Source organism: Peribacillus sp. Bi134, assembly GCF_918698065.1.
In the GTDB taxonomy this organism is placed as follows: Bacteria; Bacillota; Bacilli; order Bacillales; family DSM-1321; genus Peribacillus.
The window spans coordinates 57,672-115,342 of record NZ_CAKKLN010000008.1 but is presented as its reverse complement, the minus strand read 5'-3'; the positions used below and the strand labels follow the sequence as shown (position 1 = coordinate 115,342).

The 57,671-nt window shown below is 40.5% G+C and carries 52 protein-coding genes, 1 riboswitch and 1 other annotated feature (2 of these 54 cut by a window edge); of the genes, 37 read left to right on the top strand and 15 right to left on the bottom strand.

The genetic code is table 11. From position 1 onward, the window contains the following. The 9 genes from LQ188_RS18915 to LQ188_RS18875 all read left to right on the top strand — a co-directional run. Positions 1-368, top strand: the 3' portion of a protein-coding gene (locus LQ188_RS18915; protein ID WP_230177793.1) for a DUF4306 domain-containing protein. Its footprint begins 115 nt before the window's first position; only the last 368 of its 483 coding nucleotides appear in the window; the start codon falls outside the window, past its left edge; it ends in the stop codon at positions 366-368. Between the two features lie 220 nt (positions 369-588). Continuing rightward, positions 589-1,236, top strand: coding sequence for a pentapeptide repeat-containing protein (locus tag LQ188_RS18910; protein ID WP_101224816.1), 648 nt, complete (start codon positions 589-591; stop codon positions 1,234-1,236). A 237-nt stretch (positions 1,237-1,473) separates the two neighbouring features. Beyond that, the gene (locus LQ188_RS18905) at positions 1,474-2,178 is read left to right on the top strand and encodes a VOC family protein (RefSeq protein ID WP_101224815.1); all 705 of its coding nucleotides are present in this window, start codon (positions 1,474-1,476) and stop codon (positions 2,176-2,178) included. Positions 2,179-2,400: 222 nt separating this feature from the next. Next, complete coding sequence (locus LQ188_RS18900) at positions 2,401-3,681, top strand: M20/M25/M40 family metallo-hydrolase (RefSeq protein WP_101224814.1); 1,281 nt, start codon at positions 2,401-2,403, stop codon at positions 3,679-3,681. Positions 3,682-4,004: 323 nt separating this feature from the next. Further along, positions 4,005-4,160: a hypothetical protein gene (locus LQ188_RS18895; protein ID WP_157831119.1), complete on the top strand. Its 156-nt coding sequence runs from the start codon at positions 4,005-4,007 to the stop codon at positions 4,158-4,160. Between the two features lie 75 nt (positions 4,161-4,235). Continuing rightward, positions 4,236-4,547 carry an alpha/beta hydrolase gene (locus LQ188_RS18890; RefSeq protein ID WP_230177791.1) on the top strand — a complete coding sequence of 104 codons (312 nt, stop codon included), beginning with the start codon at positions 4,236-4,238 and terminating at the stop codon, positions 4,545-4,547. 134 nt (positions 4,548-4,681) lie between these two features. Further along, positions 4,682-4,996: a thioredoxin family protein gene (locus tag LQ188_RS18885; RefSeq protein WP_034310732.1), complete on the top strand. Its 315-nt coding sequence runs from the start codon at positions 4,682-4,684 to the stop codon at positions 4,994-4,996. Positions 4,997-5,170: 174 nt separating this feature from the next. Beyond that, positions 5,171-5,677 carry an Rrf2 family transcriptional regulator gene (locus tag LQ188_RS18880; RefSeq protein WP_101224812.1) on the top strand — a complete coding sequence of 169 codons (507 nt, stop codon included), beginning with the start codon at positions 5,171-5,173 and terminating at the stop codon, positions 5,675-5,677. Positions 5,678-5,679: 2 nt separating this feature from the next. Next, on the top strand, positions 5,680-8,529 hold the full coding sequence (locus tag LQ188_RS18875; RefSeq protein WP_230177960.1) for a YhgE/Pip domain-containing protein: 2,850 nt from the start codon (positions 5,680-5,682) through the stop codon (positions 8,527-8,529). A gap of 46 nt (positions 8,530-8,575) precedes the next feature. Here LQ188_RS18875 and LQ188_RS18870 read toward each other — a convergent pair whose 3' ends face one another. The 4 genes from LQ188_RS18870 to LQ188_RS18855 all read right to left on the bottom strand — a co-directional run bounded on the left by LQ188_RS18870 (position 8,576) and on the right by LQ188_RS18855 (position 10,579). Further along, a complete protein-coding gene (locus LQ188_RS18870) occupies positions 8,576-8,947 on the bottom strand; it encodes a metalloregulator ArsR/SmtB family transcription factor (protein WP_101224810.1) in 372 nt (123 codons plus the stop codon). Continuing rightward, entirely contained in the window at positions 8,948-9,376 is a 429-nt protein-coding gene (locus LQ188_RS18865; protein WP_101225029.1) for an SRPBCC domain-containing protein, read from the bottom strand. It abuts the gene before it with no gap. 119 nt (positions 9,377-9,495) lie between these two features. After that, the gene (locus tag LQ188_RS18860; RefSeq protein ID WP_101224809.1) at positions 9,496-9,939 is read right to left on the bottom strand and encodes a DUF6376 family protein; all 444 of its coding nucleotides are present in this window, start codon (positions 9,937-9,939) and stop codon (positions 9,496-9,498) included. Positions 9,940-9,973: 34 nt separating this feature from the next. Beyond that, complete coding sequence (locus tag LQ188_RS18855; protein ID WP_230177790.1) at positions 9,974-10,579, bottom strand: protein kinase family protein; 606 nt, start codon at positions 10,577-10,579, stop codon at positions 9,974-9,976. Positions 10,580-11,165: 586 nt separating this feature from the next. On the opposite strand from LQ188_RS18855, the gene LQ188_RS18850 reads away from it, so the two are divergent. Next, positions 11,166-14,258: an SH3 domain-containing protein gene (locus LQ188_RS18850; protein WP_230177789.1), complete on the top strand. Its 3,093-nt coding sequence runs from the start codon at positions 11,166-11,168 to the stop codon at positions 14,256-14,258. 43 nt (positions 14,259-14,301) lie between these two features. Here LQ188_RS18850 and LQ188_RS18845 read toward each other — a convergent pair whose 3' ends face one another. After that, positions 14,302-14,736 carry an Rrf2 family transcriptional regulator gene (locus LQ188_RS18845; protein WP_101224806.1) on the bottom strand — a complete coding sequence of 145 codons (435 nt, stop codon included), beginning with the start codon at positions 14,734-14,736 and terminating at the stop codon, positions 14,302-14,304. Between the two features lie 313 nt (positions 14,737-15,049). Here LQ188_RS18845 and LQ188_RS18840 point away from each other — a divergent pair, with 313 nt between their 5' ends. The 7 genes from LQ188_RS18840 to galE all read left to right on the top strand — a co-directional run bounded on the left by LQ188_RS18840 (position 15,050) and on the right by galE (position 25,066). After that, positions 15,050-15,739: a thioredoxin domain-containing protein gene (locus tag LQ188_RS18840; protein ID WP_230177788.1), complete on the top strand. Its 690-nt coding sequence runs from the start codon at positions 15,050-15,052 to the stop codon at positions 15,737-15,739. 2 nt (positions 15,740-15,741) lie between these two features. Beyond that, complete coding sequence (locus LQ188_RS18835) at positions 15,742-16,152, top strand: disulfide oxidoreductase (RefSeq protein WP_230177787.1); 411 nt, start codon at positions 15,742-15,744, stop codon at positions 16,150-16,152. Positions 16,153-16,494: 342 nt separating this feature from the next. Beyond that, entirely contained in the window at positions 16,495-17,136 is a 642-nt protein-coding gene (locus LQ188_RS18830) for an NAD(P)-dependent oxidoreductase (RefSeq protein WP_101224803.1), read from the top strand. A gap of 205 nt (positions 17,137-17,341) precedes the next feature. Next, positions 17,342-19,084: a phospho-sugar mutase gene (locus LQ188_RS18825; protein WP_230177786.1), complete on the top strand. Its 1,743-nt coding sequence runs from the start codon at positions 17,342-17,344 to the stop codon at positions 19,082-19,084. A 266-nt stretch (positions 19,085-19,350) separates the two neighbouring features. After that, positions 19,351-20,238: a UTP--glucose-1-phosphate uridylyltransferase GalU gene (gene galU / locus LQ188_RS18820; protein ID WP_101224801.1), complete on the top strand. Its 888-nt coding sequence runs from the start codon at positions 19,351-19,353 to the stop codon at positions 20,236-20,238. Between the two features lie 156 nt (positions 20,239-20,394). After that, positions 20,395-23,997 (top strand): CDP-glycerol glycerophosphotransferase family protein, encoded by a 3,603-nt coding sequence (locus tag LQ188_RS18815; RefSeq protein WP_101225028.1) that lies wholly within the window; start codon positions 20,395-20,397, stop codon positions 23,995-23,997. Between the two features lie 97 nt (positions 23,998-24,094). Next, a complete protein-coding gene (gene galE / locus LQ188_RS18810) occupies positions 24,095-25,066 on the top strand; it encodes a UDP-glucose 4-epimerase GalE (protein ID WP_101224800.1) in 972 nt (323 codons plus the stop codon). A 443-nt stretch (positions 25,067-25,509) separates the two neighbouring features. On the opposite strand, the gene LQ188_RS18805 is transcribed toward galE, so the two are convergent. Next, a complete protein-coding gene (locus tag LQ188_RS18805) occupies positions 25,510-26,334 on the bottom strand; it encodes a hypothetical protein (protein ID WP_101224799.1) in 825 nt (274 codons plus the stop codon). A 64-nt stretch (positions 26,335-26,398) separates the two neighbouring features. Continuing rightward, positions 26,399-26,620 (bottom strand) — a binding site (T-box leader). Between the two features lie 147 nt (positions 26,621-26,767). On the opposite strand from LQ188_RS18805, the gene LQ188_RS18800 reads away from it, so the two are divergent. After that, complete coding sequence (locus tag LQ188_RS18800) at positions 26,768-27,658, top strand: PhzF family phenazine biosynthesis protein (protein WP_101224798.1); 891 nt, start codon at positions 26,768-26,770, stop codon at positions 27,656-27,658. 213 nt (positions 27,659-27,871) lie between these two features. Here LQ188_RS18800 and LQ188_RS18795 read toward each other — a convergent pair whose 3' ends face one another. Next, positions 27,872-28,591, bottom strand: a complete 720-nt coding sequence (locus LQ188_RS18795; protein WP_230177784.1) for a pentapeptide repeat-containing protein — start codon at positions 28,589-28,591, stop codon at positions 27,872-27,874. Between the two features lie 16 nt (positions 28,592-28,607). After that, a complete protein-coding gene (locus LQ188_RS18790; protein ID WP_230177783.1) occupies positions 28,608-28,937 on the bottom strand; it encodes a PadR family transcriptional regulator in 330 nt (109 codons plus the stop codon). Positions 28,938-29,157: 220 nt separating this feature from the next. On the opposite strand from LQ188_RS18790, the gene LQ188_RS18785 reads away from it, so the two are divergent. The 3 genes from LQ188_RS18785 to LQ188_RS18775 all read left to right on the top strand — a co-directional run bounded on the left by LQ188_RS18785 (position 29,158) and on the right by LQ188_RS18775 (position 32,052). Beyond that, the gene (locus LQ188_RS18785) at positions 29,158-29,778 is read left to right on the top strand and encodes a class I SAM-dependent methyltransferase (protein ID WP_230177959.1); all 621 of its coding nucleotides are present in this window, start codon (positions 29,158-29,160) and stop codon (positions 29,776-29,778) included. Between the two features lie 377 nt (positions 29,779-30,155). After that, entirely contained in the window at positions 30,156-30,860 is a 705-nt protein-coding gene (locus tag LQ188_RS18780; protein WP_101224795.1) for a class I SAM-dependent methyltransferase, read from the top strand. A gap of 358 nt (positions 30,861-31,218) precedes the next feature. Further along, the gene (locus tag LQ188_RS18775; RefSeq protein ID WP_230177781.1) at positions 31,219-32,052 is read left to right on the top strand and encodes an STAS domain-containing protein; all 834 of its coding nucleotides are present in this window, start codon (positions 31,219-31,221) and stop codon (positions 32,050-32,052) included. Between the two features lie 141 nt (positions 32,053-32,193). Here the strand turns inward: LQ188_RS18775 and LQ188_RS18770 are convergent, their stop codons facing one another. Continuing rightward, positions 32,194-32,850: a TrkA family potassium uptake protein gene (locus LQ188_RS18770; RefSeq protein ID WP_230177780.1), complete on the bottom strand. Its 657-nt coding sequence runs from the start codon at positions 32,848-32,850 to the stop codon at positions 32,194-32,196. Positions 32,851-32,873: 23 nt separating this feature from the next. Then, positions 32,874-34,199, bottom strand: coding sequence for a TrkH family potassium uptake protein (locus tag LQ188_RS18765; RefSeq protein ID WP_230177778.1), 1,326 nt, complete (start codon positions 34,197-34,199; stop codon positions 32,874-32,876). Between the two features lie 152 nt (positions 34,200-34,351). Beyond that, positions 34,352-34,494, bottom strand: a riboswitch (cyclic di-AMP (ydaO/yuaA leader). Positions 34,495-34,825: 331 nt separating this feature from the next. Here LQ188_RS18765 and LQ188_RS18760 point away from each other — a divergent pair. Continuing rightward, on the top strand, positions 34,826-35,017 hold the full coding sequence (locus LQ188_RS18760) for a hypothetical protein (protein ID WP_076370632.1): 192 nt from the start codon (positions 34,826-34,828) through the stop codon (positions 35,015-35,017). A 212-nt stretch (positions 35,018-35,229) separates the two neighbouring features. On the opposite strand, the gene LQ188_RS18755 is transcribed toward LQ188_RS18760, so the two are convergent. After that, positions 35,230-35,829, bottom strand: coding sequence for a TetR/AcrR family transcriptional regulator (locus tag LQ188_RS18755; RefSeq protein ID WP_230177776.1), 600 nt, complete (start codon positions 35,827-35,829; stop codon positions 35,230-35,232). Positions 35,830-35,946: 117 nt separating this feature from the next. Here LQ188_RS18755 and LQ188_RS18750 point away from each other — a divergent pair, with 117 nt between their 5' ends. The 6 genes from LQ188_RS18750 to LQ188_RS18725 all read left to right on the top strand — a co-directional run bounded on the left by LQ188_RS18750 (position 35,947) and on the right by LQ188_RS18725 (position 42,590). Next, positions 35,947-36,672, top strand: coding sequence for an ABC transporter ATP-binding protein (locus LQ188_RS18750; protein ID WP_230177775.1), 726 nt, complete (start codon positions 35,947-35,949; stop codon positions 36,670-36,672). Continuing rightward, entirely contained in the window at positions 36,669-37,685 is a 1,017-nt protein-coding gene (locus LQ188_RS18745; protein WP_101224789.1) for an ABC transporter permease, read from the top strand. The genes LQ188_RS18750 and LQ188_RS18745 overlap by 4 nt, the downstream gene beginning before the upstream one ends. A 576-nt stretch (positions 37,686-38,261) precedes the next feature. Beyond that, entirely contained in the window at positions 38,262-38,870 is a 609-nt protein-coding gene (locus tag LQ188_RS18740; protein ID WP_101224788.1) for a VanZ family protein, read from the top strand. 39 nt (positions 38,871-38,909) lie between these two features. After that, the gene (locus LQ188_RS18735) at positions 38,910-40,376 is read left to right on the top strand and encodes an aminoacyl-histidine dipeptidase (RefSeq protein WP_230177774.1); all 1,467 of its coding nucleotides are present in this window, start codon (positions 38,910-38,912) and stop codon (positions 40,374-40,376) included. A 728-nt stretch (positions 40,377-41,104) separates the two neighbouring features. Then, positions 41,105-41,803: a GntR family transcriptional regulator gene (locus LQ188_RS18730; RefSeq protein WP_101224786.1), complete on the top strand. Its 699-nt coding sequence runs from the start codon at positions 41,105-41,107 to the stop codon at positions 41,801-41,803. A gap of 400 nt (positions 41,804-42,203) precedes the next feature. Then, on the top strand, positions 42,204-42,590 hold the full coding sequence (locus LQ188_RS18725; RefSeq protein WP_230177773.1) for a hypothetical protein: 387 nt from the start codon (positions 42,204-42,206) through the stop codon (positions 42,588-42,590). Positions 42,591-42,709: 119 nt separating this feature from the next. Here the strand turns inward: LQ188_RS18725 and LQ188_RS18720 are convergent, their stop codons facing one another. Then, positions 42,710-43,297 carry a TetR/AcrR family transcriptional regulator gene (locus LQ188_RS18720; protein WP_063596019.1) on the bottom strand — a complete coding sequence of 196 codons (588 nt, stop codon included), beginning with the start codon at positions 43,295-43,297 and terminating at the stop codon, positions 42,710-42,712. 154 nt (positions 43,298-43,451) lie between these two features. Here LQ188_RS18720 and LQ188_RS18715 point away from each other — a divergent pair, with 154 nt between their 5' ends. Both LQ188_RS18715 and LQ188_RS18710 read left to right on the top strand, forming a co-directional pair. Further along, a complete protein-coding gene (locus LQ188_RS18715; protein ID WP_101224784.1) occupies positions 43,452-44,369 on the top strand; it encodes an ABC transporter ATP-binding protein in 918 nt (305 codons plus the stop codon). Then, positions 44,369-45,973, top strand: coding sequence for an ABC transporter permease (locus LQ188_RS18710; RefSeq protein WP_230177772.1), 1,605 nt, complete (start codon positions 44,369-44,371; stop codon positions 45,971-45,973). The genes LQ188_RS18715 and LQ188_RS18710 overlap by 1 nt, the downstream gene beginning before the upstream one ends. A gap of 78 nt (positions 45,974-46,051) precedes the next feature. On the opposite strand, the gene LQ188_RS18705 is transcribed toward LQ188_RS18710, so the two are convergent. Both LQ188_RS18705 and LQ188_RS18700 read right to left on the bottom strand, forming a co-directional pair. Then, the gene (locus tag LQ188_RS18705; RefSeq protein ID WP_101224782.1) at positions 46,052-46,801 is read right to left on the bottom strand and encodes a sulfite exporter TauE/SafE family protein; all 750 of its coding nucleotides are present in this window, start codon (positions 46,799-46,801) and stop codon (positions 46,052-46,054) included. A gap of 377 nt (positions 46,802-47,178) precedes the next feature. Continuing rightward, a complete protein-coding gene (locus LQ188_RS18700) occupies positions 47,179-47,556 on the bottom strand; it encodes a hypothetical protein (protein ID WP_101224781.1) in 378 nt (125 codons plus the stop codon). A gap of 663 nt (positions 47,557-48,219) precedes the next feature. Between LQ188_RS18700 and LQ188_RS18695 the strand changes: the two genes are divergently transcribed. Next, entirely contained in the window at positions 48,220-49,632 is a 1,413-nt protein-coding gene (locus tag LQ188_RS18695; RefSeq protein ID WP_230177958.1) for a LysM peptidoglycan-binding domain-containing protein, read from the top strand. 295 nt (positions 49,633-49,927) lie between these two features. Then, positions 49,928-50,713, top strand: coding sequence for a PhzF family phenazine biosynthesis protein (locus LQ188_RS18690; RefSeq protein WP_230177771.1), 786 nt, complete (start codon positions 49,928-49,930; stop codon positions 50,711-50,713). 224 nt (positions 50,714-50,937) lie between these two features. Here LQ188_RS18690 and LQ188_RS18685 read toward each other — a convergent pair whose 3' ends face one another. Next, a complete protein-coding gene (locus tag LQ188_RS18685; protein ID WP_230177769.1) occupies positions 50,938-51,522 on the bottom strand; it encodes a LysE family transporter in 585 nt (194 codons plus the stop codon). A 103-nt stretch (positions 51,523-51,625) separates the two neighbouring features. Between LQ188_RS18685 and LQ188_RS18680 the strand changes: the two genes are divergently transcribed. The 5 genes from LQ188_RS18680 to LQ188_RS18660 all read left to right on the top strand — a co-directional run. After that, positions 51,626-52,180: an XRE family transcriptional regulator gene (locus LQ188_RS18680; RefSeq protein ID WP_048678909.1), complete on the top strand. Its 555-nt coding sequence runs from the start codon at positions 51,626-51,628 to the stop codon at positions 52,178-52,180. A gap of 181 nt (positions 52,181-52,361) precedes the next feature. Continuing rightward, positions 52,362-52,835: a MarR family transcriptional regulator gene (locus tag LQ188_RS18675; protein WP_230177767.1), complete on the top strand. Its 474-nt coding sequence runs from the start codon at positions 52,362-52,364 to the stop codon at positions 52,833-52,835. 70 nt (positions 52,836-52,905) lie between these two features. Continuing rightward, the gene (locus LQ188_RS18670) at positions 52,906-53,757 is read left to right on the top strand and encodes a pirin family protein (RefSeq protein WP_230177765.1); all 852 of its coding nucleotides are present in this window, start codon (positions 52,906-52,908) and stop codon (positions 53,755-53,757) included. Between the two features lie 540 nt (positions 53,758-54,297). Further along, on the top strand, positions 54,298-57,108 hold the full coding sequence (locus LQ188_RS18665; protein WP_230177763.1) for a 5'-nucleotidase C-terminal domain-containing protein: 2,811 nt from the start codon (positions 54,298-54,300) through the stop codon (positions 57,106-57,108). Between the two features lie 54 nt (positions 57,109-57,162). Then, positions 57,163-57,671: the start of an endonuclease gene (locus LQ188_RS18660; RefSeq protein WP_230177761.1), read on the top strand. 3,823 nt of this gene lie beyond the right edge of the window; only the first 509 of its 4,332 coding nucleotides appear in the window; it begins with the start codon at positions 57,163-57,165; the stop codon falls past the right edge of the window.

Genomic DNA, 57,671 nt, shown 5'->3' with positions numbered 1-57,671 from the left:
ATTCCACCCATTTCACACAAGTTAATGATGATCAGAGGATGGAAGCAGATGATATTTCGAGTTTTGATTATTTCGTGTATGCCGCAAAATTCAAGCCGCTATTTCCACTTCTTATGGTCTTAGCCGCATCGTACTTTATCATACTTACGGGATATATCCTATTCAAAAGAAGGATTAAAAAAATGGCTCTATTCTTCTTTGGATTGGGTATCCTTTTTCTGCTTTCAAGTGGTTTTGTATCCAATTCCCCGACTGTTGGAGGAAATATCTTTCAAGCACTTTTTCTGATAGGCGGAATGATAGCCATATTTAGAGGAGTTCTATATTATTTCCGGATGCCAAGAGGATTCAATACGTTCATGAAGTAAGCAAGGCTGCCAATGAGGCAGCTTTTTTGTGGAAAGATGACACAAAATAACGAAAAATAATAGTCATTTCCGCGAAATTCTTAGATTGAACTTCACTGAAATGTAGTTTATAGTTAAGTCGAAATTTAGTAGACCAGTTGCTATATTACCGGCGATGAACCCTTATCGGTTGGATATAGGGTTATCCAGTGATTGAAGAATAAAGCGAAAAGGTGATAATATGTCAGGCAAAATAAAAATTGAACAGCCAAAGATTCCCCATGACTTACCCCAAGCGAACTTTCAGGAAATATATTATCAAGATGAGCCTTATCTTGAGTCCTGTATCATAACTAATTGCACGATCGATAGAGAAAATATGGAAAAAATCGTATTATCACAGATTGTTTTTAAAAATGTGACATTCAGCGATGTATCATTCAGGAATATTGAGCTGACGGATGTCATTTTTGATCATTGCGATTTGACGAATGCCGATTTCATGGGCGGCTCGATTCATCGGGTGGAATTCAAAGAGTCCAAACTTTTAGGCATTAACCTGTCTGACGCAAGTTTAGGGAATGTCTCATTTGAGAATTGCAACCTTAATTTAAGTGCTTTTGGTTATTCCAGTTTAAAGCAAGTTAAGTTCGATCATTGCTCATTGGAAAGTGCTGATTATTATGAATGTAAATTCATTAAAGTGAAGTTCGAAACATGCAGATTAAATGAAGTGAACTTTTCCCGGACACCGCTCAAAGGAATTGATATTAGCAGTTCTACATTTCAAAGGCTTACCGTATCACCAGAGGATTTAAAGGGATGCGAAGTTTCCCCGGACCAAGCTATAGTCTTTGCAGCCATGCTTGGACTGAAAATTAAAGAGTGAACCTTTTTAAGATGTAAATTGAGCTAATGGAGAGTAAACTGCGAGATCTTCAATGAAGCTGAAGCGAGGACCACCGATTTGGTGGTCCTTTTTGAGTTGGCTTGTCGCTAATCCATTGGATATTTGTGGTAAAAACAGGGAGAGTGAATAGAATTATATAGATTTTGAATAGTACGGAATGTTTGCATAAATGCAGGATATCTTTACAATATTTGTTAAGTGGAGGGGGATTGAGCGTTGATTATCAATAAGGTCACTTTGTACAGTCATGTCTGGGATGAAATGCGGAGTTTTTATGTTGATGTGTTAGGATTTGAGTTATTATCGCAAACTGATGATGATTTTGTAATAAAGGCAGGGGAAAGTGTGCTTGAAATTAAAAAATATCATCACAAAGGAAAGCCTTTTTACCATTTTGCCATGAACATACCGACCAATTTATTTACTTCAGCAAAAGCATGGGCGAAATCAAAAGTGAAATTGACTAGAGAAGATGATGATGACGAAGTTTATTTCAGCTTTTCAGACGCACATTCTTTTTATTTTTTAGACCCTTCAGGCAACATTGTCGAGTTCATATCGAGATATTCCGTATCACCCGAATCCGAGGCTGAGTCTTTTTCAGCACAAAACGTCCTGTGCATCAGTGAAATAAACATTACGACAGATGAAGTCAGGGCTTTGGGAAATCAGTTGATCAGTAATGGTGTACCTGTAAGGAAGGGTGAGGCAATAAGTGAAGATGGATTGAATTTCATGGGGGAACATGAAGCAGGTTCATTTTTACTTTTAGGTCCAAGGAAACGGCGTTGGATTTTCTCGGATAAAAAGTCGGAAACCTTTCCGCTTTCGCTAGTCATAAATCAGCAACTGGATATTTCATTGGATGGCAAAGGATTTATGAAATTAAAACCAGTCAAGAATAATCAGCCAAATAGTTGAAAGAATTGCTGTTAAGATAACGGAGGTTAGGCATTACCCCTATATATCTTTGGCTCATTAAGTTTAACTATAGCATTGAACGAGACTTTAAAATAACATGTATCAAATGTTTCCCCACTTTTAGCCTCAGAAATATGATCTAGGAACAGTACATAGAATAGTATAGAAATACTGCGGCTAAAATACTGCGGCTAATGCTGGACATGGAGGGGATGAATTTATATGAGTACCAGAATAATCCGGCAGCTGATAAGGTCAAGGCAACAGGAATTAGTCGAACTTGCTGCTTCATTTATTCGAATTCCATCTGAAAACCCATCGCCCGAGTTTAAGAAGCGGTCAGCAGAAATGGGACGCCATATTAGCCGATACCTAGCAGCAAAAGGGTTCTTGATTACCGAGCACCGCCGTAGCGAAAATTCGTTGGTTACCGTGGTCTGTGATGCTCCCTTAACCAGGGTACCTGGTCCACGGCTCCTATTTTGTGGACATACAGATGTCGTACCTGCTGGCGATTGTTCACATTGGACCTTCGATCCTTTCTCTGGAGAAGTCAGAGCGGGTATGCTTTTGGGTAGGGGAGCCTCCGATATGAAAGGAGGCTTGGCATCACTGGTTTTTGTGGCTGGGCTACTTCAGGAGTTCGCCCCTGCTCTTAATTTGAAAGGTAGCCTAGGAGTTATTGCCTCTCCGGATGAAGAGACTGGCGGCATTGAGGTGGCCTCGCTCCTGGAACAAGGATTGATTAAAGGTGATGCTTGTCTGATTGGTGAACCAACGGACCCCCACCATCCGAATGCCGGCGAAAAGGGCAAGGCATGGATGCAGGTGTTCATACCAGGTCAGGCAGATCATGGCAGCCTACAACCGCTTTATGGAATCTCCGCCATACGAAGAGGGGCAGCCGCGGTCGAAGCACTAACCAAGCTATGGGAGCTCAAGGCAACGCCTCCGGCAGAGCCTTGTCAACTTTTGTACAATACTGAGTGGCTCCTATCTCAGTATCCAGGAAATCCCTTATTGTCACAGTTACTTTATCGTCCCTCTTACAATCCAGGTGTAATCCAGGGCGGAACAAATGTGAACGTCGTCGCAGACAAGTGTATCATTAAAGTGGATACCCGGGTTCCATTCGGTATGAAGTCCGAGTTTGTACTTGATGTCGCTAGGAATCTTGTTAGTGCTGTAGCGCCAGGTGCGATTGTAGAGCCTATAGTACCCTGTACTAACCCGAACTGGACCTTAGAGAATCGTCCAATTGTAAGGGCCATAGAACTGGGAATTCAGCGTGTCCTTGGAATGGAGGAACCCGTCTTCAGCTTACTTTTGCTTGGTTCAAGTGATGCCAGTCACTTCCGGCGCCATGGCATTGACACCGTCCTTTATGGTCCTGGGCTGGAACAAACTATCCATGGGTACGATGAGCGGGTTTCAGTGGAGAGCTTAGTGGAATCTGCCGAGATATATGCTGAGACGGCAGTGAAGTATCTTAGATCATTTTAAACCTATTTTCATTAAACTTTATGCAGGTTAACGATGCAGGGTATACTGCACGTGCTACTGCTAATGTTCTCTTTCAAGGTGTATATGGTGGTGGTTATTGGTGGGATTATTTATATACTCGATGGTATTAATTCTTTAGCTAAACTAAATATTTATAGTGTGTTTTGATCAAACTTTGTTTTACATTTACATGAAGACCAAAAGCTAAAAAAAGCTTGGAGCAGAAAACCGCTTCAGGCTTTTTCAGTTTTGTGGCCAAAGAGGTTCGTAAGTGACACCCCGAACCATGAGGAGCGGACGGGTAGAAAAAAGTGCGATAACGAATGAAAAAACTTAAACAAGACCTGGTTGTACTGCCAAGTCATATTTTCGGAGAAGAAGCGTTGGTGAAAATAGAAGAAACCGGGACGGATGATCAAAGAAGGATGGCAAGACTTCTATTTGAGGGGACTATGGAAAAACAGCAAATGGCAGAATGAATTCAGTATAGTCATGGAACCGCTCTATTTTTATTCATAAGGGGAAAAGTAAGATCTGAAGCGGAAAAAGAGATAATGAGAAAGAAGAAATCGAATTTTAATTTGGAAGCGGCTAATGAAGGGGCCAAATTCTTGAAAACATTTGACTTAGTGGACCAACTGGATCAAATACATTGCCCGACATTAGTGGCAGGAGGCCGTCACGATTGGATCACTCCTGTAGAGGCATCGATTCTCATCGCCGAAAAGATACCTGACAGTGAATTGATCATTTTTGAAAAAAGCTGCCACTATCTTTTCATCGATGAAAATAGGGAATTCATTTCGAGGATTTCTTCTTTCATAAACGAGAGATTTGGACACAAAGAAAAGGTGGCATCGCGCTAAGCATAACCGGGCAAGCGTTAGATAGTTCAGGATAAACCGTTTGTGCTGCGAAGGAATTAATTATATATTAATCCTTGAGTACATTAATACATGGATTAAAGTATGATGATAAGAAAAGCCCGGAGGAGACGATCATGAAAAATATCAATACAGAACAAGAATACCGTGAACAAATCAACCAAGAGGGACTGACGGTCGGGATTTTTACGACTACATGGTGTCCAGACTGCAAACGTTTAGACATGTTCATCGATGAGATCACTCAAGAACATCAAGACAAACAGTGGTTTACAATCGATCGTGACGAGTTCCCTGAGATTTCTGAAGAGCAAACGGTAATGGGAATTCCATCACTATTAGTATTTAAAAATGGGGAAAAGGTTGCGCACCTGCACAGTGCAAATGCTAAAACTCCAGAAGCGGTCAATGAATTTCTAAAAGACCTATAAAAGACCTTGAAAAGGTGAACCCCTTATTGTGCTGTAATAGGGGGTTCATCTTTTTTTAGAAATTTTTTCTAAAAATGACTTGATTTCTAAGGTGAAACGGGTTTTAATTATAGATACCGAATATCCATTATGGATATATGATATCCACATACATACTAAAAGAGGTGAACTGATTTGCAATTAACAAAAGGGGTAGAGCAAGCTATATGCATCATCGTAATACTCTCTACCCAGGATAAAAATATTCCGCTTTCTTCTAATGAGATCAGCAGGCGATTAGAGGTGTCTCCTTCTTATTTGAAAAAAATCATAAGGAAATTGGTCGTAAAGCAGATAATCACTTCCGTTCCTGGTAATAACGGCGGCCTTACTCTTGCCAAAAGCGTAGATAAGATTAAAAACCTTGAAATAATTGAGGCGATGGAAGGTCCCATTTCGATGTTTCCGGATACAGGACTTATAGAAAAAGCGTTTAAAGATGGAGAGTATGCAGAGAAGGGAATGGATGTCCTCCGTCGGATGTTTTCTCGGGCGGATCAACTTTTAATAGAGTTCTTTTCCAGTCAGACAGTGGCGGATTTGCTTAAAGAAAGCTTTGGCACCACGGACATACCGACTCTTAATTGGAATACCGCGTCATTGAGTGATGTACTGCGTGAAAAGAAAGGTGAAAAGAAGTGAACATGCTTAAACAAGAATGGAAGCTTTTCCTTACAAATCGAAAACTGGTCGGTGTGGCAATCGTTTTACTGTTCGTTCCGATTATTTATGGGGGGTTATTCCTTAGTTCTGCCTGGAATCCATACGGGAATACAGGCAAATTACCTGTTGCGGTCGTGAATAAGGATGTGAAGGCGGAATATGAGGGGAAAACCTTAACAGTCGGTAATGAGCTAATCGAGCGATTAAAGGACAATGATGATTTAGAATGGCATTTCGTAACGGAAAAAGCGGCGAAAAAAGGATTCGATGATGGTACATATTATATGGTCGTTACCATTCCGGAGGACTTTTCAAAAAATGCTTCAACTGTCATGGATGATAAGCCAAAAAAAATGAATCTGACGTATGACGTGAATCCTGGACGCAGTTTCGTTTCTGAAACGGTCGGAAAACAGGCAACGAATAATTTGAAAACGGAAATTGCCGAAAGTGTCACAAAAGAATATGCGGAAGCGATCTTCTCACAACTGGATGAAATCGGAGAAGGATTCGGCGATGCAGCAGATGGGGCATCAAAACTGGATGATGGTGCTGAAAAACTGCATGATGGAAACAAAGAAGTGACAGAAAATCTGAATAAATTAGCTTCCAGCACATTAACCTTTAAAGATGGAGCGAATAAACTTCAAGTTGGCGTTGGCGAGTTTTTGGAAGGAGCCAATAAGCTTGAAAGTGGCGCGTCGGAATTAAATAAGGGAATTTCACAATACACTTCCGGTGTCGGTGAGTTGCAAAAGGGTGCGGACGAACTCGCATCAGGCACAGGGGAATTAACTAATAATAGTGAAGCACTTATACAAGGTTCTTCCCAACTGTCCACTGGGCTGGCCAAAGTGGTTCCAGGAGCGCAAACTTTAAATACTGGATTGGCACAAGCGCAAACAGGCAGTGCGAATTTGAATGATGGGTTGAATCAATTATCACAAAATGCAAGCCAGCTGACAGACCAATCGACTGGAATTCCAAAATTGGCAGCAGGTCAGCAGAGTTTAAATGAGGGAATCAATAAACTGGCAGAAGGAGGCCAGGCGTTAAATGACGGCCTGAAAAAAATGGATGGCCAATTACCCGCAGAAGAACAGCTGAATCAGCTTAAGCAAGGACTGACAAGCATTCAAAGCGGTGTTAATCAATTGCAAGAAGCGGTTCCCGCAGGAAGCAGCGCGTCCGGTACCGTATCCCGCATTACCGAAGACCTCAATAACAGTCAAGCGGCGTTGACGGAACTTCAATCAACGATTGCAAATAATGGCCAGAGCACGATCAATGCCGTTCAAAACACGGAAGCCTTCAAAAGCATGACCAGTGAGCAACAATCCGAATTAATCGGAGCGGTTCAAAATGAACTTCAAAGCCAGGCGGAAGCACAAAAACAAATCGCAGCGACTCTTGCTGCAAGTGTATCCGACTTATCAACGCAATTAAAGGATAAAGTAATGCCTGTATTGAATGGATTGGGCCAGCTTCCGGAACAAGTGGCCAATTTAAATAATGCGGTGAATAAAGTCAATCCAAACGCCGTTTCTGCGTTAAGCGGATATACGGCAATAAGGAATGCGCTGGAAGAACAATTGATTCCTGGTGCGACCCAATTAAATGGCGGCATGAATGAAGCTGTTGAAGGAAGCAATCAATTAACGGCGGCAACACAAAGTTTAAATGAACGGACACCAGAATTAGTGAAGGGGATCAACCAGTTAGCTCAAGGCGGTTCCTCGTTAAATAATGGCCTTTCAAAACTAACTGAGGGATCTGGTCAATTGGTTGATGGAGTTTCACAACTGCAAGCAGGGTCATCCTCCTTTGGAAATGGTCTTGAGAAGTACGCATTTGGTGTTAGCCAAGTTGGCGAAGGGGCAAGCAAACTTGCTAATGGTGCCAATCAACTGGATGCCAACTCAGCGGCATTGAACGAGGGCTCATCAGCACTTGTTAAAGGCACTGAACAATTGGCAAGCAATCTGCCTACTTTGAGCAATGGAGTCATCCAGCTTGCTGATGGCGCAGGTAAGATCAATGAAGGTTCATCAGCACTTGCTGAAGGTTCCGGTAAATTGGGTGATGGAATCTCCTCACTTAAAGATGGAACGGTCGAGCTTTCGGAAAAACTCAGTGATGGTGCAGAAGAAATAAGTGAAAATAAAACAACCGATGATAATTACAGCATGATTGCTGAACCGACACAGGTTAAAGAACAAAAAAGCAGTGACGTGCCGAATTATGGTCATGCACTGGCTCCTTATGTATTGTCTCTTGGGTTATTTGTTGGAGCCATTGCCTTCAATATGGGGTTCCCGACAGGCTTGCCTTCTACTAGGCCTACATCAGGATTTGCATGGTGGTTCAGTAAATTTACGGTCCTATTCATCCAAGCGACGCTTTCTGCATTAGTGTTGGATGCGATCATGATTTGGGGAATGGATTTACAGGTCGAGAATATGGGGCAATTCATTGGGGTTTCCATACTGACTTCCCTTACCTTCATGTTCATCGTTACCTTCTTGACCGTAGGGTTTGGAAATCCAGGTCGTTTATTGGCGATGATATTCCTTGTACTACAGCTAGGTGCAAGCGGAGGGATGTTCCCTGTGGAACTGACCAATAACTTCTTCAGTCATGTTCACCCGTTCATACCGATGACATACTCTGTCATGGGCTTCCGTCAGGCGATGAGTACGAGCCTAGGAGCGGATGCATTGACAACTAGTATAGTGTTCCTTACTGGATGCATCATTGTCTTTAATCTGCTGCTATTGCTGACGATGGTCATCAAGAAGCGCAAAGTACACAATATTGAGATGGATGCATAAACAAATGAAGAAAACCCCCAGTGCAATGCGCCGGGGGTTTTCTTCATTATGATGGTTTATCCTTGTCCTTTTCTTTTTCGATGACTTTCAATCCATTTTCCCCTGAATTTTCAATCACATGTTTAAGGATGGATAATTTGTTATCCCAGAATTGATCGTAAAATGAAAGCCACTGTTTCAATTCTGCTAAAGGTTCTGGCTGAAGTCGAAAGCGTTTCTCTCTTCCTACCTTCCGGCCACTTACCAATTCAGCTTCAGAAAGGATATGAAGATGCTTGGCAATCGCCGTACGGCTCATGGAAAAGTGAGAAGTGATTTCTGAAATGGGTAAATCCCCTTCAGCAAGCAACTGCAGGACCTTTCGGCGGGTCGGGTCGGCGATAGCCTGAAATACATCATGTTTTTCTGTTGCAGACACTTAGCCCTCAACAACCTTTTTAAGTTTTTGGTTAACGATCTGTTCCCAGCCATGATTCATTCTATCGCGAATTACTGAGCTTTTTTCGTTCGGTTTCGGAAGAATCGTTTCAGGCTCTTTCCAACCGCCATGAATAAGGGTGAACTCCGTTTTGCCGTCCAGTTCTTTTAAAATGAATGAAATGAACCAACCGTCCGTATCCCAACTGAATGAAAGGCGATAAGGGGCATCTAACTCCATTACCTTACAAGGAGATGGACCGAAGGGTGATTGCATATGGAATTCATGTCCCACTTTTGGTTGAAAATCATTTGGCATGAACCATGAAGCTATGCCCTCTGCAGTTGAAACTGTATCCCAAACTTTTTGGATAGGTGCTTCAAGAATAATCGTCTTCTTGATATCCTGTAATGTATTTTCCATACTGATTCTCCTTTTTAAGTGAAAATATGAAACCAATTGGTTTTGCTTTGTCGATTATATAAAACCTTTTGGTTTCATGTCAATAATTTGTTTCAAGCGATCTCTTTTTATTCATTGAAGAATGTTTAATTTCCCAACTCTTCAATTTGTTTTGCCAATCCTGTTATATTATCGATTGATTTCATTATCTCTGAATCTTCCAATGCTTTAGGATCAATTTGGCCATTCTCAATATTATTCAGATATAATTCAATGCCATCTGAAAGCTGTTGATTTGAGCTGACGATCTTTTCATGGATGCCTTCAGCTATTTTTGGTGGTTCGGTTGCATTGAATTCTTCAATCTCCGTTTTCATCAATTCCAATTCTTTTTCAAGATTTGCTCTTGCTTCGTCATTCGTGACGGCGTCCTGTGACAATGCGGGCACCTCATTGGAAAAATCCTTAACGGTATTTACATATTCCGTCGCATTATCTGCATACTCCAATGATGAATTGACTTCTTCTAAAGCTGAGCATCCGCTTAATGTAAGGATGGACAGTAGGGCAATGGTCATTATTTTTTTCATATGTGCCTCCAATGTGATTTTATTATAGTAAGGATCAGATGGGCAGAAATCTCTTTTTATAAATCGCTGCAATGGAATTCAGTATGAAGCTGGGGATCTTCTTCGGAAAAAATGACTTCGAATAGAAAAGGTGAAATGCACTTTTCAAGTCGTGCCACTGATTGCAGGATTTCACTTGCTTAAACCTTGCAACGTCAATGATCTTCACCTTTTTTTCAGAAGTGATGAAGATGTTTCGTAAATGGATATCCGAAGGATTCAATCCTTCTTTCCTTGCCAATTGCAGGGCATGGTCTATCTCCGCAATGTTTTCTTCCGTTATCGGGATTCCCAATGTTAAACATTCAAAAAGAGTATTGCCTTCAATGTAATCTATAACCAGGTAATTTACCCCCGCATCATATAGGGTTGGATAGTATTCGATGGATTGGACGGTTTTGTATATTTCAGCTTCAACTTTTGCTGTGTGTGTATGATCCGGGAAAAACACTTTTAGTGCCTTATTGGTGGAATGTATTCGGAATACATATGCGCTTCGGCCTTTTCCGATCAGTGATAAAGATGGGTCGGCATCAAGCAATATATGCTTTTTATCATCGGAAATCTTAACGCTTTGAGCTAATTCATTATAGTTCTGCATACTTTTCACCTCTATTGTGCGATTTTTCGAATCAAAAAAGACGGTATAACCGATTAGTGGTTATACCGTCTTTTAAAAATTAAAAGACCTCACCAAATAATCGGCAAGGTCTTGCAAACAACTAAAATCAGTTGCCAATAAAGCCGAGGATTCAATCCTGTACTGACGACTTTATTGAATAGCTACTCCCCTTAACAGAAGGATTCTTATAAGTTATATACAGTAATTATATAGGTTATTGCATCGATCCGTCAAATATAAGATCGATGCTTACCCTATATATATATTCGATTTAGGCAGAAAGATGCTCGTCTCATCCTTATTTATTTGAGTGATTAGTAATTATATCAATATACTTTATATCCATCATTTTCCTGTCGCGTAAGTTTCATTGCGAATATTTCTATTAAATTACTTAAATGTCTAATAGTTTACTATTATGTTACAATCCAGTTTATCTCCCTGTAGATCTAAAGGAATATGATATATTTTAAACGAATAAGCATATTTACCTATATTATTATACTAATTTTAACCGATATTTAAATAAATGTTAAAAAAACAATTCTTTAGTAGGGAGAATGAGATGAAGAAATTAATTATACCAACTTTCTGTTTTGCAGTGTTGTCGACAGTTGCTTTCGAAGAAAAAATATCTGCAGCTCCACTACATGCGGAACAGGCCAATATTGAAGACGTCATGTTTGTACAGGTGAATTCCGGATCGCTCAATATGAGAAAAACCGGGGCGGAAGGTGCAAGCATAGTTGCAAAGCTGGCAAATGGCACACAGGTAACGGTGTATGCGGAATCGAAAGGCTGGGCGAAGATCAAAGCCAATGGGAAAGAAGGATATGTCAGTACCAAGTATTTATCGGCAAAAAAGCCGGGGACTTTATCGAAAACTGCAATAACCATTAAAACGACATCGAAGTATGTGAATGTGAGCACAGGTTCACTAAATATGCGAAAAAGCGGCAGTGATAGTGCCAGCATAGTCACGAAGCTGACAAGGGGCACACAGGTGACGGTGTATTCGGAATCCAAAGGCTGGGCGAAGATCAAAGCCAATGGAAAAGAAGGATATGTCAGTACCAAGTATCTATCGGCAACGAAGCCTGGAACGGTAACCAAAGCTGCGGCAACGGTTAAAACGACAACGAAATATGTGAATGTGAGCACAGGTTCACTAAATATGCGAAAAAGCGGCAGTGATAGTGCCGGCCTGGTCGCGAAGCTGACAAGAGGAACACAGGTAACGGTGTATTCGGAATCGAAAGACTGGGCGAAAATCAAAGCCAATGGAAAAGAAGGATATGTCAGTACCAAGTATCTATCGGCAACGAAGCCCGGAACGGTAACCAAAGCTGCGGCAACGGTTAAAACGACAACGAAATATGTGAATGTGAGCACGGGCTCACTTAATATGCGGAAAAGTGGAAAAGCTACCGCAAGCATAGTCGCAATACTTTCAAAAGGAACGAAAGTGACGGTATATTCGGAATCCAATGGCTGGGCGAAAATCAAAGCCAATGGAAAGGACGGATATGTCAGCACCAAGTATCTGTCTGCTACAAAGCCAGGATCGGGATCAACAGCAGTCACACCTGCTAAAACGACGACGAAATATGTGAATGTGAGCACGGGTTCACTCAATATGCGAAAAAGTGGGAAAGCTACCGCAAGCATAGTCGCAATACTTTCAAAAGGAACGAAAGTGACGGTATATTCGGAATCCAATGGCTGGGCGAAAATCAAAGCCAATGGAAAGGACGGATATGTCAGCACCAAGTATCTGTCTGCTGCAAAGCCAGGATCGGGATCAACGGCAGCCACACCTGCTAAAACGACGACGAAATATGTGAATGTGAGCACGGGTTCACTCAATATGCGAAAAAGTGGGAAAGCTACCGCAAGCATAGTCGCAATACTTTCAAAAGGAACGAAAGTGACGGTATATTCGGAATCCAATGGCTGGGCGAAAGTCAAAGCCAATGGAAAGGACGGATATGTCAATACCAAATATCTATCGACAACAAAACCAGGTACGACCGTAACAACTGAAAAAACGACGACGAAATATGTAAACGTAAGCTCTGGAACACTCAATATGAGAAAAAGCCGTTCGGAAAGTGCGAGCATAGTCGCAAAGCTCTCAAGAGGAACTGAAGTGACGGTGTATTCGGAATCAAAAGGTTGGGCAAAAATCAACGCAAATGGGAAGGATGGGTATGTCAGTACTAACTATCTTTCGACGACAAAGCCTGGAACGGAATCCAAACCATCCATACCTGAAAAAACGACAACGAAATATGTAAATGTCAGCACGGGTTCACTGAATATGCGGAATAAGCCATCAGAAAGTGCTTCCGTCATTGTGAAATTGGCAAGAGGTGTAGAGGTAGATGTCATCTCGGAATCAAATGGCTGGTCAAAAATTAAAGCGTATGGCGGAGAGGGCTATGTCAATACGCAATATCTATCAGCAACTAAGCCTGGTCCTTTACCGGGGTTGAATCCAGACGAAGAAGGAAACACGTCAGTTAAATATGTAAATGTGAATGATGGCTCCAGTCTGAATATGCGGTCTGCTGCATCAGCTACGGCTTCAATTATAGCCAAGCTTGTAAACAATACGGCCGTAACGGTTTATTCAGAGTCCAATGGCTGGTCAAGAGTCACGGCCAATGGAAAAACCGGGTATGTCAGTACGCAATATTTAACGGCCAAAGCACCGGAAGGTCCGGGTAGTTCGAATGGATCGATAATCAGGATTGATAAAGAGCATAACCTTACGATGGAAAAGATGGTTGAAATTCAAATGGCCGTAAATGGTCAAACGGATAAAAAGTATAAAACCTACATACGTGAAGATGGATTAACTTTGATCAGTTCATCCAAAGGTACGGTAAAAGGAACCGGATGGCGTGTCAGGGGCGGAGCTGGTTCTGATTATTGGGTAGTCGGTCCTGTCAGCAATAATCAATCATTGAATATTAAATCGAAAGTAAAGGGCTCTGATGGGTACTATTGGTATGAGGTGGACTATAACAAGACATGGGTAAATGCCAGTCCGGAAGATATAGAATATAATCTTAACCCAAATAACTTTGTGAATGATCCAGTCAATTCATTCCAATTCGTAAAGCTTTCCCAAATCACCAACATGAACGTTTCAGAAGTGAATAATCGAATCCTTTCAGGCAAAGGGATTTTACAAGGCCAAGCTGCAACCTTCACTGCGGCAGGTGAAAAATATGGGGTCAATGAAATCTACCTGATATCACATGCTTTGCTGGAGACCGGGAATGGCACATCACCGTTAGCGACTGGCGTAAAGGTGAACGGGAAAACGGTCTATAATATGTATGGAGTGGGAGCATTTGACGGAACCGCACTAAGCAGCGGCGCTCAATACGCCTATAATGCAGGCTGGTTCACTCCAGAAGCAGCCATCATCGGCGGTGCCGAATTCATCGCCAAAGGATATATCTCCGCTGGACAGGACACGCTTTACAAAATGAGATGGAATCCTACAGCTGCAGAGAAATATGGATATGCTTCACACCAGTATGCCACTGATATTGGCTGGGCAACAAAACAAGTGAAACAGATTTATAATTTGTATAGTTTACTAGATTCCTATAAATTGACGATTGAAGTTCCTAAGTATAAATAGAAAGCAGGAAAAAACACATGAGTCCGACTCATGTGTTTTTTTGCTAATTAGTTTTATCCTTTTCCAGAATACCCTTGACGACATCCTCGATCGTCACCACTCCCAATGCCTTTTCCAAGGCAAGTTCAGCAACTGAAAAGATAGGCTCTATTGTATCTTGTATATTTCTTCCAACAGTGCATGCTGGATTAGGATTTTCATGGATTCCAAATAATTCTTTATCGGAGACAACGTTGACAGCTTGATAAACATCGAGCAAAGTAATATCCGATAATTCCTTGGCCAATGTCGCTCCGGCGATACCCGGCCGAACATTCACTAAACCAGCATTCTTCAGCATGCCGGTGATTTTTCTGATTAAGGCTGGGTTGGTGTTTACACTTTTTGCTATAAAATCAGAAGTGTTAACGCCTTCTTTGTTTATTTCTAAAAGAGATAATATATGGATTCCTACGGAAAAGCGGGTACTGATGGACATCTCTTTTTTCTCTCCTTTAAAATCTCTATTCTTATATAGTATAAATTATTTAACATGTAATTCAAGTGGTTACAAGTTATAATGGCCTGCAAGAATAATATTTATCCATTAACCGTTTCCTTGTCAAGTCACGCCGTTTCTGCAAAGGCAAAAATAAAAGGTATGTGTAATTGACAAACCAGCATGGTGAAACTTATATTATAACGTGTAAATGAATCAGTTACAGGTGAAAGGTGCAGGAAGGGGGAACTTGAAATCTGCCGCTATGGCTGGATAATGAATATGACACAACTACAAGTGATGGAGGTATATGATGGCTAATAAAAAAAAGGGTAATCAAAAACAATCTTCTGCATTCACGTTTTGGATCATCGGGTTAATCGCTGTAATCATTATTGGCTTTATATTTTTGGCAAATGGGAAGGACGAAGATACTGCCGTTAATGAAATCGATTATAAAGCACAGCCTTATTTGGGAGAGAAATCGGCTCCTGTGCAAATTGTGGAATTTGGGGATTATAAATGTCCAGTCTGTAAGACATTCGAGGAGCAATTCTTTCCTTCTATACAAAGTGAATTGATTGATACAGGAAAAGCGCAATTTTATTTCATGAATTATTCGTTCATTAATGTCGATTCAACCAGATCCGCTAAATTCGCGGAAAGTGTTTATCAGGAATTAGGAAATGAGACCTTTTGGAAATTTCATGAACTTTTGTTCGATAAACAGCCAGCTGACCTGAAATATGAAAAGGAAGATGTGTTTACGGACAAGTTCTTAGAAGAAACATTGAAAGAAATTGCAAATGACAAAGATGTGAAAAAGGTCGTTACCTCTTTTAAAGCCGAAAAGTCCGAGGACCGATGGAACAAGGATATGGAGATGGCCGACGAATTGGGCGTTACTGGAACTCCTTCCTTATTTGTCAATGGCAAGAAATTTGAAGGAAATACAATCGATGATTTAGTGAAAATGGTTGATGATGCAGCGAAGGAGAAATAGTGATGAACAAGCCACTATTATTTTCTTGGATCCTATCCATCATCGCCACTGCCGGAAGTCTCTACTTTAGTGAGATTCTCCATTATGTACCCTGCACCTTTTGTTGGTATCAAAGGATTCTGATGTACCCGCTCGTTATCTTATTGGGCCGGGCCTTTTATGAACAGGACCTGAAAATCTATCGATACATCCTCCCATTATCGATTTTGGGCATGGTGGTGTCAGGGTATCACTATAGTCTGCAAAAAATTCCAGCACTACAGCATTTCGAAATGTGCCAAAGCGGTGTTCCCTGCTCAGGTGAGTATATAAATTGGCTAGGATTCATCACGATCCCGTTTTTGGCCTTTATCGCTTTTACGCTCATCACAATCTGCATGGCACTGCTAATGAAAAAGAAAAAAAACATGTAATTAAGCGCACCATTCTAAAAGGAATGGTGCTTTTTTATATATATCGACGAAAATCCGGTTATATCATCGAATATTGAATTATATCGGCTAAAAACTGGATATATCTCCGAAACTTGCAATATATCGATGAAAAGTAGGATATATCTCCGAAACTTGCAATATATCGATGAAAAGTAGGATATATCTCCGAAACTTGCAATATATCGACGAAAACTCCAATATATCTCCGAAACTCCCCAAAATAAAAATGTTGACAAGATGCAACCTGTAACTTATATTATTACATGTAATCAAATGAGTTACAATTAAAGTTTCTATAACAATATATAGGAGGAATTTAATATGAAAATCGCTATTATTGGTGCGAGCGGAAAAGCTGGAAGTCTGATTTTAAAGGAAGCATTGACTAGGGGACATGAAGTTACGGCTATTGTAAGGGATGAAGCCAAAGTCCAAATCCAAGGATCATCCGTACTGGAAAAAGACGTATTCGATCTGAAAGCAGAGGATCTTAAAGAATTCGATGTGGTTGTGAATGCCTTTGGCGCTGCTCCGGGGAAGGAACATCTGCATGTCGATGCAGGAAAAATCCTGATTGACGCAATGAAAGGGGCGCCTCAAACTAGACTGATCGTTGTTGGCGGAGCTGGAAGCCTTTTCGTTGACGAGGCAAAAACGATCCGTGTACTGGATACGCCTGAGTTCCCTAAAGAATACTTTGCAACAGCCTTTAATCAATCAAAGAACCTTGGAGATCTGCAAAATGCGACTGGCATCCAATGGACGTTCATCAGTCCTTCCGCCTTCTTTGATCCACAAGGAAATAGAACAGGTGGGTATAAACTGGGGAAAGATAACCTTCTTGTAAATTCAAAGGGTGAAAGCTATGTAAGTTATGCTGATTTTGCCCTTGCAGTACTTGATGAAATTGAAATTCCAAAGCACATCAACCAACGCTTTACCGTTGTTGCCGAAGCTGAATAATTAAGTGGACGTCGCCCCTTATGGTGACGTCCATTTTTTTCTACTATGTATAACAAATTTTTGCCAAAAAATATTGACTGATGTCCATTTTTTGCAGATAATATAGCGATAAAGTCCTATAGAGGCTTTTTTTTATTAATTTTTATTGTTAGATTTTAGTAGAAACATTTAGAATTCCCAACAAAGAAAGAAGGACTATTAGAAGATGAATTGGAAATGTTCTTACGACTCATGGGTGAACTTCGAAGCCCTTGATAATGAAATGAAATCATTACTTAACGAGATGCAAGATGATGAAAAGAATATAGAAGATGCGTTTTATAAGAACTTGGAATTCGGCACAGGCGGTATGCGCGGGGAAATTGGGGCAGGTACGAATCGGATGAATCTATATACAGTCCGTAAAGCAACATTGGGATTAGCCCATTATCTGCAATCGATGGGTGATGAAGCAAAACGCAGAGGTGTCGCGATTGCCTACGATTCACGTTTTAAATCGCCTGAATTTGCCTTGGAAGCAGCCAAAACCTTGGCTACAGAAGGAATCAAGGCTTATCTATTCGATGAGTTGAGGCCAACGCCGGAGTTATCCTTTGCCGTTCGTGAACTGAATGCCTATGCTGGGATCGTTATTACAGCAAGTCATAATCCCCCTGAATATAATGGCTATAAAGTGTACGGGCCAGATGGTGCACAGCTTCCTCCGGCAACGGCTGATGTAGTGATAGAATTCGTGAATGCGATTGAAAACGAACTTACCATTTCGGTAAAAGATGAAGAGACATTGAAAGCGCAAGGCCTCATTGAGATTGTCGGAGAGGAAATCGATACCGCTTATAATGATAAATTGCTTACTGTGCCCGAAAACAAAGATTTAAGTGAAGAAGTGGATGTGACAGTTGTATTCACACCGCTTCATGGCACGGCAAATAAGTCTGTCAGACGTGCTTTACAAGATCTGGGATACGACAAGGTACACGTTGTAAAAGAGCAGGAATTGCCTGATCCCAATTTTTCGACAGTTCAATCCCCGAACCCGGAAGAGCATGCAGCTTTTGAAATGGCCATTGAATTAGGAAATGAAGTATCTGCAGACCTTTTGATCGCAACAGATCCGGATGCCGATCGACTCGGTATCGCCGTTAAAAATAAAGATGGCGAATATGTGGTGCTTACAGGTAATCAAACAGGTGCACTAATATTGGATTATCTTTTAAAAGAAAAGAAAGCGAAAGGCACTTTACCTTCCAATGGAGTTGTCTTAAAAACGATAGTAACTTCTGAAATTGGGCGCAGAATCGCTAAGGAATATGGTTTAGGGACCGTTGATGTATTAACGGGTTTTAAATTCATCGCTGAAAAGATCAATGAATATGAGGATAGCGGCAAGCACACGTTCTTATTCGGATATGAAGAAAGTTATGGCTATTTAATCAAGGATTTTGCCCGTGATAAAGATGCGATCCAAGCGGCCATTCTTGCGGTGGAGGTTTGTGCCCACTATAAAAAACAGGGCATGGATCTATATGAAGGATTGCTTACCATTTTTGAAAAGTACGGGTATTATCTGGAGGGACTTCAGTCATTGACCTTAAAGGGGATTGAAGGCGCCGGGCAGATTCAAGGGATACTGAATCAGTTCCGTGAGGCTCCTCCAAAGCAAATTGCCGGAAAAGCTGTAACGATCCAGGAGGATTATCAAAGCGGTGTGAAGCTGACGGTGGGCACAAATAAGGAAGAAGTCATTGATTTACCTAAATCAAATGTAATTAAGTACTTCCTTGAGGATGGCACATGGGTATGCTTGCGGCCATCTGGTACAGAACCTAAAATCAAATTCTATTTTGGGATCCAAAGTGAAACGATGGAAGAAGCCAAGTTGAAATTGAAGCAGGTCATGAATGCTTTCATGGAAAATATTCATGGTATGATCAATAGTGCTAAATAAATAATCCTAAGCCCTTGGACCTATCAGTCATATAATTAAGAAAAATAAGGCCTTTTCCTGAAATATCAGGGAAAGGCCTTATTTTTTTCAAGAAAAAACGGGCTATTGCATTACTTGGAATTTTAATTTATGGATGAGTTTACAAAAGAAGGAATTTTTTTGTTAAGATATTTACAAAAAACGAGTCTATGTTACTATGAAAAGGATGATTCAGAAAAAAATGGGGTTTTTTGTAGATTTATCTTAATATGAAGGAGTTACAAAGAATGAAAAAAGTTAAAAAGGCCATTATACCTGCAGCGGGACTAGGCACTAGATTCTTGCCCGCAACGAAGGCTATGCCTAAAGAAATGCTGCCAATAGTCGATAAACCAACTATACAATATATTATAGAAGAAGCCGTGAAAGCGGGAATCGAAGATATAATCATTGTCACTGGAAAGAATAAACGAGCAATAGAAGATCATTTTGATAATGCTTACGAACTAGAGAATAACTTGAGTGAAAAAGGGAAATTCGATTTATTGGAGAAGGTGCGATACCCATCCAATTTAGCTAATATCCATTACATTAGGCAAAAAGAACCGAGAGGCCTCGGACATGCTGTATGGTGTGCACGTAACTTTATTGGTGATGAGCCATTTGCCGTCCTTTTAGGCGATGATATCGTTGAAAGCGATGTTCCTTCACTACGCCAATTAATCAACGAATATGATGCGACAGGTTCGTCCATCATTGGGGTGCAGCCGGTAAATGAGAGCGAAACGCATAGATATGGCATCATTGACCCGCTTACGCAAGAAGGCAGAAGATACGAAGTGAACCGTTTCGTCGAAAAACCAAAACAAGGAACGGCACCATCCAATCTAGCCATCATGGGAAGATACATACTGACTCCGGAAATATTCGATTTCCTGGCCAAGCAGGAAACAGGGGCCGGCGGTGAAATCCAGTTAACGGATGCCATCCAAAAACTGAATGAAATCCAAAAAGTCTTCGCTTACGATTTTGAAGGAAAACGCTATGATGTCGGTGTTGTCGATGGCTTTGTGAAAACGACAATTGAATTTGCCCTGCAACGACCCGATTTAAGAGACGACATCATAAAAGTAATGGAAAATATCCTCGAAATGCATAAGGCAGTGGACAAATAAACTCTTACTGCCATTCATAATCTTTTAATTTAATGTAGTAATCATCTTTAGAAAATCTCCAACTATTGATCATTCATAGTTGTTATTTTTGGTTATTGAAAGGCAAACATGATTTTGAATGGTGAATATAAATCCATAAAAGGGGATGCCTATTTAGTGAATAAGAAGGTAATAAAAAGAAAAGTCGATTTCCTTAAACAACCTATCGGTAATTTCCTATTAAAGGAAAATCATAAGCGCGTAAATAGATATGCAAAGTATTATGAGAAATTAAGCGTGCAAAAAAACACGATTCTATATGAGAGCCGTGATGGAAACAGTATGACTGACAGTCCGTACGCGATGTTTAAATTTATGCTGGAAAATCAGGACTATCAAGATTTTATGCACATATGGTCCATCCAGGATTTCAGTGTCCTCTCAGGTGTAATGGCGAAGTATAAGGATATGCCGAATGTTCAATTCGTTCAGCGTAATTCAAAGGAATATTTAAAATGGTTGGCAACAAGTGAGTATTTAATCAATAACTCCACATTCCAGTCTTTCTTCATCCCTAAAAGCGATCAAATTTACATCAATACCTGGCATGGAACGCCCCTTAAGAATATGGGCTTTGATATACCGGGTAATCCTTCGGTCTCTCAAAACGTTGTCAGGAACTTTTTGAGTGCAGATTTCATTTTGAGCCCTAATGCCCATACTACCAACATATTTACACATAGCTATAAGTTAAATGGATTGTATAAAGGTGAAATTATAGAAGAAGGATATCCGAGGATCGATTTGACGCTGAATACGAATCCGGGTGAGTATAAGGATTATCTAAGGACTCTAGGTTTGAAAATCAGTGATGCTAAAGAAAATATTTTATATGCCCCGACTTGGAAGGGGACGAACCTTGCCAAAGTGGATAACGATCTTCTTCAAATCATTGCGGATATTAACTATTTACAAAGTCAAATCGGTGAACAATATAACCTATTTATTAAGGTGCATCCATTTCTATATAAAGAAGCGGCCAAGCATTCGGAAATCAAGGATGTGCTAATACCTGACTATGTGGATACAAATGAATTGCTTGCTGCAGTTGATTTGCTTATCACGGATTATTCCAGCATATTCTTTGATTACCTTGTTACCGATAAGCCAATTCTATTTTACACATGGGACACGGACGTTTATGCAGAGCAAAGGGGACAATATCTCCAAAATGACGAACTTCCGGGACCGCTGCTTTTTAACTCAAAAGAACTGGCACTAGCCATTAAAGATATTAAAAATGTGGAATTGAGATATTCCGATAAATATAGAAAAATGCAGGGGAAATTCACGAACCATGAGGATGGAAAAGTAACAGAAAGAATAGTCAATAATATTTTCAATAAGTCTACGAAACAACTAAATACTATTACCGGGCTGGATTCCGCAAAGGAAAAAATATTGATTTATCCGGGCGGATTGAGGGATAACGGAATTACATCCTCATTCCTTAACTTAATGAATAATATTGATTATGATAAATATGATGTCAGCTGTTTTACTGCCACCCCTCACTCGTACGAGGTTTTGAAAAATATGGGCAAGGTCAATAAGAATGTGCGTTTTCTATTCAAACCTGGCTTGCCTGTGTATAAATTTTTGGAAGTCTACAAAGACAAATTCATCCATAACAGAGGGGAAAGAGGTTTCTTAGGGAAGAAGCTTTACCCGGAAAATGCTTATATTAGGGAGCATGCACGTTTATTCGGTAAAACAAAGTTTGATTTTGTTATCGATTTTAGCGGTTATAGTCATTATTGGGCTAAATATCTGCTGGCGGCAGATGCAAAAAAGAAAGTTTGTTATATGCATAATGATTTGCTTTCTGATAGTGAGCGCATCATTAATGGAAAGAGACCTCACCGTATCAATCTAAGAGGGATTTTTTCGGTATACAATCGATTTGATAAGCTAGTAAGTGTTTCTAAGGGAACGATGGAATTAAACCGAAAGAATCTATTGGAGTATGCAGACTTCGATAAATTTGATTATGTAATGAATTCTATCAACCCGGATAAAATCCTTCAAATCGAGTCAAATGAATCTGAAGCTATCGAGCATGATGAAAAGGCAATGATCACAGAAAACTTCAAAGCAAGGGCGATATTAACCGATGTCAAGAATAATCAAGTTTGGAATATCCTTCCTGTAATCCCGAATTCAATCCAATTTCGACTGGAAGAACGATTTGAAGGTGCTGAAATCGTCATTTCGAGAAAAGCCCATGCTGATCAAAAGACATTTTACAAATTCAGTCATGACAATCAAATAATAGGCTGGATTAGTGAAGAAGCTGTGGAGCTGTTGCCAGACAGCATCATTTATGAAAAAGAAGTGGATAAAATTGCAAGGTTAGTAAGACCTCGATCGAACTATATTTGGTCCTTGCCGTATAAAGTCGAAGGAACGTACAAAGTTTCCGGCAGTCATGATTTTAAAGGAATCATTGTAAAAGTCGATAGGGAAGCAAAAACCCAGCATTCGATTTATAGCAGAATATCTGTAAAAAACAAGATAATAGGCTGGATAGATAATTCAGCTTTATCCATGCTTGAACATTGTACAATCAATGAAGATATGAGCTTTAATGACAAGCTGCAAATCATGATGAAAAGAAAGTATATAATATCCAGAAACTATAAAAACAATAAAAAGTTCATTGATAAGATTGAGAATAGAACGCTGAAGGAAATAAACACCGGTAATCAGAAGTACGGTAAAATAACTAACCCGGAAGACCATACAATCTGGACGAAGGCTTATCCGAACTACAAGGCTAAAAGAGTGAGCAAGGCAATCGATTTTGAAGGGCAAATCGTCAGAATCGTAAAGTATAACAGAACCAACAAAGGCGGCTATTACCTTTTCGAAATCGATAATAAGAGAATAGGCTGGTTAAATACGGGGGCATTCGAAATCATAGAAGAGCCAATCCTGTTAAAAGAACGGGAAGTGCGCGGCACTGCCGAAATTAACTTAGGCGATTACCATATTTGGGATAAGCCTTATGGGCTGCAAGATGCCATGGTCTTGGAAAATGGACCAACCTTTAATGGCCGGATCGTGGAATTCGATAAAGAAGCAGTTACTCAACTTGGTACTTATGCCCATATATTATTGGACGGGATATCTATTGGTTGGATCGATAAACAGGCGTTAATCGTACAAGAGGTGCATGGATTGGAAGTGAATGATCAATTCGTTCCATATCCTGATAAAAATGATTTTAACTTTGTCAATATGGGAAGATTATCCCCAGAAAAAGGGCAAGATAATTTGATTCGTGCATTCGCAGGCTTTCATGAAAAACACAAAAATAGTAAACTATATATTTTAGGACAAGGACCTTTAAAGGAAGATTTGCAGGCAATCATTGATGAGCTGGGCTTAAATCATTCCATTCATCTTTTAGGCCAGCTTGAAAATCCATTTTCGTTCATGGAAAAATGTGACTGCTTCGTTCTTTCCTCACATTATGAAGGGCAGCCTATGGTATTATTGGAAGCAATGACTTTAGGAATGAAAATCATGGCTACTGATATAGTGGCTAACCGAACCGTTTTGGAAAACGGTAAATATGGTTTACTTGTCGAAAATAGCATAGATGGACTGGAAAAGGGCTTATCTACTATGGTAAATAATGATAATCCTGAACTAGCGAAGTTTGATTACACCCAATATAATGGATTGGCCATGGAAACCTTCAATAAATGCTTATAAAATGATGGGTTCTTTATAATTAGTAGAGCCTCACATATATAGGTTGCGAGGTTTGGCAATGATTCATTTAAGCTTACAGTAAAAGGAGAAATTCTATATGATTTTGGTCGTTGGCGGTGCAGGATATATTGGAAGTCATCTTGTAAAAGAGTTAGTGAATACTGAAGAGGTAGTCATTCTGGATAATCTCTCAACCGGTTTTCGTTCGCTGGTTGATTCGAAGGCCATCTTGGTGGAAGGGAATTTAGGGGACGAGGAAGTTTTGAATGAAATATTCCTTAAGTATCCCATTAAAGCTGTTATGCACTTTGCCGCTAATAGCTTGGTTGGGGAGTCTGTTCAAGATCCTTATAAATACTATGATAATAATGTAGGTGCAACTCTTACATTATTGAATACCATGCTCAAGCATGATGTTAAGAATTTCATTTTCTCATCAACGGCAGCTACGTACGGGATACCAAATGTTGATATGATAGATGAAGATCAGCCAACCAATCCGATTAATCCATATGGCCGCTCGAAATTGATGGTAGAGCAGATCTTAGGGGACTTTGCAAACGCATATGGACTTCATTATGTCGTCTTGCGTTACTTTAATGCGGCTGGAGCACATGCGTCGGCAGAAATCGGTGAAAGTCATGATCCGGAAACACACCTGATTCCTATTATTTTACAGCATTTATTAGGTCAACGTGAGAAGATTTCCGTGTTTGGAACGGACTATGACACAGAAGATGGCACTTGCATTCGTGACTATATCCATGTAACGGATTTAGCTCAAGCTCATATAATTGCCCTTCAAGCCCTATTATCCGGGAAGAAGGATACGGGCACCTACAATCTTGGGAATGGAAAAGGATTTTCGGTTAAGGATGTAATCGACACTTGTGAAAAGGTCACAGGAGTAAAACCGACCATAGAGTATGCAGACCGTCGCCCTGGAGATCCAGCCCGTCTGGTTGCTTCGGCAAATAAGATATATGAAGAGCTTGGATGGAAAGCATCGATAGATTTGGAAGAAATTATTGAAAGTGCGTGGAAATGGCATAAATCTCAAATGAATTAATGGTCCCTTGGGACGCGAAAATCGTTTCAGACTGCAGGCAAACTCGAAGAAAAGCGAGTTTGCCTGCAGTTTTTTTATGTAAAGAATGTTGCAGCTAATTTCAGAAATCCGCGCCCTTTCTGCCGACTGTCTGCGGAAGCCTTGTTTTAAAATCCTGGTACGCACTTTATTCGACCTACCGAGCCCTGTAATCGACCGTTCCCGCCAGTCATTCGACCTACGGCGCCCTGTAATCGACCTTTTCCGCCAGTTATTCGACCTACGGCGCCCTGTAATCGACCGTTCCCGCAGTTATTCGACCTACGGCGCCCTGTAATCGACCGTTCCCGCCAGTCATTCGACCTACCGCACCCTGTAATCGACCGTTCCCGCCAGTCATTCGACCGTCCGCGCACTTTATTCAACCTACACCACACTTAATTCCGTCCACGAATTTTTTCATTCTAAGCCTGAAGTGCTTTTTGGATTGATTTTTTCATGGCTTCTACAAAATTCTGACGTGTTTCATTCGTTAATTCCAGCAGGGACAGATAGGGGTTTAAATCCTCCAGTTCTACTAATAAAAGTTCACCTTGCTCATTCCGGCAGGCATCAACGCGTTGGATTCCCCAATCAAGATTGTTCCATTGTATAAATCGTTTAGCAAAGGCCAGGTCTGCTTCAGTAGGTGCATATTCTTTTAATTCCCACCTTTTCTCTTTATCAGGGGCATAAAGGGCATACTGAAATTCCTTATCGATAAAATAAAAAGAGACTTCATACTCAAAGTTGATAAATGGCTGTACCAATGTGTTCTTTGATTCTGCATCCATTTTATCTCCCAATTCTTCTTTCGTGGCAAATTCCAAACCAATGGAATCCGCGCCATCTTTCGGCTTCACTATATACGTTTCCACATTGGGAAGTTTATTTAAAGATTCAAGTGAATCGATGGTCGGAATGACAGGGAATTGGGCATTCGTCAGTTCAATTAAGTATTCCTTCCCGTTCATATCAGCCTTTCCAACAAATGAATTGTACGTTTTCAAATAACCAGCAGCCACTCTAGTACGGAATGCTAGATACTTATCTTTAAAATTGGCTACTGGACCGGCATTTCGAAAGACGATCAAGTCAAAATCCTTTTCAAACGTTTCAATGTCTTCAGGATGGCAAAGTACTAACTGAAAATCTTCTCTAAGCTTCGAGGTAAGGTACAAATCCTCCTCATAATAATTTCTTCCTTTTGCTTCATAGTATAAATCCGTTACGAATAATAGTTTCTGCATGAATCCTGCACCTGCTTTCCCGTTATTTTCATTGATTAGGTTAAAAACAAAAAATCCCGTCTCTTTAAGAGACGAGATTTGAACTCGCGGCACCACTCTTGTTTAATAACAAACGCACATTAATGCGTTGTCCCATTTAACGGGGGAAACCGGTAAAGCTTACTGAAGCTTCGGCTTTACTTCTCGGGGATGATCTTCGGTCAGATTCTGGACACTGGCTTTCAGCAAAGCACCAGCTCTCTTTGGAACAGAACGATAACGTACTCCTTCCCTTCATGGAATTTTACATTTGATGAATTTGAGTAATTGTATAATATTCAGAAAATAAAATCAATGGTTGTTTCACTTACTATAGGACGAAAAAGGGATATGTATAGAGATATAGAATTACTATTCAAGAGAAGCACCATTCATTTAATAGGAGATGTTAGATTTGAAAACGGTAAGGGTTTTTCATTACGATGCGTTCAGCAGTAAACCGAATAAAGGAAATCCGGCAGGTGTGGTTTTAGATGCGGATGGACTGACCGAAAAGGAAATGCAGGATATAGCGATGAAGGTGGGGTTCAATGAAACCTCTTTTCCGATGGAGTCCGATATTGCCGATCTTAGAATCCGCTATTTTACACCGGGACACGAAATGAATCTATGCGGACACGCGACAATGGCTACCATCCATGCACTGAAGACCAGGGGATTATTGAATAAAGATGAGCTGATGATTGAAACAGGAGCGGGTATATTGCCAATCAAGATCCATACGACGGCGGGTCCTGATATATATATTACGATGAAGCAGGCAGCGCCGCAGTTTGAAGCGTTTAATGGAGATAAAGGTCGCTTAGCCAGTTCTCTCGGCCTTGATATAGAAGATCTGGAAAGTGAATTGCCTATTGTTTATGGAAGTACAGGTTTATGGACTTTACTGGTACCAGTAAAAGAAAGAAATTCATTTAAAAGGATGAAGGCGAACAATAGCCTGTTTCCGCAAATATTAAAGGAAATGCCAAGAGCTTCCGTTCATCCCTTTTGCATGGAAACGTACGATAGTGATGCCCATATGCATGCCCGGCATTTTTCCTCGCCATTTTCAGGTACGGTTGAAGACCCGGTTACAGGAACGGCTTCAGGTGTAATGGGCGCTTATTATGCAAAATACATAAAGGATGATCTTGAAGATGAGGTGCATCTGTTAATAGAACAGGGGCATGAAATCGGAAAGGATGGCAGGGTTCGCGTTACAGCTACCAAAAACGGTGGCACATACGATATAGAAATCACCGGGAATGCTGTCTATGTTAAAGAACTTGAAGTGAAAGTTTAAGGTTCATGCAGAAGACGATTAGCATATCCGAAAAGGTATAGTGAACACGTAAAAACCCTGTGCTAAGACGTTTCATGTCTTAGCACAGGGTTCTTGATGAATCATTCTCCCATGCTCATTCCTTTTAAAACGACTGCAGTCAGAAACACGGTCACGCAAATGATTGAGGTGGCTACTACAATCGCTATCGGTAAAGTCATCGGAAATTCCTCCTTAGATGATGGTCACGCCGCTAAGATCAACCTTTGCTCCATGTAAAAAGTTGTAAGTGAGTTTATCCATCGAAGCTCCAGTAAAGTCGATTTTCTTTAAATCGGACATCCGAAATTGAACATTGATGAGGGTGGTATCGCGGAATGATGCCTTTCTCAATGAGGAGCCTTCGAAAATGGTTTGTTTGAAAGTTTCCCCATCAAATATAAGACCAGATAAATTGCAGCTTTTAAAATGGGTTTTATTATAAATGCTGTTCTTGAAAGTTACGCCTTTTAAATTTGCATTTTTAAATAAGGTGCCAGTTAAATTGGTGTTTTCAAAGGTGCAATGATCTAAGTTACTGTTTTTAAATGTGCTGTTCGTCAGGTCGGAATGGCTGAAGTCAGAACGGCTTAAATCGCAGGAATTAAACTTGCCATCATGCACCGAAACCGAGCGGAAGTCGGAATCCAATAGGCGATGCCTGGAATAGTCCATGTTTATCGCCTGCTCAAGCACATTGTATTGTAGATTGAGTGAATCCATTAGCTCTGATACTTCCCCAATCGAATCCACAGTCAGCTTATAAGCTTCCTGCTCACTGGCACCATTCCTTCTGTGGTCATTGTACTTTTCCAGTAAGTTTTGCAGCAGTTCTTCTTCCAATTCCTTTGCAGTTTTTGCACTTTTGTACGGGGCAAAAATGCTATGAACATGTGCATTCAGTTTATCAATCACATTTCATCTTCCTTTCTTAGAGGAGGCGCTCAAGTATTCGCTTGGCCTGCTCCCAGTCATTTTTATTTTGGGTATATGTGTCTTCCCCGATCGGGGTGATTTTGTAATATTTCCTTCTTCCGCCTTGTGTGGCATCTCCCCAATAAGAGATGATGCATCCGTCCTTCTCCAGCCTTTTTAGGCTGGAATACATCGTCGCTTCCTTAATTTCATATTGTTCATTGGAATTCGTATATATCAATTTGCTGATTTCATAACCATATTTATCGCCACTTTGCAGGAGTTTTAGAATCATCGTATCTACATGTCCGCGAAGCAAGTCAGAGGATAGTTGTCGTTGAACCAAATCCTCACCTCCTTTGGTATATCTTATAGTGTATTACTATGACAGTCAAGGTAATTTGGTTACTATGGATTATGCAGGTTTGGAGGGTTTATGAAAAGTAACATGCCCGTTTTCGTGAATCACTGCGTCGCAAACTTTTTTACTAATTTTCTTGAGATAATATCCGCTTGGAAGGGATTTATCATGCTTCATAGAAGTAGTATGTAAGGGGGCGGGGATGTTGAATAATTCGTGGAATAAAGTGATTTATAAATTTTGGTCGCCAATTTATGACAAAATCTTCAACTCTCAGCTCTTTTTAGATGCCAGGAAAAGAATGTTTGAAGAGATGCATTTTCATGAAAATGCAAAGGTTCTGTTTGTGGGCGTAGGTACGGGGGCCGATTTGGAGCTGATCAAGAACCTTGACCTTGAAATAACGGCGATAGACCTGTCAGCCGATATGCTAAAAAATGCGAAGGGGAAATTTGATGATGCATCGATCAATTTCCTCGAGATGGATGCACAGCATATGGAATTCGATAATGAATCGTTTGACTATATAGTGGGAAGTTTGGTTCTTTCGGTCGTACCTGATGCCAATGAATGCCTTCGGGAAATGATCAGGGTTTTAAAAGGCGAGGGGAAAATAATACTATTCGATAAGTTTATTTCTAAAGATGAAGTGCTTTCACTACCCAAAAAGCTTCTGAGGCCCATCATTCGATTTTTAGGAACGGATATTGGCTTGAGGTTTGAAGACTTGTTCAGTAGGCATGTTAAGAATATGAAAATTGAAGAAGATCGACCGATCATGCTGAATGGAATGTATAGAAAGATAATCATCAGTAAACGGATGTGACAAGCGGAGAGATGTTTCAGAATGGATTGGGAGTCGGATTCTAAGACATCTGGATACATCATAGAGCTGAGTTTTGTTGTTTGGAAGCTAAACCTGATTTACTGAATAATATTTGACATGCTTATATAAAACCCATGTCCTTTCTAACATGGATAATGAGCCGATAATCGGGTTATTAAGTGAGAATGTATCATACTATAAGAACATATTTTGAACACATCTTTGATACCTTTAAATTCAGTGACCATCATATAAACAACAGTGTCCAATAGTGTTTGAACGTCCTTTGTCACGCATTTTTGATGAAGCTGTTACATAGGCACTGGCCGAAATCAGTATAATTAAATGGTGGAATACAATGGGAAGAGGTGATGGTTTTGTCCGAGACGATAACAACCCATGAAGATCTATTGAATATGCTCGACTCGTTATTGCGTGAGCCAACTGGATTCTGGAATGGTTTTTATGAAGACCGCTCAAAGGGGGTACCCTTTTTCGGAAATCTCCCTGATGAAAATTTGGTTACATATTTTGATTGTGGGTTAATCCGGCCGGGAAAGGTTCTTGAGCTTGGATGCGGACCTGGAAGAAATGCCATTTACCTTGCTCAAAAGGGCTTTACCGTTGATGCGGTGGACCTTTCGAAGGAAGCCCTTGAATGGGGAAAAGAACGAGCGTCAGATAAAAATGTCCATGTGAACTTCATTCAAAGGAATATATTTGATTTGGACATTGAGGAAGGGCAATATGACTTCGTCTTTGATTCAGGTTGTTTTCACCATATTGCTCCACATAGAAGGATCAATTATTTGGACATGGTGAAAAAGGCGTTAAGGCCTAAGGGATTGTATTCGATTACCTGTTTTGTCGAGGGCGGCATATTGGGTGGTGCCGATATTTCAGATTGGGAAGTATATAGGCAAAGAAGCCTTAAAGGCGGATTAGGTTTTACGGAAGAAAAACTCAGAAAGATCTTCAAGGATTTTGAAGTGGTGGAAATACGGAAGATGAGGAAAATGGAAAAATCGGATCAAACCTTTGGGGTTCAAGGTTTATGGACGGCCTTATTTATGAAAAAGTAATTATAAAGTCAAAATGGGGGTTAAAAGGAGGATCTGGAATCAGGTCCTTTTTTTGTTATAAGAAAAGGGATAATTTGTTAACAATATTTTAAAATGGTAAACTATAACAATAGATAAACCAGAATAGTAGATGAAGGTTTTACTGAATTTTTTTTTGAAAAACAGTGGTTGTATGGTTTCAAAAACAGCTGGGAAGGTATATGGAAAGAGGGGCCATTGGGTTTTTAGATCATAAGAATTTTTAAGTATGGAAGAGGTTTTCTTCGATGCTTACTTTGTTGATAATTTTTCAATACCCTGACAATGCTGATTTCAGGGTAAGATTCAACTGCTTTTTATAAAAAACTAGGAGGAGTTTATGCACAGAAATAAAGAATTATATTCCTTTTTATTGGGTGTGGCAGCACAATTGACTGAGGAATGGTACGCAACATTGAATAAAAACGATAAGGCGGGGGTTTACAGCTCACCCGATCCCAATGTGATTAAAAAACTTAAGCAGCAAAATAATGAATTCCATTTACGTTTCTTTCAGGTCTTTGATACAGAGGAGAGGGAATTCTTTGAGCAGCTTGGTGAGTGGATTGAAGATATCGGTCAGGATGAGCAGCATTTAAACACACCCATCTATTTTATATTGAGGGAGTTTTCTCGAACGCAAGAGCAATACCTGGATTATGTTGACCGGTTTGTGGGATTGCAAGGAGAAAACTATACGCAGGCGGAAATAAATTCCTGGTATCGGATAGTGGTGAAGGTGTTCAGCGAAGTGATGGAGAAGTTTACGGAAGCGAATCATAGGTATGCCAATAAAATCATGAAAGCCCAACAGGCAACGATCGATGAATTGAGCACTCCCATCATTTCACTTAAAGATAGTACGGCGTTACTTCCCCTGATAGGCGATATTGATACGGCGAGGGGCATGTCCTTGCTTGAAAACACCTTACAAAAGTGCGCTGAAAAAAATGTCACCAGGCTTTTCATTGACCTCTCGGGCGTTCATGCAATTGATAGTGCATCCGCCCACCAGTTGTCACAATTGATTGAATCCTTACATTTGATCGGAATTCAAACAACCCTTTCAGGACTTCGGCCGGAAATAGCCATGACTGCCGTTAAGCTTCAACTGCCTTTTGATAAAGTGACGATAAAGTCCACTCTTGCCCAAGCGATCAGTACGATAAAATAATACATACATATCCAGGGCATGGGAATACTCGTTATAAATTTCATCGAGAAGACCTCCATATGGCGATCTTCTCGTATGTATAATGCTTGCATTCAAAAATAAGGTATCAGGCTCAATGAAGAAAGAGCTGGCACCTGCCAGTTATTCAATATTGGCAAAGAAGGCTAGATCTTCTTTATTGCCAACCAATAAAAGCATATCTTTTTCATGGATATCCTGATCCGGTGAGGGTGCTATGATAATTTCCCCATTACTCACGATGGCAATGACGCTGATATTATATTTTGCCCGTAAATCAAGCTCCCTGAGGCTTTTTCCCTTCATGCTCATGGGGAGGATGATTTCCTCGATATTATATTCTTTTGAGAGCTCTATATAGTTCAGCATGTTAGGGGAAAGAAGCTGATTCGCGACCCGTTCCCCCATATCCCTCTCAGGATAGATGACCCAGTCGGCACCTACTTTTGTGAGCACCTGACCGTGATTTTTATTAAGTGCTTTGGCAATGACCTTTTTGATCCCAAGCTCTTTTAAAAGCAAGGTAGTTAAAATGCTCGATTGCATGTCATTTCCGATGGCTACGATGACACAATCGAAATTACGGATTCCGATTGCTTTCAATGTCTCTTCTTCGGTCGTATCCGCCATGACTGCATGGGTAACGTTCAGTTCCGCATTCTCGACTCTTTCCTCGTTCACATCAATACCCAAAACCTCTTGGCCTGCCGTATATAATCTATGGGCCACACTGGTTCCAAATCTGCCTAAACCTATCACGGCGTATTGTCGTTTTCCCATCTTTTACGCTCCTTCATTCATTATTAACCAATCATGATTTTCCCTTTTGGACGTCGGAATGGATCTGGCTTGCGCCTCATGGCGATAGCAAAGGCAAAAGTCAAAGGACCAACACGTCCTGCAAACATCGTGAAAATGATGAGCATCCGGCCGACCGGTGATAATTCCGGGGTCAAACCCATTGAAAGTCCCACGGTGGCGAAAGCTGAAGTGGCTTCGAACAAAATCATCAAAAAGTCAGTTCCGCTTTCAGTGATGGTCAGCAGAATGGAGATGATTGAAACCATGAATACGCCAATGAATGTAACGGATAATGCTTTAAAAATCGTTTCATTCACAATGCGGTGACGGAATAATACCACATCACCCTTTCCTTTAATCTGTGACCAAACGGTACCGACAAGCGTCGCCAATGTAGTCGTTTTAATCCCGCCGCCAGTCGATCCGGGTGATGCCCCGACGAACATCAGAAAAATGATGAGCAGTAATGTTGGTTGAGTTAAATCAGGGATATTCAGCGTATTGGAGCCTGCCGTCCTTGGTGATACCGATTGAAATAATGATGACAGCGTTTTACCCATGAAAGATAAAGGCTGCAATGTCTTGGCATTGCCGAACTCGAATAGAAAGATTAAAATTGCTCCGGCAATCGTAAGGGTTAAGCTAGTCGCTAGAACGATCTTCGTATGTACTGATAAACGATGGGTATTCCGATATTCATATAGTTCATTCATTACGATAAAACCTATTCCTCCAAACGTGATGAGGAAGGCGACGGTAAGGGTTACGAATGGATCCGATACATATGGGGTCAAACTCCTGAATTCCCCCATTAAATCGAAGCCGGCATTATTGAAATTCGAGATGGAATGAAAAACCCCGTAATAGACCGCTTTAACGATTGGCATGTCAAAAGAAAAGCGAATCGATAAAATAAGGGCACCAATGCCTTCAATGATGGCTGTGAAAACCAAAAGCCGTTTCACTAATCTGACTACACCTGCCATGGATAGATTATTTAAGGACTCCTGCAAGAGTAACCTGCCTTTTAAAGAAATCTTTTTGCCTAAAAGGAAAAAGATAAACGTCGCAAATGTCATGAACCCTAAGCCGCCTACCTGAATCAGTGTTAAGATGACCAACTCACCAAAAGTGGTGAAGGTCGATCCCGTATCCACAACGACCAGTCCTGTTACACATGTAGCGGAAGTCGAGGTGAATAAAGCATCCAGAAAAGAAAGACCATGGCCATTTTCTGTGGAAATCGGCAGGGTCAATAAATAGGCCCCGATAAGTATCAGGATGGCAAAGCCAAGTACAAGTATTTTTGGCGGATCCAATTTTGTCATTCTCAAATGATCATCCCTACTGTATGACTTTTAATCATCAATCTGCTTTTCGAATCTTTTTAAAGGCATAATAAAAAGACCTGCGAAAACATCGAATAGCTGTATTGCCACAAAAAGCGTGCAAAAAAAGCTCCCGAAATAGGCGGTCTTATGACCTCCTTCGCTTTAGCCGACGAAGTTAGCTGACGGGTAGGATGGCGAAAGAGCTGATCTCATCCCTTCTGCAAGGCAGAATTAACCCCAAATGATTGGGTCCTCCGTACTCAATTTCCATGAGTTTTGGCCGAAATGCATTAAATTGATAAACGTATTCTACTCCCATCATTTAGCAGTTGTAAACCCCTAAATCGTAAAAAAATATTTCTTTAACAAAACTGAAAATTTACGTTTTATTTACATTTAGAAAACGTATTGACAAATATTAGTTAGCACATTATGATAGGTTCGATTAATCCAATTATGATAACCGGCATCGATGTACTTTATTCAATAATTTCAAGCAGAACATGCGGTGCCAATCAAAATTTTCTAACATATATTTTATGTTTCTTTTGTAAATGATAAAGAAAAAAGCATTGCATTTGTATTTAAAGATTCAAGACATTTTATTAAAAAGGCGGGCAATTATGGAGAAGACGTTCAATAGATATGTTATTAATGCTACAGGCAAGGGTGGCCAGACATATTTAACACAATGCCAGGATAAAGATGCACTAAGGAAATGGATAGCCGATCATGAGGATCAAATCATCATGGATGAGTTAAGGATAACGGATAAGAAAAAGAATCCGTTCTTAAAATTGTTTTCCCTAAGGTAAATCAACTGCATCCAACATTCATTAGCGGTATTCAATTATTTATTCCCTGTGTTCTATCCGGAATGCTGAGCGAAAAATCCATATCTTGTTTTGCTTTGAAACTCATTTATTATAATGAGTTTTTTTGCGTTGGTTATTTAGAGGCAAAAGCGAAGGAAAAAATGTAATCCGATTTAAAGGCATGTTGATGGAACCTGCCTTTAATGAATCGTTCATTGGATGAATGTGCGCAATTGGCTGATGAAGTTCAAGATTTGAAAATGGATTTTCGCCATTTGTTCCGCCGTTTGTTCTTCACAATTCTCTAGCCACTCCTGAATCACCCCTAAAATCGCCGATGTCAGGAATGCGTGCATATACATGCGGAATGCTTCATCTTTAGCTGCTGGATGCAGGCTGATCAAACGCTCCAACAGTATTTCACCGAATACTCGCTTTATTTTTTTGGCAAAAGAGGGATCGCCCTGATCACCAAGAATGGCCCTTAATGCGTTGGCATGTTCACTGATGAATTGAAAAATAGCTACGAAAGGCGGGTAAAGTTGCTGTTGATGAAGAGCCAAAAAAGCTTCTTTCGGCAAAATGGCAGTAATGCGGGTTTGAAGTTCATTTAACAATTCCTGCTGTAAGTGATCCATCAATTCATATTTATCTGTGTAATGCAAATAGAATGTGCCCCGATTAATGTTGGCACGCTCTGCAATTTTCTTCACTGATACATGTGAGAACCCCTCTGCTTCAACAAGTGCAATAAAATGATGTTGTATCTGCTTTTTCGTCTTTTGTACCATATCCTCATGAATCGATGCCATGGAATGTCTCCTTTACTAAACATTTTTCCAAATGTGTTGATTGTATTAGTACGAATGCTACCTTAGAATGATGATACACTCAACACCGTGTTAATTAAAGAGGGAGGATGTGTGTGCATGAAAAATGCGATTTCCATTGATGGAATTGCTAAGGGTTTTCAGCAGAAGAAGGTCATTCAGCCATTAAGCCTGAATATTGAAAAAAACGGAATTTTTGGCTTATTAGGTCCATCCGGATGCGGAAAGACCACCTTGATTAAAATGATTGTCGGATTGATTAAGCCTGATGCGGGTAAAGTCACGGTTCTGAATCATGAAGTGCCAAATGAAGCACTGTTAATGGATGTCGGCTATATGGCACAGTCCGATGCTTTATATACAGAACTGACGGGAGCTGAAAATCTCGAATTTTTTGCGAAACTATACCGTTTTTCGAAAAAGGAACGAAGGGAACGCATTCAATATGCAGCTGAAATCGTACAGCTGACGAATGTTTTGAACGTTCGGGTTGCGCATTATTCCGGGGGAATGAAACGCCGTCTGTCACTGGCGGTTGCACTCATCCAAAATCCGGAGATTCTCATTTTGGATGAACCGACAGTAGGAATAGACCCTTTGCTGAAACAATCGATTTGGGAGGAACTTGAGCGTTTAAGAAATGAAGATGATAAGACGATCATCATCACGACGCATGTGATGGATGAAGCGGAACGATGCGATAAACTGGCGATGCTGCGTGAAGGTGAAATCATCGCGGCAGGAACCCCTGCTGCTTTAAAAACACAATTTGCCGTGGAAACGCTTGATGATGTTTTTTTAAGGATTGGAGGCGGCTTAAAATGAGAATTGCCTCTCTTGTTACTCGAATTACTCAGCAGATGCGCCGGGATCGAAGGACGCTTGCTTTATTCTTCCTAGCTCCTTTGCTCATTTTAACGCTCATGTATTTTATTTTCGATACAGAAGCAAGTGATTTGAAAATCGTTGTTACAGGCAGTGATGAAACGATCGTTAAAGCATTGAAAAAAGCGGATTTTCAAGTGTCGGCTGCTGAGGAATTCTCACAGGAAAAGATGATTGAAAAGAATACGGATGGCTGGCTGCATGTTGAAAATGGGAAAATTAATCTCACACTTTTGAACGACGAACCGACCCGGGCAAAAGCCGTTCAAATGCAAATGATGCAAGGCTTGCAAGGGAATGAAAAAAACACTCCTTCAATTGAGGAGAAATATGTTTACGGAGATGCCAACACAAAGGGTTTTGATACCTTCAGTCCGATGCTCGTCAGCTTTTTCGTTTTCTTCTTTGTATTTTTAATAGCGGGGATTGCGCTTTTGAAGGAGCGTACAAGTGGTACTTTGGAACGGCTGCTTGCCACCCCGATTAAAAGATACGAAATCGTAGCGGGCTATGTGATCGGATATGGCTTATTTGCTCTAATTCAAACAATAATTGTCGTACTATATGCTGTCAATGTATTGGATATCGTCCTTGTTGGCTCCATTTGGCTCGTTTTACTGACGAATATACTGGTCGCGCTCGTTGCATTATCGCTTGGTACATTGCTATCGAGTTTCGCGACATCTGAATTCCAAATGGTACAATTCATTCCGCTGGTCATCGTGCCTCAAGTCTTCTTTACAGGGATTTTCCCATTGGATGGCATGTCAGACTGGCTCCAAAAAATCGGCAAGATCATGCCCCTCTATTACGCTTCTGATGCCATGAACGGCATTATGTACAAAGGCTTCACGTTCAATGAGATTTCAATGGATCTGCTCATTCTCCTGGCCTTTGCCGTCGTCTTTATCACCATCAATATCATTAGTTTAAAAAAATACCGAGCACTATGAAATCAACAACTTAACAAAAGAAGCCGGATTCCTGGAAAGTGAGGAAGCGGCTTTTTGTTTTACTGGAAGAAGATCGAATTATTCCACACAACAGTCGAATTATCCGAGTAAGGTCGAATAAACCCGCACATCGGTCGAATTATCTGTATGTAGGTCGAATAAACCCACACATCGGTCGAATTATCCGGAGTAAGGTCGAATAAATCCGCACATCGGTCGAGTTATCCGGGCGTAGGTCGAATAAACCCACACATCGGTCGAATTATCCGGAGTAAGGTCGAATAAATCCGCACATCGGTCGAATTATCCGGATGTAGGTCGAATAAACCCACACATCGGTCGAATTATCCGGATGTAGGTCGAATAAACCCACACATCGGTCGGATTATCCGGATGTAGGTCGAATAAACCCACACATCGAATGAATTATCGGGGATGAAGGACGAAATATCCTTCCGATAGGTTGATTCATTCTAAAAAGCTTCCCTTTGAAGTAGTTTGTTGACGGGCTGTTAAAGTTGTCCTAGGATATAAGGATATGAATTGATTTGGAAAGAAATAGAAAGGGGGAGTTATATGTCTCTAAAATCGGTCATGCTTTCCCTTTTGCTGTCGCAAGCAATGTTTTTGTGCGGTTTACCTTTTTTTCTTCAGCTTCTATTATATTTGAATCCTTTGGTAATCATGGTTGTCTGGTGTTGTATACTTCTTTTCGTTTCGTTTGCGGTTCTTTATTTTCGAGGTGAAACGGTCAGAATTCCGCGCTCTTTATGGCAGTCAGCATTGTTTAGTTACAGTTTATCATTATTGGTTTTGCTGTTCTTTCGGCCGGAAGGGCAGGTATATTCGTATAATTTGATTCCTTTTTCTACGATTCTTTCATATTTATCGAACGAAATGAACTGGCTTGTGTCATTTTATAACCTTAGCGCCAATGTAGGGCTGTTCATTCCATTCGGCCTGTATTTGTTGTCAAGGGAAGGGAAAGAGCCCTCAGCTAAAAGGAAATTTCTATATCCATTACTTTCGATTTCAGTCATCGAAATCTGTCAGTTTGTTTTTCGGCGCGGAAGTTTGGATGTCGATGACCTGATCCTGAATATGATTGGTGTTTACCTGGGGTACATTCTGCATCCTTTGTTCAAGAAAGTCGTAGTGCTCCGTTCTGGAAAAGTAAAAGCATGAGAGGCAATACAATTATGTTAAATGAAAGGGTGAATTTTCATGTATAGCACGTTAGAAGAATTATCGAGCCATCCTGTGTTTCATTATTTTGCAGCGATTTCCAAAATCCCGAGAGGATCGGCTAACGAAAAAGCGATCAGTGACTATTTGGTTCGCTTCGCTAAGGATAGGAACCTGGAGGTGATCCAGGATGAGGCGCTGAATGTGATTATCAAAAAGCCTGCCACAACTGGATATGAAAATGCACCTACCGTCATTATCCAGGGGCATATGGATATGGTTTGCGAAAAGAACAAGGGAACGCTTCATGATTTTGAGAAAGATCCGCTTCAATTAAGGATTGTGGGAGATATGTTGTATGCAACGGATAAAATATTGGGGGCGGATAATGGAATTGCCGTTGCTTATGCTTTGGCATTATTGGATGCGAATGATATTCCGCATCCCTCTCTTGAAATAGTCATAACGACTGAAGAAGAAACGACAATGAACGGTGCACTTGCCGTGGATCCGGCTCACTTCAAGGGAAAATTGATGATCAATATTGATTCGGAGGAAGATGGAAAGCTGCTGGTTAGCTCTGCTGGAGGAATACGAGTTCGGCAAATCCTGCAAATCGGATGGGAATCGGCTTCAATTGTTGAAGCTGTATCTTATAATATCAGGATTAAAGGGTTGAAGGGCGGACACTCCGGTATGTCCATCCATAAGGAAAGAGGGAACTCCAATAAACTTTTGGGCAGAGTATTACATGAATTAACGACAGACTTTCCTTGCTTCATACAGCAAATGAACGGGGGCTTGAAAGGGAATGCGATTCCTCGTGAAGCAGAGGCGACTGTACTGATTTCTGTAGAAGATGTTCAGAAGATAACGGAGAGACTCCAGAAATGGGAGGATACTTTTAAAAATGAACTGCAATCTTCTGACCCTGAGGTATCGATTAGATTTGAAAAGATCGAAACGATTTCTTCAAACGTTTTTTCCAAAGAGACGGTGACTAAAGCCATTACCTCCTTACTGGTAATCCCGCATGGCGTTCAAGGTATGAGTATGGGAATAGAAGGATTAGTGGAAAGTTCGACTAATCTAGGGGTAGTTACAACAAATGAAGCGGAAATGATATTCGAAAGTGAAATCAGGAGTTCGGTCAAAAGCATCAAATATAATATGGTCACGCAGGCAAAGGTGATTGCCGACATGCTTGGGTGCAAGCTATTGATTGATGCGGATTATCCGGAATGGCCCTATAATCCTGATTCGAAACTCAAGAAATTATTTGAAGAGACATACAAAGAAAAATATCATGAGGATATTGAAATCATCGCTGTGCATGCAGGGATCGAGTGTGGGGTATTCATAGATAAGATACCAGGGCTGGATACTGTTTCAATCGGACCGGATATGTTTTCCGTACATACACCTGAAGAACACTTAAGCATCCCTTCGACCATAAACAACTGGGAATATTTTGTTTACACATTAGAACGGATGAAAGATCTATAAACAATGTTTGGGCAACGGCAATATGGCATTCAATAGATTTGGAGACATCCTATCGTTAATCGATTGGATGTCTCTTTTTTTGAGGGCAGCAGCCGGCGGAAAGGGAGCGGATTTCTGAAAACAACTCGAATCTTTTCTTGAAAAAATTGTAGACTGGTCTCATCCCGAATTATGTTTAAAACTAGTTTATCCTTTAAGTTTTTTTCTGTAATTCTTATTGGATTGAAGAAATTTGCGACACTCCTGCCGAATAACTGGCTAGCCGAGACCCCGCAGACGCTTGCGTCGAGGAGGCTTGGCAGGCAGTCGGCGGAAAGGGAGCGGATTTCTGAAATCAACTGCAATCTTTTCTTGAAAAAATTGTAGACTGGTCTCATCCCGAATTATGTTTAAAACTAGTTTATCCTTTAAGTTTTTTTCTGTAATTCTTATTGGATTGAAGAAATTTGCGACACTCCTGCCGAATAACTGGCTAGTCGGGACCCCGCAGGCGCTTGCGTCGAGGAGGCTTGGCGGGCAGTCGGCGGAAAGGGAGCGGATTTCTGAAATCAACTCGAATCTTATTTTAGAAAAAACTCCAGGTAAACTGGCTTTTCATCGAATTTTTGTCTACATTCTGAAAGAAACAGAGGTTTCTTTACAATCGTTATAAAATAAACTATTGTAAAGAAAACCTATCATTAATTATTGTTCGAAATCATTATGTATAGAGGAAGGTATATGGAAATATGGGTGTAAAGTATAGAATGGTCGTAGAACAAATGGAGAAAGAAATATTAGAAGGAAAATATACATTAAATACAAAGTTACCTACTGAAGAAGAGTTGATGAAGAAGTTCGATGTCAGCAGGAATACCATAAGAAAAGCAATCAACATATTGGTTGAGCAGGGTTATATCTATCAAGTGCAAGGAAGCGGCATATTCCTAAGGGAATTTTCCAGACCGGGCTGCATTTCGATGAGGGATATGGGTGGCTTGACCAAAGTGTTTCCAAATGATGAAATGAAAAGTAAAGTGTTGAAGTTGGAATTAATTGAAGCCGATGAAAAATTGGCCAAGCAAATGAAATGCAATGTGAAAACCAAAATCTATAACCTCAAACGGGTTAGATATTTAAATGGTGAACCCATTGTAATAGAAGAGTCCTTTTTCAATAAAGATATCATTCCAATCATAAATAAAGAAATCGCAAATGGTTCCATTTATGAATATATAGTCGAGGATCTGAAGTTGAATATTGGTTTTGCAGATAAAATCATTTCATGTGAAAAACTAAATGACGATGATGCCAAGCTTTTGGACTTGCAGCCAGGTGATCCGACATTAATAGTTGAAAGTACGGTCTTTTTAAAAGCGGGAGCCGTTTTTGATTTATCAATCGAGAAATATAATTACACTTCAGCCAAATTATTAACATTGACTTAATGAGGGCAGGAAATTCTTTCAGGATATTAAAAGATTCCGGAGATATGATCGATTAACGATAACAGATTATAATATCAAATAATATTCAAACAAAGAGCGACTGCATTAATTAGCAATCGCTCTTATTATTTATTTTAGTTTTACTTGATCTATTATTAGTGATACATATATTCCTGCCCAAGTACCGGAAATTTCATTAAGCAGAACAGAACTTATAGCGGAATTAATGAAACGGAAAACTTTGTTTTTCGTATATTAAATATATGGGGTTAAAATTCAAGAAGAAAAGATTAATAGATTGAGGACATTTGCATTCTTATCAATCAATGTATTGGAAATGGGGAATCTTATGCAAAAAAGGGTGAAAAGAAAATTATTTCATTTATATACAGGAGAATTGATGGCAACTGTGATTTTTGCTGTACTGTGGGTTTCGTTTCTGGTGCAGCATGATTGGACTGATTCCTACTTAACTTCATTTTCATCTGTGTATGCGTTCGTCCTACTGGAATTTATTTTACTTCAAGGAAGTTTATATTGGTTTCTTAAATGGAAACGCGCTAAAGAAAACCATTACGCCCATTTACCTTATACGCAATTACGGATTTTTCTATTCTTTAAAAGATTAAACCTTTTCCTTATTGCCCTAGGAATAGCAGCCTTTTTTTATCAATTAAATGCATTTGAATCAGGAGTATTTTGGTTTTCATTTCTTTATGTTTTCGCCATCATCGACATATTAATTATTATCACTTCAGGCTTTCCTATCAAAGTCCAGAGGAAATGAGAGAATTCATTCGTCAAAGAGGTTTAAGGAAATCCATTTTGGCAAAGGAATTGAATGAGCTTAAATAAGATTTATTCGGTGTGAATGGGAGATATCGATTCACACCGTTTTTTCTTAAATCATTTCTCTTTTTCCCCAACGATCCCATAAAACAAAATCTTCATAATATCCTCAGTCAAAGGCAGGATGCTTTGATAAACCTCTTCCCGTTGGATATATTCATTCATTGCTTTTATATAAAATAAAATCGCTTCATTAGATAAGTTCGGATCAACATATCCTTGTTCCTTCCCCTGGTTAAACAGATCGATAAAGCGGGGCAGGGCCTTTTCTGTATATATTTTTTCCATATAATTGATTCCGGAAGTATATTCCTTCATTAAATATTGATAAAAATCTTCATGAATTTGTTTGGCTGTTTCATTCTTAGTGAACATGAGCTGCTTTATTTTTTCAGGAAAGGCCATGTTGCTGGCCAGTATTTGTTCAAATTCATCCAATGCCTTATCTGTATAATAAACAAAAACCTCATGAATTAGATTATGTTTGCTTTCGAAGTAATTATATATCGTAACTTGAGATACATTTGCTTTTTTGGCTATTTCCCCAATCGAAATCTTTTGGACACCATACTCCATGAACAAAGCTAAGGCAGCCTCTAGTATATTCAATTTCTTTTGTTCCCTGCGGCGTTGAAATCCGTCCATTTATTTCACCTCAACCTTAGTTTAATTAAAAATATGTAATAGAACAATAAAATAAGTTCATAAACTATTGTCAGGAATTATTATTTTACATATTATGAACTAAATTAATAAAAATATTTCATAATTTCTTTTCAGAGGAAGAGGTGGATGAGGGATGTCAGTATTGAAAACAACGAATTTAACGAAAAAGTTTGGAAGGTTTACAGCTTTAAATGGTGTGAACATTGAAGTGAATGAAGGTGAGGTATTTGGATTCATCGGTCCTAATGGTGCTGGAAAATCGACAACGATCCGTGTGCTGCTCGGGATTTTAAAAGCGACGGATGGAGAAGCGAAGATTTTTGGCAAGGATGCATGGAAAGATGCGGTTGAAATTCACAAGCGAATTGCGTATGTTCCGGGAGATGTGAACCTATGGCCCAACTTAACAGGCGGAGAAGTTATTGATCTATTTGTTGAATTACGCGGGGCGAACAATAAAAGCAGACGGGAAGAACTAATAAAAAAATTCGATTTGGATCCTTCCAAGAAATGTGGAACATATTCAAAGGGGAATCGGCAAAAGGTTGCTTTGATTGCTGCTTTCTCATCTGATGCCGACCTTTATATCTTGGATGAACCAACATCAGGTCTAGATCCATTGATGGAAAGGGTTTTCCAGGAATGTGTGATGGAAGCGAAAAATGAAGGGAAAAGCATTTTACTTTCCAGTCACATTCTTTCTGAAGTGGAAAGGTTATGCGATAAAGTGGGTATCATTCGTCAAGGGCAAATCATTGAAACGGGAACATTGGATGAGCTGCGTCATTTGACGAGAACAAGCTTGCTTGTCGAAACGAAGCAGCCTATTCCTGCTTTATTGAGTGTAAAAGGTGTTCGGGATATCGTGAAGAAAGACGAAGCACTTTCATTCCAAGTGGATACAGATGAATTGGATAATGTTATGAGGTATATATGCCAATTTGGAATTGTGAAATTGGAAAGCGCGCCGCCTACATTGGAAGATTTATTCATGAGCCATTATGAAGGTGAAAGGAAGACTTCTGATTCTAGGGCGGGAGGTGCGTTATAATGGCAAACCAGTCCTATCATAATACAGGAAGACTCTCCCGATTAATCGTACGGCAAGATCGGATTCGGATTCCTGTTTGGATAATTTCCCTATCTGTCCTTACATTTATGGTTGCAATGGCATTCACCGATCTGTACCCGACTGGACTAGAAAGGCAAACCATTGCAGAAACAATGAGGAATCCTGCAATGACAGCGATGGTGGGGAAAGGTTACGGCCTGGATGACTATACAAACGGAGCGATGATGGCGCATCAAATGTTAGTTTTAACCGCTATTGCAGTTGGGATAATGAGTATTTTACTTGTTACGCGCCATACACGCGCAGATGAAGAGGACGGCCGTATCGAGATGATCCGTTCTTTGCCGGCTGGCCGGTTGGCTAATTTATATGCAACCATTTCCGTATCGTTTGGTACGAATGCATTGATCGCGTTAATAACGGGTTTCGGATTGTATGCTCTGGGAATTGAAAGCATGGATTTGGAAGGTTCCCTTATGTATGGAGCTGCGTTAGGGGCAACCGGTATTTTCTTCTCGGCGATAACGGCATTATTTGCCCAGCTTACGGAGAGTGCGCGAGGTACGATTGGTTACTCCATCACTGTTTTGCTTCTTTCCTATCTTATTCGGGCGATAGGGGATGTCAGCAATGAAACACTTTCCTGGTTTTCACCTTTGGGTTGGGTTTTAGGTTCAGAGGTATATGTGAATAATTATTGGTGGCCAATCATCCTTACGATCGGTGCGGCAATCATTTTGGTTGTACTATCTCTATATTTGAATGCCATCCGTGATTTGGAAGCTGGATTCATACCGGCTAAGCTTGGCAGAAAATATGCTTCATCCTTTTTAAAAAGTCCGCTTGGTCTCGCGCTAAGGCTTCAGCGCACAGGATTGATTGCCTGGGCAGCCGGGATGTTCATTTTAGGCACATCTTACGGTTCCGTTTTAGGTGATTTAGAATCCTTTTTTGCAAAAAATGAAATGATGGCCGAACTATTGACGCCAGTTGAAGGCTATTCGCTGACGGAACAATTCTTGACAATGTTGATGTCAGTCATCTCAATGATATGCACCATCCCGCCTCTAATGGCGATGTTAAAGCTTAAAGGGGAAGAAAAAAGGAACTATACTGAACATTTACTGAGCCGCGCTGTATCACGCACAAGGCTTATGGGCAGCTATCTTATCATCTCCGTTATTAGCGGTTTTCTCATGCTTGCGATTGCTGACATCGGTCTTTGGGCAGTCGGGAATTCAGTGATGGATGAAGGGGTTGCTTTCGGCACTATATTTAGTGCAGCAATGGTCTACCTGCCTGCGATGTGGATCATGATTGGCATTGCCGTGCTGTTCATTGGCTTTGTACCAAAATTATCTGGCTTGACTTGGCTTTACTTGACATACTCAATCTTGGTCGTTTATTTAGGGGGAATGCTTCAATTCCCTGAATGGATGAGTAAACTAACGCCATTTGGCCATATTCCGAAACTTCCTGTTGAAGATATCGACTTCATGAAAGTATCCATGCTTACCATCATAGCCATAGTATTACTGGCTATTGGCTTTACCGGATATAACAAACGGGATATCCGAGGTTGACGATTCAACTATGATTCTATTATTCCTGAAAAAAGCCTGATTCCTCATTGTTTCAATGAGAAATCAGGCTTTTGGTCATCAGTCATGGGAAATTAATAATAGTACACCTAGCGCAATGATGATAAAGAATAAATAGCTTTCGAATTTTTTCGCAGGAATCCGCTTATTCATGAAGATTCCGAGACCAGTCGCAAGTAATATAGCTGGAATGGAATAAGCGTAAAGAATAAGTGAATCGGCTGTCCAAAGTCCGCCTAGCGCATGACCCGTCACGACCAGGATTCCGGAAATTAGGAAATGGGCTTGCAATGTTCCGCGGAATCGATCTGGATTCCATCTTCGTAAAGTTCCATAGACGACGACCGGCACCCCATTAAAGTTATAGGCGCTGCCAAGGGCTCCCGACGCAAAACCGAACGGCCATACCCAGCCCTTCGAGTTAAGTAATGGTTTTTCCACAGCCTGAAAAAGTCTTTGCTTTAGAAGAGAATAACCCCCATATGCAACCAAAAAAACACCCAGTGCAGAAGTGATGATCATAGAAGGTGCGTAATGGAGCAAAGCCAGGCCGGCTGGTATGCCGATCACCGTTGAAGCCGCCAGCCTGATTAATACCGAGCGTTCAATATGCCGCCATCCGCTAACGACGGTTAGCGAGGCAACGGTAAGACCGGCCAATCCAATCAAGGAAACCGAAGTATTAAGCGGAATGTGAAGTAAGGCAAGCAAAGGCATGCTGACAATCGCTTCACCGAACCCGAACATCGTCCGCATCAAGGCGCCGATAAACACTGCCGCCACCACCAATATGATGCTGCTGATCGTCATTCTTTCACCTCCTAAAAGCACAATAACCCTTCTATAATTATACCATACCAACTCGGTTTTGGATTGAGGGGACGACACTTTAAAACAGGTTATTTAAGACCTTTCACGTTCTTTATAAGACGTTTGATTAATTATTTAATGGAGAGGTACACACCCCTTGTTTTTGTTTCTTAGGAGTCAAAAATGAGGCTGGAAAAGCGCAATACCTTTAAGTTATGACACTTTCCATTTAGATAAATCAAATAATTATTTTCCTGCATAAGAAAAGGCTGAAGTGGAAATACTTCAGCCTAAAAAAACCTATATATATATTTTAGAAGAATATCCTTTAGCATTTACGAATCAATCTCAGGTCTTTTTTTCATTCAGTTAGTGAATTAATCATAAAAGATTAAATGCATATCACTGTTAGTCCTTGATTTCGCAAAAAATTCTGCTTCATTTCCTCCATCAACAAAGTTACCAATACCCCGGAAAATACCACATTGGCCTCGATCTAAATATCTTACCCCTACATAATCATTATAACTGTCAGGATCATACTCCCATAATTCAACTTTTAACTTACCAGCTGGACCCACGTAAGAATCCCGACAAATCTTATAATCACCACCAGTAGAGGCAAACACATCACTTTCAGCACCATTAGAATAAAGAGATTGTTCTCCTAAGTAATCCCAGCCACTTGCAAATGTAGAAGAAGGGAACAACAACGCAGCGACCAATGCCACAGCACTCATTTTAAACATTTTCATGCTCATTCCTCCTCACCCGTTTTGACTTATTATTCTCCATATAATTCTAATCAATATTTTTTATATTATCATCTATCCAAAGATTCACTTTTTCACGAAGCGTTTTTGTAGTATCCACTACTTCAGCGCTACATAAGAAATTAGAGAAAAAAGTGAAATGTGCTCGTCATTCAGTTTTGAAATGTATTTCTGTATCATCTTTAAACTTTTAAGCCTTCCCGGATCAGGTAAACTAATTACCTCTGAATCCACCATTTGTGTAGAGGCGTCTCGATTTCTAATACCAGCAATCAGCAGCATAGTTGCTGCTAAACTAACACTACAATCCATGGAATAGGCCAATGCTGAAATTCTTTCATGCTCATAAGCTTTGAATCTTAAATGAATCCTTTCCTTCTGAATAATAGTTCTCTTCTGGAATACTTCGGCTTCAAAATCCCTCTAAAAATCGTATTATCATGCCTGTAGTCTCTTTTAAAATACATGGACAAGCCCTCAATACATTCCCTGGAATTGATAGCTGCCATTATTATTTTTTCCCCTATATCCTTCACAGGCTTATGAACACATTCATTTAATGAGTGTTGAACGCAAAAAAACATATTAGGGCTATCTAGGGAATAAAATGAAGGGAATATTTTGAAGGAAAGCGGGGCTGTGCATGTGAAAATCCATGTGGTGAATAGGGGGGATTCTTTGTGGGGAATTTCCCAGCAATATGGTGTCAGTATCAACCGGATTGTTCGGATCAATGGCCTTGAAAATCCAGATAAGCTGGTGATTGGCCTAGCTCTTTTGATTCCTGAACCTTATCTTCAGTACAGGGTTCAGCAAGGTGATACTCTAAATAATATCGCAAATCAGTTTGGAATTACGGTACAGGAAATCATGCAATCGAATCGCATCACGAATCCTTCCGCTATCTATCCAGGGCAGAGACTAACCATCCCGGTTATTTATCATACCGTAAGGGAACGAGATACCCTTTATGATATAGCGAGACGTTATGGAACGACAGTTCAAGCCATTATGCAAACGAATCGGATTACAGATCCGTCCAATATTCATATCGGGAGGATAATAAGGATTCCCCAGAAACCAAAACCTATCATTGATGTAAATGGTTTTACAAACGTTTACGGGCAAGTAGGTGCGGAGCAGGTACGTGATGTAGCCTACGATTTGACCTACGTAAGTCCATTTGGTTATAGAATGAGGAAAGATGGCAGCTTAGAAGTCATAGATGACACCCCGACGATACGGGCGGCACAGTCAACTGGCGTCATACCCATGATGTGCATAACGAATTTTTCCGCAACGGAAGCGGGAACACAGCTTGCCCATACGATACTTTCCGATTTAAGTTTAGTGGAAAAATTATTAACCAACGTCATAAAAACGATGAAAAATAAAGGGTACCGTGGATTGAATATCGATTTTGAAAGTGTAGCGCCAGAGGACCGTGATTTCTATAATCGCTTTCTCCAAAGAGCAGTGGATCGATTGCATCCTGAAGGCTACTTTGTGTCATCCTCCCTTGCCCCAAAAACTAGCGCCAATCAAAAGGGACCATTAGTTGAGGCACATGATTATCCAGTTCACGGACGGCTGCTCGACTTCGTGGTGCTGATGACATATGAATGGGGTTACCGAAAGGGGCCGCCGCAGGCAATCTCTCCCATTAATGAAATAAAGCGTGTCCTTGACTATGCCGTAACGGTGATACCAACAAATAAAATCTTCATAGGATTTCAAATTTATGCACGGGACTGGCTTATTCCTCATGAAGAGGGACAGGAAGCAGAGACTTTCGACATGCAGGAAGCCATCAGACGCGCCGTCCAATATAATGCAGAAATAAAATATGACGAGACAGCCCAATCACCTTATTATAGGTACAAAGATAATCAGGGGCGCACACATGAAGTTTGGTTTGAGGACGCACGCAGTGCTAAAGCCAAATTCGACTTGGTGAAAATTTACAGGTCAAGGGGTCTCAGTTATTGGGTACTTGGTTATCCTTTTCCACAGAATTGGGAACTGCTTGGGGATACATTTATTGTACGGAAACTGTAGGGTGTTTTGTTACAGCAAGGTGTATCAAAATATATATATGAAGGGCAGCTTTATTATAAAGCTGTCTATTTTAGTGATTTCGAAATGCATTTCAAGAATTGGATTTTTATAACAACGTTAAAAATCGTTTGGAATCTGAGTCGATAAAGGGACTTAATCGAGGACGCCATATGGTGGTCCTTTTCATTTTAATGAGAACTCTTTAAAAAACAAAGGAATGGTCATTCAAAAAAGGAAAAGGGCTCCTCATTGTGGAATTAGGAGACTAGAATATTACTTACCGGAGGAACATTTAATGGAATTAACCATCATTAATACGTTTACAGATCAACCTTTTAAAGGAAACCCTGCTGCAGTCTGCCTTCTTACCGGGGAAAGTAACAGCGAGTGGATGCAGCGAATAGCTAAAGAGATTAATATGCCTGTTACTGCTTTTATTCAACCTCATAATGGTGAATGGAAGCTGCGATGGTTCACACCTTTCATTGAAATCCCGATTTGTGGACATGGGACGCTGGCAAGCTCTTTCTTTTTATGGGATAAAGGATACGTGCCAAGGAATCAGCCGATTGCCTATCAGACGAAAAGCGGGCTCTTCACTGCAAAATTCGTTGAAGGAATGGTTCAGTTGGAATTTCCGTCATTAAGGGAGAAGGAGACCGCTGCCCCTGATTTACTGATAAAGGCTTTAGGTGTTGAGCCTGAGTATGTTGGGCAAAACAAATGGGATCTTCTAGTCGAAGTTCAATCAGAGGAAATCGTAAGGAATTTAAAGCCGGATATAGATTCCATTGCCCAATTGCCGGTTCGGGGCGTCATTGTAACGAGTCAATCGGATAGCAGTGAATATGATTTCGTTTCACGTTTCTTCTCCCCTGCCCAAGGCCTTGACGAAGATCAAGTAACGGGCTCGGCCCATTGCTGTCTGGGACCATATTGGAAAAGAAAGCTGGAAAAAAGTATTTTTATAGCCTATCAGGCATCGGAAAGAGGAGGTCTATTGAAGGTTGAAGTAACGGAAGACACAGTTAAACTTTCCGGACATGCCGTCACAATATTCGAAGGGAACTTAACCATTTAATGCAGGGGGAAGATTTGAGTGGTTCCATCTAAATTTTTAAAAAAGTTGATTGGAGCCGGTTTTCGAGACTCCGCGGGAAAGGTGCGTCCAAGGGGGTTCCCACAGGCACAAAGGCGCCGAGGGCGGACCGCCCGCGGAAAGCGAGTGCCTGGTGTGGAAATGAACGTTCGAAATTTACAACTCGGCAATCCTTCTTAATGAAGGTTTGTGCCCTTTACCTTTTTTTAGTGTGCAAGAATCGAAATGGCACTATACACTAATAACAAAGCCATGATTACATTAAACTGACTTCTATACTTTGATAAAAACGTTTGAAAAACAGAACCGAACATACTCCAGCAGAACGTACTCATAAAACCAACAAAAGCCAGAAATAATGAAAAGAATAGTAAGCTGAAATTTGAAGAGTGATAAGGTAGGATGAAGGTCGATATTGCCGTGATGCCATATAAGATTCCTTTTGGATTTATGAATTGTAAAAGCATCCCTGCTATAAAACTGTTGTTCCTGTCATCATTATCGTCCTTCGCTTTATTTGAACTGGAAATGATTTTTATGGCCAGATACAGCATGTAAATTGCCCCAAGGATCGTCATGATAAATTCAATCTTTGGTATGGAATTTTCAAGCAAAACATTAAAATAACTGCACAATAGCATGATTACAAAAAAACCGGCACCTACTCCGAAACAAAATTTAATCGTCTTTTTTAACCCGTACTTGTTCGCAAATAACATGGCCATGATGTTATTTGGACCCGGAGTGAAACTGGTAACAAAAACAAACAGCAAAAAAGATAGTAATGGCATGGTTGATTCCCCTTTGTATGCTATAATGACCAAAATTGACATTATAACGATTTCCTTTTTATTGTACAATGCCGACGTTATATTGTAAATAAGGAGCATTTTTATGGAAGAAATAAATTTTATTATTGCTAACAATTTAAAAGCCATCAGGGAAAGCAAGAAATTAAGTCTTGAAAAGGTTGCCGAATTAACTGGAGTAAGCAAAACGATGATCGGACAAATAGAAAGGGGAGGATCGAGCCCTACGATTACGACAATTTGGAAAATAGCCAATGGATTAAAGATTTCATTTTCTTCATTGATAAATAGTCCGCAGCCGGATACAAAAATTGTTTTAAAAAGTGAAATTCAATCATTATCTGAAGATAACGGCAAATATCGAGTTTATCCCCACTTTCCCTTCGAGGATGAGAAGCGCTTTGAAGTATATTCAGTCGAGATAGAAAAAGGTGGATTCCTAAGTTCCGATTCGCATAGGGAAGGAACGGAAGAGTACATAACTGTTTTTGAAGGGGAAGTGACTGTGCGTGTAAATAACGAAGAATTTACAATAAGGAATGGTGATTCTATCAGGTTCAAGGCTGACAGACCGCATGCCTACCATAATTCAGGGGATACATTAACTCGATTAAGCATGATCTTATATTATCCAACTTAAAAAAGGGAGTAATGTAGTTCTGTTAATATATCTTAGCAAAGTGATATCCCCTATGGATTGACTGTTGGTATGGTCTGCCTGTTGGGGATACTGCTTCAAAAAGTCAAAGGTCCAACGATTTGACTTGTCATCAAATTACTAGTAAACTGATGGTGCATCAAAGATGGGAGGCAGGCTTTACATGGATAGACGGGGATTTTCGGATGAGAACAAATTGAGTTTGCTGATTTGGCTGCGAATGGTTCGTTTTTATCAAAGAAGCAATCAGCTTTCGAATGAACACTTACAGCATTTCGGCGTCACCGCTGCCCAATTCGATATGTTGGCACAAGTACTTATCCATCAGCCTGTTTCACAAATCGAATTAGCGGAGCACCTAACGATAAGCCGTGGAGGCGTATCACATATGCTGACAAGGCTGGAAAAAGAGAACTTGATCGTCCGTAATCAACAATGGAAGGTTAAATATATTTCATTAACGGAAAAAGGGAAAAAGTTAATGGAAACGGTCATGCCTATTCAATCCGATTTCCAAGCTTCATTATTCGATATATTGGATGATGAAGAAAAGAAGCGCATGCATGAGATGATGATAAAGATTCATAGACATAGTTTACAGATTGAAGTGCCTAATACCAGCAAGGAGGAATCCTAAGACTGGATCAGGCAGCCATAATGATAGCATTTTTATCAGTTTACTAGTAACTTAAGGGAGGAATGGAGTAATGAAAAGTGAAAATCATTTTAAACGAGATATTGTCGAAGTGAAAGATGTGAAGCTTCAAAGGTATAGTCCGATTCATACGGCCGGACCAGTCATAGAACCAGGAAACTGGGAAAAGAGTGATCCGTTCCTTTTAATGATGGAGGATAAATTTCAAAAGGGATCATTCGATATCCACCCGCACAGGGGAATCGAAACCGTTACATTCGTCATTGACGGAACGATCGAGCACTATGACAGTCATACCGGGGATGGAGGGATACTTGGACCTGGTGATGTCCAATGGATGACAGCGGGAAGCGGCGTCGTGCATAATGAGGTGCCTTCCGAAGGTGTGACTGCCCATTCCCTTCAACTTTGGGTCAACCTTCCCCGGAGTGAAAAGATGACGACACCAAGATATCAAAACTTAATGGCAAAAGATATGCCGGTCAGAAAAGAAGAAGGAGCACTGATCCGTGTCTTTTCCGGATCATCCAAGGGTGTTATCTCGACAACGAAAAACCATGTTCCCGTGACGATGGTGGAGATGGTCCTGGAGCCTGGAGCATCGGTCACGCAGAATTTACCAGGAAGCTACAACGGAATCATCTATCTAATAGAAGGAAGCGGAATCTTCGGTAACAACGAAGTGAGAGCCTCAAAGGGACAGGTATTATGGCTGGGTGCTTGTAAAGAATCAGGGGAAAGTGAAGTTGATATAACGGCAACTGAACCTTTAAGACTTGTTCTATATGCAGGAGAACCTTTAATGGAGCCTGTTGTTGCCCGCGGACCGTTTGTCATGAATACTGAAGAGGAAATCGATCAGGCATACCTTGAGTATCGGCAAGGCACTTTCTTGAAGCATTAAGATGGAAAAAGGGCATCGTAATTGATGCTCTTTTTTTTGAATCTTCCCATATTGGTGGGCGGGGATAGTGATTATAAGGGAGAGCATTTCTGAAATTAACTGGACTTTTTTTAAGAAAAAACTGGATGCTAACTAGTCTTAGGCGTCATTATCTGCAGTTTGGGAGAGATTTAAATCTCTCCCTTTTTTGCTTTTCAGCAATTAGGTATAAAGACTAAGTTTAGAATTAGATAGAACTGATTCTATTTTACCATTAAATAATTTTCTTGATATATCATCAATTAGCCACTAGGTATTTTGGAGTGATTATAATGATAATATTCTGTTAATATTCGATGTTGTATTGTAAATTTGTTTTAAAATTGGATTATTTTGTTGTAATATAGGAGATACACGGATCTTTAGAGGAAAAAAGTAGGGTGGATTTGTGTATGGGTAAGTCAATTTGCCGGAATTAAATTTTTGGAAAAGCGCGTCAATTCTATGGATAAGTTTGCTGGATGTTATGTCAGTATAGAACTTATGGGGGGATTAACTATAATGGGGAAAAAGAAAATCGTAAAAATTGCATCAGCTAGCATAATGGCTGCGACAACGATCGTAGCGGTAGCACCTGCACCTTCGGATGCTGCCACTAGCCTGAATAGTAAAATCAAAACGGCCAAGGCAGCAATCAAAAAACCATTCGACACCTATTTCTACACTTCTAAACTCGCTTCAGTATCCACTGTTGAAAAACAAATCAAGTCTGCAAAACAAGCAAAAAAAGACATCAACTCTACCATTAAAAAATCAATGCTAAGCAAAAAAGAAAAAGATGCCAAATACAAAGAAATCGAAGCTTATGATAAGTACATCACTCGTTCAGAAGGTTATGTAAAAGGATATAAAGCGGCGGAGAAAGCAAAAGCTTCACATGGTAAATCAATTAGCGCCCTTACGAATTCAATACTTGCCAAGAAATCAATAGATATCAGGAATAAATACGAAGCACTGGATAAGGCCGTGAAAAAGGCAGATAAAGATATTAAAGATACGGTTTACGGTGCGAAAATCGAAAAGCTCCTATACGATAAATTCACTGTATCGACCAAAACAGCTTTGAACGGTGACCTGAAAGTTCCGTACTACTATGAAAAAGCTGCATACTGGGTGAAGAAGGGTGATTTAAAGACCGCGGACAAGCGGATGCAAACCGTTTCGTCACAGTTGAAAAAAGTCAGCAAAACATCCAAGCTCGGAAAAGCCATACACGCCTATGTGAAAGAAGTGAAAGGTAAGTATGATGATGCGGTATATGCAGAAAAGAAAAAGGAAGTGGCCAAACGGGTCAATGCCTATGTAGCACTTGCCAATGGGGAACTTAAAACGAAAGAACAGATAAACGCGGCTAAAAAGGCGAAAGCAGCCATTAATTTAAATGGAATCAAGGAGTCGGACCGAAAGGAATTCCTGACGAAAATAGCATTGGCGGATAATAAAGTCGCTGCCGCTGAAGAAGCCTTGAAAAATCCAGCGAAGGCGATCACGCTTTCCTTGATGCATACGAATGACACGCATGCCCACTTGGACAATGTGGCCAAAAGGGTGACGGCTGTTAAGGAAGTGCGTAAGAGTAAGCCGCAAGCTCTTTTGGTGGATGCTGGTGACGTATTCTCGGGAACCCTCTATTTTAATGAATTCAAAGGGCAAGCGGATCTTCGCTTCATGAATTTAATGAAATATGATGTCATGACATTCGGGAATCATGAGTTTGATTTGGGATCAAGCGCCGAAGGGCATCAAGCTTTGGCTGACTTCATTAAAGGGGCACAGTTCCCATTTGTCAGTTCGAATGTGGACTTCTCCAAAGATGATAAATTCAAGGGACTATTCTCGGATTTAATTTCAAGTAAGCCGGAGCAAGGGAAGATATACAATGGAATCGTAAAACAAGTGGATGGCCAAAAGGTAGGGTTCTTCGGGCTTACAACTGAAGAGACGAAAGACATTTCAAGTCCAGGAAGTATAGAATTTGAAAACTATCTTGAAGAAGCCGAAAAAGCGGTCAAGGCGTTCAAAGGCATGGGTGTCAATAAGATAGTTGCCGTATCCCATATTGGTTATGATGACAATGCGGCTTATGACAATGATTTAACATTGGCTGCCAAGGTCAAGGGCATCGACGTGATTGTGGGCGGACATAGCCATACGCAGTTAGACGCCCCCGTTGTTGTTGACAAAGATGATAAAGGGAAAACGAAAGAGCCGACTGTCATCGTTCAAGGGTATCAATATAGCGACTATTTAGGAACGATCGATGTGAACTTCGATAAGGAAGGCAAGATTGTCGGACAAGCCGGTAAGCTGATTAAGCTTTCTGAAAAACAGGATGATGCTGAAGCGGCAAAAGTGCTCGAAACATACTCCTCGAAGATTAAGGAGCTGAAGGATACGCAGACTGGTGCATCTGCTGTGAAGGCGTTGGAAACACCGCGTGATGCAGGAGATGAAACAAAGCCGAGTGTTCGCAAAAATGAAACGGAACTGGGTAATTTAATTACGGATGGAATGCTTTCTAAAGCGAAGGAATTCAATAAGGATACGGTCATAGCATTCCAAAATGGCGGGGGCATCCGCGCTGGCATCGATCAAGGTGAGATCACCTTAGGGGAAATCCTAACCGTTTTACCGTTTGGGAATACGTTAGCGACGATGAAGCTTACGGGTGCAGAAATCAATGAAGCATTAGAGCATAGTGTAAGCCTCGCTCCTAAGGAAAATGGCGGCTTCCTGCATGTTTCCGGAATGAAATTCAGCTACGACAGTTCGAAGGAAGCAGGCAATCGTGTCACAAAGGCTGAAGTACTTGGACAAGATGGAACATATTCCGTATTGGATGCAGCGAAGGAATATGTCGTGGCGACCAATGCTTTTACAGCCAAGGGCGGAGATGGATTCACCGTTTTCAAGAAGGCTTATGAAGAAGGAAGAGTGACGGATATCGGACTCGCTGATTGGGAGAATTTACGGGATTATGTAAGCGGGCTGAAAACTGTCGATCCAAGCATCGAAGGACGCATCAAGGATGTTGCCGGAAGCAATACAGACCCGACTGTGGTATTGGCCAAAGACTTTGGCGGAACGGCTGATGCGCCAAAAACACATGAAGGTAATGTAGTTGTTGATATTACTGATGTTGCTTCATTGGAAAATGCAGTGGTTAAAGGGAATCTTACATTAACAGGAACTCCTCCGGATGACTTTACTTTTTCGCAAGTTACAGTCGAGGGTAATTTGGATTTATCGGGACTTAACGGTAAGACCGTGAGCATGAGCGGTGTCACGGTGAATGGCGAAACCATTCTTTAAGCGGTATTCAAATGACTGCTGAGCCTACGAAAAAAAGTTGAAGGGGTTGAGATCTTGAAGAAGAACGGGATAAGCAAGCTTTTCTTTGCCATACTGATCGTGCTGTCAACGGTTTTGCCATATGCAGCCGCTGCAAAAGCGGAAGGGACAATATCGGTAACGGAAGCGATTAATAATAACAGCGGTACGGCGACGGTGAAGGGATACATTGTCGGTACAGCTAAAAGCGGTACAAGCTATCAACAAACATCGCCTTTTACTGAAGGTACGAATATAGGTATTGCGGATAGACAGGATGAAACGGATGTTAAGAAAATCATGCCTGTTCAGCTTCCAGCCGGAAATATCCGAACTGCTTTGAATTTGGTCGAACATCCGGAATTACTCAATGCGCAGGTGACGATTACGGGGAAGCTTGAAAAGTACTTTTCAGTATCCGGCCTGAAATCCGCGACGGATTACAAAATTTTCACTGATGGAGGAACGACTCCAGAACAGCCTGATGTAAAGGTACTGGACTCCATTGCCGAAGCACGCACGAATACTGAAGATGTCGTGCAGGT

Coding starts and splice junctions, on each gene's coding strand:
- LQ188_RS18740 (WP_101224788.1), top strand. CDS start 38,262: ATGTCTCTAAAATCGGTCATGCTTTCCCTTTTGCTGTCGCAAGCAATG.
- LQ188_RS18825 (WP_230177786.1), top strand. CDS start 17,342: ATGAATTGGAAATGTTCTTACGACTCATGGGTGAACTTCGAAGCCCTT.
- LQ188_RS18890 (WP_230177791.1), top strand. CDS start 4,236: ATGAGAAAGAAGAAATCGAATTTTAATTTGGAAGCGGCTAATGAAGGG.
- LQ188_RS18715 (WP_101224784.1), top strand. CDS start 43,452: ATGTCAGTATTGAAAACAACGAATTTAACGAAAAAGTTTGGAAGGTTT.
- LQ188_RS18725 (WP_230177773.1), top strand. CDS start 42,204: ATGGCAACTGTGATTTTTGCTGTACTGTGGGTTTCGTTTCTGGTGCAG.
- LQ188_RS18755 (WP_230177776.1), bottom strand. CDS start 35,829: ATGGCATCGATTCATGAGGATATGGTACAAAAGACGAAAAAGCAGATA.
- LQ188_RS18845 (WP_101224806.1), bottom strand. CDS start 14,736: ATGTCCATCAGTACCCGCTTTTCCGTAGGAATCCATATATTATCTCTT.
- LQ188_RS18745 (WP_101224789.1), top strand. CDS start 36,669: ATGAGAATTGCCTCTCTTGTTACTCGAATTACTCAGCAGATGCGCCGG.
- LQ188_RS18690 (WP_230177771.1), top strand. CDS start 49,928: ATGGAATTAACCATCATTAATACGTTTACAGATCAACCTTTTAAAGGA.
- galE (WP_101224800.1), top strand. CDS start 24,095: ATGATTTTGGTCGTTGGCGGTGCAGGATATATTGGAAGTCATCTTGTA.
- LQ188_RS18900 (WP_101224814.1), top strand. CDS start 2,401: ATGAGTACCAGAATAATCCGGCAGCTGATAAGGTCAAGGCAACAGGAA.
- LQ188_RS18710 (WP_230177772.1), top strand. CDS start 44,369: ATGGCAAACCAGTCCTATCATAATACAGGAAGACTCTCCCGATTAATC.
- LQ188_RS18835 (WP_230177787.1), top strand. CDS start 15,742: ATGAACAAGCCACTATTATTTTCTTGGATCCTATCCATCATCGCCACT.
- LQ188_RS18685 (WP_230177769.1), bottom strand. CDS start 51,522: ATGCCATTACTATCTTTTTTGCTGTTTGTTTTTGTTACCAGTTTCACT.
- LQ188_RS18910 (WP_101224816.1), top strand. CDS start 589: ATGTCAGGCAAAATAAAAATTGAACAGCCAAAGATTCCCCATGACTTA.
- LQ188_RS18885 (WP_034310732.1), top strand. CDS start 4,682: ATGAAAAATATCAATACAGAACAAGAATACCGTGAACAAATCAACCAA.
- LQ188_RS18770 (WP_230177780.1), bottom strand. CDS start 32,850: ATGGGAAAACGACAATACGCCGTGATAGGTTTAGGCAGATTTGGAACC.
- LQ188_RS18855 (WP_230177790.1), bottom strand. CDS start 10,579: ATGCAGAACTATAATGAATTAGCTCAAAGCGTTAAGATTTCCGATGAT.
- LQ188_RS18730 (WP_101224786.1), top strand. CDS start 41,105: ATGGGTGTAAAGTATAGAATGGTCGTAGAACAAATGGAGAAAGAAATA.
- LQ188_RS18750 (WP_230177775.1), top strand. CDS start 35,947: ATGAAAAATGCGATTTCCATTGATGGAATTGCTAAGGGTTTTCAGCAG.
- LQ188_RS18895 (WP_157831119.1), top strand. CDS start 4,005: ATGAAAAAACTTAAACAAGACCTGGTTGTACTGCCAAGTCATATTTTC.
- LQ188_RS18860 (WP_101224809.1), bottom strand. CDS start 9,939: ATGAAAAAAATAATGACCATTGCCCTACTGTCCATCCTTACATTAAGC.
- LQ188_RS18735 (WP_230177774.1), top strand. CDS start 38,910: ATGTATAGCACGTTAGAAGAATTATCGAGCCATCCTGTGTTTCATTAT.
- LQ188_RS18850 (WP_230177789.1), top strand. CDS start 11,166: ATGAAGAAATTAATTATACCAACTTTCTGTTTTGCAGTGTTGTCGACA.
- LQ188_RS18775 (WP_230177781.1), top strand. CDS start 31,219: ATGCACAGAAATAAAGAATTATATTCCTTTTTATTGGGTGTGGCAGCA.
- LQ188_RS18765 (WP_230177778.1), bottom strand. CDS start 34,199: ATGACAAAATTGGATCCGCCAAAAATACTTGTACTTGGCTTTGCCATC.
- LQ188_RS18875 (WP_230177960.1), top strand. CDS start 5,680: ATGCTTAAACAAGAATGGAAGCTTTTCCTTACAAATCGAAAACTGGTC.
- LQ188_RS18805 (WP_101224799.1), bottom strand. CDS start 26,334: ATGCAGAAACTATTATTCGTAACGGATTTATACTATGAAGCAAAAGGA.
- LQ188_RS18700 (WP_101224781.1), bottom strand. CDS start 47,556: ATGAAAATGTTTAAAATGAGTGCTGTGGCATTGGTCGCTGCGTTGTTG.
- LQ188_RS18705 (WP_101224782.1), bottom strand. CDS start 46,801: ATGACGATCAGCAGCATCATATTGGTGGTGGCGGCAGTGTTTATCGGC.
- LQ188_RS18830 (WP_101224803.1), top strand. CDS start 16,495: ATGAAAATCGCTATTATTGGTGCGAGCGGAAAAGCTGGAAGTCTGATT.
- galU (WP_101224801.1), top strand. CDS start 19,351: ATGAAAAAAGTTAAAAAGGCCATTATACCTGCAGCGGGACTAGGCACT.
- LQ188_RS18675 (WP_230177767.1), top strand. CDS start 52,362: ATGGATAGACGGGGATTTTCGGATGAGAACAAATTGAGTTTGCTGATT.
- LQ188_RS18760 (WP_076370632.1), top strand. CDS start 34,826: ATGGAGAAGACGTTCAATAGATATGTTATTAATGCTACAGGCAAGGGT.
- LQ188_RS18840 (WP_230177788.1), top strand. CDS start 15,050: ATGGCTAATAAAAAAAAGGGTAATCAAAAACAATCTTCTGCATTCACG.
- LQ188_RS18665 (WP_230177763.1), top strand. CDS start 54,298: ATGGGGAAAAAGAAAATCGTAAAAATTGCATCAGCTAGCATAATGGCT.
- LQ188_RS18670 (WP_230177765.1), top strand. CDS start 52,906: ATGAAAAGTGAAAATCATTTTAAACGAGATATTGTCGAAGTGAAAGAT.
- LQ188_RS18720 (WP_063596019.1), bottom strand. CDS start 43,297: ATGGACGGATTTCAACGCCGCAGGGAACAAAAGAAATTGAATATACTA.
- LQ188_RS18680 (WP_048678909.1), top strand. CDS start 51,626: ATGGAAGAAATAAATTTTATTATTGCTAACAATTTAAAAGCCATCAGG.